This is a genomic window from Archangium gephyra (assembly GCF_049060025.1).
In the GTDB taxonomy this organism is placed as follows: domain Bacteria; phylum Myxococcota; class Myxococcia; order Myxococcales; family Myxococcaceae; genus Archangium; species Archangium gephyra_A.
Genome location: NZ_JBMEQQ010000002.1, coordinates 10,698,384 through 10,753,773, shown reverse-complemented (window position 1 = coordinate 10,753,773; position 55,390 = coordinate 10,698,384). Strand labels below are relative to the sequence as shown.

General features: G+C 69.4%; 56 protein-coding genes and 2 pseudogenes (2 of these 58 only partly in view). 23 read left to right on the top strand and 35 right to left on the bottom strand.

Going from position 1 to position 55,390, the window contains the following annotated elements:
* Positions 1-969, bottom strand: partial view of a metallophosphoesterase gene (locus ACN28I_RS47075; RefSeq protein WP_420948389.1) — the 5' portion only. It extends 204 nt beyond the left edge of the window; only the first 969 of its 1,173 coding nucleotides appear in the window; it begins with the start codon at positions 967-969; its stop codon lies off the left edge, out of view.
* A 41-nt stretch (positions 970-1,010) separates the two neighbouring features.
* On the opposite strand from ACN28I_RS47075, the gene ACN28I_RS47070 reads away from it, so the two are divergent.
* Positions 1,011-2,279, top strand: coding sequence for a sigma-54-dependent transcriptional regulator (locus ACN28I_RS47070; protein ID WP_420948388.1), 1,269 nt, complete (start codon positions 1,011-1,013; stop codon positions 2,277-2,279).
* 185 nt (positions 2,280-2,464) lie between these two features.
* Here ACN28I_RS47070 and ACN28I_RS47065 read toward each other — a convergent pair whose 3' ends face one another.
* The 5 genes from ACN28I_RS47065 to ACN28I_RS47045 all read right to left on the bottom strand — a co-directional run bounded on the left by ACN28I_RS47065 (position 2,465) and on the right by ACN28I_RS47045 (position 7,503).
* Positions 2,465-4,792: a hypothetical protein gene (locus ACN28I_RS47065; RefSeq protein WP_420948387.1), complete on the bottom strand. Its 2,328-nt coding sequence runs from the start codon at positions 4,790-4,792 to the stop codon at positions 2,465-2,467.
* A gap of 49 nt (positions 4,793-4,841) precedes the next feature.
* Positions 4,842-5,375, bottom strand: a complete 534-nt coding sequence (locus ACN28I_RS47060) for a hypothetical protein (protein ID WP_420948386.1) — start codon at positions 5,373-5,375, stop codon at positions 4,842-4,844.
* 116 nt (positions 5,376-5,491) lie between these two features.
* Positions 5,492-5,932, bottom strand: coding sequence for an OsmC family protein (locus ACN28I_RS47055; protein ID WP_420948385.1), 441 nt, complete (start codon positions 5,930-5,932; stop codon positions 5,492-5,494).
* Between the two features lie 27 nt (positions 5,933-5,959).
* Complete coding sequence (locus ACN28I_RS47050) at positions 5,960-7,171, bottom strand: deoxyhypusine synthase family protein (RefSeq protein WP_420948384.1); 1,212 nt, start codon at positions 7,169-7,171, stop codon at positions 5,960-5,962.
* Positions 7,172-7,215: 44 nt separating this feature from the next.
* A complete protein-coding gene (locus ACN28I_RS47045; RefSeq protein ID WP_420948383.1) occupies positions 7,216-7,503 on the bottom strand; it encodes a hypothetical protein in 288 nt (95 codons plus the stop codon).
* A 108-nt stretch (positions 7,504-7,611) separates the two neighbouring features.
* Between ACN28I_RS47045 and ACN28I_RS47040 the strand changes: the two genes are divergently transcribed.
* Positions 7,612-8,439, top strand: coding sequence for a PHP domain-containing protein (locus ACN28I_RS47040; protein WP_420948382.1), 828 nt, complete (start codon positions 7,612-7,614; stop codon positions 8,437-8,439).
* Positions 8,440-8,616: 177 nt separating this feature from the next.
* Here ACN28I_RS47040 and ACN28I_RS47035 read toward each other — a convergent pair whose 3' ends face one another.
* Positions 8,617-8,919, bottom strand: coding sequence for a hypothetical protein (locus ACN28I_RS47035; RefSeq protein WP_420948922.1), 303 nt, complete (start codon positions 8,917-8,919; stop codon positions 8,617-8,619).
* On the opposite strand from ACN28I_RS47035, the pseudogene ACN28I_RS47030 reads away from it, so the two are divergent.
* Together ACN28I_RS47030 and ACN28I_RS47025 are read left to right on the top strand one after the other, a co-directional pair.
* Positions 8,852-9,292 (top strand): annotated as a pseudogene (locus tag ACN28I_RS47030) (hypothetical protein); the annotation flags it as partial. The gene ACN28I_RS47035 and the pseudogene ACN28I_RS47030 overlap by 68 nt on opposite strands.
* A 73-nt stretch (positions 9,293-9,365) precedes the next feature.
* Positions 9,366-9,869 carry a cytochrome P450 gene (locus ACN28I_RS47025; protein WP_420948858.1) on the top strand — a complete coding sequence of 168 codons (504 nt, stop codon included), beginning with the start codon at positions 9,366-9,368 and terminating at the stop codon, positions 9,867-9,869.
* A 164-nt stretch (positions 9,870-10,033) separates the two neighbouring features.
* Here ACN28I_RS47025 and ACN28I_RS47020 read toward each other — a convergent pair whose 3' ends face one another.
* A complete protein-coding gene (locus ACN28I_RS47020; protein WP_420948381.1) occupies positions 10,034-11,626 on the bottom strand; it encodes a methyl-accepting chemotaxis protein in 1,593 nt (530 codons plus the stop codon).
* Between the two features lie 215 nt (positions 11,627-11,841).
* Between ACN28I_RS47020 and ACN28I_RS47015 the strand changes: the two genes are divergently transcribed.
* Both ACN28I_RS47015 and ACN28I_RS47010 read left to right on the top strand, forming a co-directional pair.
* Positions 11,842-12,225 carry an NADH-quinone oxidoreductase subunit A gene (locus tag ACN28I_RS47015; protein ID WP_420948380.1) on the top strand — a complete coding sequence of 128 codons (384 nt, stop codon included), beginning with the start codon at positions 11,842-11,844 and terminating at the stop codon, positions 12,223-12,225.
* Positions 12,226-12,240: 15 nt separating this feature from the next.
* Complete coding sequence (locus tag ACN28I_RS47010; RefSeq protein WP_420948379.1) at positions 12,241-12,798, top strand: NADH-quinone oxidoreductase subunit B; 558 nt, start codon at positions 12,241-12,243, stop codon at positions 12,796-12,798.
* A 74-nt stretch (positions 12,799-12,872) separates the two neighbouring features.
* On the opposite strand, the gene ACN28I_RS47005 is transcribed toward ACN28I_RS47010, so the two are convergent.
* On the bottom strand, positions 12,873-13,343 hold the full coding sequence (locus ACN28I_RS47005; RefSeq protein ID WP_420948378.1) for a PaaI family thioesterase: 471 nt from the start codon (positions 13,341-13,343) through the stop codon (positions 12,873-12,875).
* A 122-nt stretch (positions 13,344-13,465) separates the two neighbouring features.
* Between ACN28I_RS47005 and ACN28I_RS47000 the strand changes: the two genes are divergently transcribed.
* The 7 genes and pseudogenes from ACN28I_RS47000 (at position 13,466) to ACN28I_RS46970 (ending at position 21,377) form a co-directional block, all read left to right on the top strand.
* Positions 13,466-14,809, top strand: a complete 1,344-nt coding sequence (locus tag ACN28I_RS47000) for an adenylate/guanylate cyclase domain-containing protein (protein WP_420948377.1) — start codon at positions 13,466-13,468, stop codon at positions 14,807-14,809.
* Between the two features lie 88 nt (positions 14,810-14,897).
* A pseudogene (locus tag ACN28I_RS46995) lies at positions 14,898-15,411 on the top strand (NADH-quinone oxidoreductase subunit C).
* Positions 15,412-15,450: 39 nt separating this feature from the next.
* Positions 15,451-16,716, top strand: a complete 1,266-nt coding sequence (gene nuoD / locus ACN28I_RS46990) for an NADH dehydrogenase (quinone) subunit D (RefSeq protein WP_420948376.1) — start codon at positions 15,451-15,453, stop codon at positions 16,714-16,716.
* The gene (locus tag ACN28I_RS46985) at positions 16,713-18,575 is read left to right on the top strand and encodes a 2Fe-2S iron-sulfur cluster-binding protein (RefSeq protein ID WP_420948375.1); all 1,863 of its coding nucleotides are present in this window, start codon (positions 16,713-16,715) and stop codon (positions 18,573-18,575) included. The genes nuoD and ACN28I_RS46985 overlap by 4 nt, the downstream gene beginning before the upstream one ends.
* Before the next feature lie 2 nt (positions 18,576-18,577).
* Positions 18,578-20,065 carry a complex I subunit 1/NuoH family protein gene (locus ACN28I_RS46980; RefSeq protein ID WP_420948374.1) on the top strand — a complete coding sequence of 496 codons (1,488 nt, stop codon included), beginning with the start codon at positions 18,578-18,580 and terminating at the stop codon, positions 20,063-20,065.
* 17 nt (positions 20,066-20,082) lie between these two features.
* The gene (locus ACN28I_RS46975) at positions 20,083-20,841 is read left to right on the top strand and encodes a NuoI/complex I 23 kDa subunit family protein (protein WP_420948373.1); all 759 of its coding nucleotides are present in this window, start codon (positions 20,083-20,085) and stop codon (positions 20,839-20,841) included.
* Positions 20,842-21,017: 176 nt separating this feature from the next.
* Entirely contained in the window at positions 21,018-21,377 is a 360-nt protein-coding gene (locus ACN28I_RS46970) for a (2Fe-2S) ferredoxin domain-containing protein (protein WP_420948372.1), read from the top strand.
* Positions 21,378-21,580: 203 nt separating this feature from the next.
* On the opposite strand, the gene ACN28I_RS46965 is transcribed toward ACN28I_RS46970, so the two are convergent.
* Positions 21,581-24,154 (bottom strand): CHASE2 domain-containing protein, encoded by a 2,574-nt coding sequence (locus ACN28I_RS46965; RefSeq protein ID WP_420948371.1) that lies wholly within the window; start codon positions 24,152-24,154, stop codon positions 21,581-21,583.
* 95 nt (positions 24,155-24,249) lie between these two features.
* Here ACN28I_RS46965 and ACN28I_RS46960 point away from each other — a divergent pair, with 95 nt between their 5' ends.
* A complete protein-coding gene (locus ACN28I_RS46960; RefSeq protein WP_420948370.1) occupies positions 24,250-25,116 on the top strand; it encodes a hypothetical protein in 867 nt (288 codons plus the stop codon).
* An 11-nt stretch (positions 25,117-25,127) separates the two neighbouring features.
* On the opposite strand, the gene ACN28I_RS46955 is transcribed toward ACN28I_RS46960, so the two are convergent.
* The 8 genes from ACN28I_RS46955 to ACN28I_RS46920 form a co-directional block, all read right to left on the bottom strand.
* Positions 25,128-26,402, bottom strand: a complete 1,275-nt coding sequence (locus tag ACN28I_RS46955) for a hypothetical protein (RefSeq protein WP_420948369.1) — start codon at positions 26,400-26,402, stop codon at positions 25,128-25,130.
* Positions 26,403-26,521: 119 nt separating this feature from the next.
* On the bottom strand, positions 26,522-26,794 hold the full coding sequence (locus ACN28I_RS46950) for a YtxH domain-containing protein (RefSeq protein WP_420948368.1): 273 nt from the start codon (positions 26,792-26,794) through the stop codon (positions 26,522-26,524).
* Positions 26,795-26,834: 40 nt separating this feature from the next.
* Positions 26,835-27,275 carry a hypothetical protein gene (locus ACN28I_RS46945; protein ID WP_420948367.1) on the bottom strand — a complete coding sequence of 147 codons (441 nt, stop codon included), beginning with the start codon at positions 27,273-27,275 and terminating at the stop codon, positions 26,835-26,837.
* 37 nt (positions 27,276-27,312) lie between these two features.
* A complete protein-coding gene (locus ACN28I_RS46940; RefSeq protein WP_420948366.1) occupies positions 27,313-27,513 on the bottom strand; it encodes a hypothetical protein in 201 nt (66 codons plus the stop codon).
* Between the two features lie 52 nt (positions 27,514-27,565).
* Positions 27,566-27,787 (bottom strand): DUF3618 domain-containing protein, encoded by a 222-nt coding sequence (locus ACN28I_RS46935; protein WP_420948365.1) that lies wholly within the window; start codon positions 27,785-27,787, stop codon positions 27,566-27,568.
* Entirely contained in the window at positions 27,777-28,187 is a 411-nt protein-coding gene (locus tag ACN28I_RS46930) for a phage holin family protein (RefSeq protein WP_420948857.1), read from the bottom strand. The genes ACN28I_RS46935 and ACN28I_RS46930 overlap by 11 nt, the downstream gene beginning before the upstream one ends.
* A 109-nt stretch (positions 28,188-28,296) precedes the next feature.
* On the bottom strand, positions 28,297-29,124 hold the full coding sequence (locus ACN28I_RS46925; RefSeq protein ID WP_420948364.1) for an endonuclease/exonuclease/phosphatase family protein: 828 nt from the start codon (positions 29,122-29,124) through the stop codon (positions 28,297-28,299).
* 17 nt (positions 29,125-29,141) lie between these two features.
* On the bottom strand, positions 29,142-29,606 hold the full coding sequence (locus ACN28I_RS46920) for a hypothetical protein (protein ID WP_420948363.1): 465 nt from the start codon (positions 29,604-29,606) through the stop codon (positions 29,142-29,144).
* Between the two features lie 554 nt (positions 29,607-30,160).
* Here ACN28I_RS46920 and ACN28I_RS46915 point away from each other — a divergent pair.
* Complete coding sequence (locus tag ACN28I_RS46915) at positions 30,161-30,757, top strand: M23 family metallopeptidase (protein WP_420948362.1); 597 nt, start codon at positions 30,161-30,163, stop codon at positions 30,755-30,757.
* A 20-nt stretch (positions 30,758-30,777) separates the two neighbouring features.
* On the opposite strand, the gene ACN28I_RS46910 is transcribed toward ACN28I_RS46915, so the two are convergent.
* The 11 genes from ACN28I_RS46910 to ACN28I_RS46860 all read right to left on the bottom strand — a co-directional run bounded on the left by ACN28I_RS46910 (position 30,778) and on the right by ACN28I_RS46860 (position 42,291).
* The gene (locus ACN28I_RS46910; RefSeq protein WP_420948361.1) at positions 30,778-31,674 is read right to left on the bottom strand and encodes a 3-keto-5-aminohexanoate cleavage protein; all 897 of its coding nucleotides are present in this window, start codon (positions 31,672-31,674) and stop codon (positions 30,778-30,780) included.
* Between the two features lie 19 nt (positions 31,675-31,693).
* Positions 31,694-32,482, bottom strand: coding sequence for an enoyl-CoA hydratase/isomerase family protein (locus ACN28I_RS46905; protein ID WP_420948360.1), 789 nt, complete (start codon positions 32,480-32,482; stop codon positions 31,694-31,696).
* The gene (locus tag ACN28I_RS46900) at positions 32,425-33,138 is read right to left on the bottom strand and encodes a TetR/AcrR family transcriptional regulator (protein WP_420948359.1); all 714 of its coding nucleotides are present in this window, start codon (positions 33,136-33,138) and stop codon (positions 32,425-32,427) included. The genes ACN28I_RS46905 and ACN28I_RS46900 overlap by 58 nt, the downstream gene beginning before the upstream one ends.
* 95 nt (positions 33,139-33,233) lie before the next feature.
* Complete coding sequence (locus ACN28I_RS46895) at positions 33,234-34,778, bottom strand: hypothetical protein (protein WP_420948358.1); 1,545 nt, start codon at positions 34,776-34,778, stop codon at positions 33,234-33,236.
* Between the two features lie 87 nt (positions 34,779-34,865).
* Positions 34,866-35,216, bottom strand: a complete 351-nt coding sequence (locus ACN28I_RS46890; protein WP_108074726.1) for a helix-turn-helix domain-containing protein — start codon at positions 35,214-35,216, stop codon at positions 34,866-34,868.
* 367 nt (positions 35,217-35,583) lie between these two features.
* Positions 35,584-37,020: an AMIN domain-containing protein gene (locus ACN28I_RS46885; protein ID WP_420948357.1), complete on the bottom strand. Its 1,437-nt coding sequence runs from the start codon at positions 37,018-37,020 to the stop codon at positions 35,584-35,586.
* A gap of 290 nt (positions 37,021-37,310) precedes the next feature.
* Positions 37,311-38,588: an alpha/beta hydrolase gene (locus ACN28I_RS46880; RefSeq protein ID WP_420948356.1), complete on the bottom strand. Its 1,278-nt coding sequence runs from the start codon at positions 38,586-38,588 to the stop codon at positions 37,311-37,313.
* Between the two features lie 9 nt (positions 38,589-38,597).
* The gene (locus ACN28I_RS46875) at positions 38,598-39,902 is read right to left on the bottom strand and encodes a bifunctional folylpolyglutamate synthase/dihydrofolate synthase (RefSeq protein WP_420948355.1); all 1,305 of its coding nucleotides are present in this window, start codon (positions 39,900-39,902) and stop codon (positions 38,598-38,600) included.
* 12 nt (positions 39,903-39,914) lie between these two features.
* Positions 39,915-40,760 carry an acetyl-CoA carboxylase, carboxyltransferase subunit beta gene (gene accD / locus ACN28I_RS46870; protein WP_420948354.1) on the bottom strand — a complete coding sequence of 282 codons (846 nt, stop codon included), beginning with the start codon at positions 40,758-40,760 and terminating at the stop codon, positions 39,915-39,917.
* Between the two features lie 123 nt (positions 40,761-40,883).
* Positions 40,884-41,639 (bottom strand): MBL fold metallo-hydrolase, encoded by a 756-nt coding sequence (locus tag ACN28I_RS46865; protein WP_420948353.1) that lies wholly within the window; start codon positions 41,637-41,639, stop codon positions 40,884-40,886.
* 1 nt (position 41,640) lies between these two features.
* Entirely contained in the window at positions 41,641-42,291 is a 651-nt protein-coding gene (locus tag ACN28I_RS46860; protein ID WP_420948352.1) for a Crp/Fnr family transcriptional regulator, read from the bottom strand.
* Positions 42,292-42,489: 198 nt separating this feature from the next.
* Here ACN28I_RS46860 and purM point away from each other — a divergent pair, with 198 nt between their 5' ends.
* From purM to murQ, 6 genes are all read left to right on the top strand, one after another.
* On the top strand, positions 42,490-43,527 hold the full coding sequence (gene purM / locus ACN28I_RS46855) for a phosphoribosylformylglycinamidine cyclo-ligase (protein ID WP_420948351.1): 1,038 nt from the start codon (positions 42,490-42,492) through the stop codon (positions 43,525-43,527).
* On the top strand, positions 43,524-44,186 hold the full coding sequence (purN, locus tag ACN28I_RS46850) for a phosphoribosylglycinamide formyltransferase (protein WP_420948350.1): 663 nt from the start codon (positions 43,524-43,526) through the stop codon (positions 44,184-44,186). Before purM ends, purN begins: the two co-directional genes overlap by 4 nt.
* Positions 44,187-44,274: 88 nt before the next feature.
* Positions 44,275-45,036: an arginyltransferase gene (locus ACN28I_RS46845; protein WP_420948349.1), complete on the top strand. Its 762-nt coding sequence runs from the start codon at positions 44,275-44,277 to the stop codon at positions 45,034-45,036.
* Between the two features lie 87 nt (positions 45,037-45,123).
* Positions 45,124-46,644, top strand: a complete 1,521-nt coding sequence (locus ACN28I_RS46840) for an NAD(P)-binding protein (RefSeq protein ID WP_420948348.1) — start codon at positions 45,124-45,126, stop codon at positions 46,642-46,644.
* Positions 46,645-46,744: 100 nt separating this feature from the next.
* Complete coding sequence (rpmB, locus tag ACN28I_RS46835; protein ID WP_043403428.1) at positions 46,745-46,936, top strand: 50S ribosomal protein L28; 192 nt, start codon at positions 46,745-46,747, stop codon at positions 46,934-46,936.
* Between the two features lie 8 nt (positions 46,937-46,944).
* Positions 46,945-47,859 (top strand): N-acetylmuramic acid 6-phosphate etherase, encoded by a 915-nt coding sequence (murQ, locus tag ACN28I_RS46830; protein WP_420948347.1) that lies wholly within the window; start codon positions 46,945-46,947, stop codon positions 47,857-47,859.
* Positions 47,860-47,934: 75 nt separating this feature from the next.
* On the opposite strand, the gene ACN28I_RS46825 is transcribed toward murQ, so the two are convergent.
* From ACN28I_RS46825 to ACN28I_RS46815, 3 genes are all read right to left on the bottom strand, one after another.
* Entirely contained in the window at positions 47,935-48,429 is a 495-nt protein-coding gene (locus ACN28I_RS46825) for a DUF6051 family protein (protein WP_420948346.1), read from the bottom strand.
* A complete protein-coding gene (locus ACN28I_RS46820) occupies positions 48,419-48,892 on the bottom strand; it encodes a DUF6051 family protein (RefSeq protein ID WP_420948345.1) in 474 nt (157 codons plus the stop codon). Before ACN28I_RS46820 ends, ACN28I_RS46825 begins: the two co-directional genes overlap by 11 nt.
* 359 nt (positions 48,893-49,251) lie before the next feature.
* Positions 49,252-50,979 carry a hypothetical protein gene (locus ACN28I_RS46815; RefSeq protein WP_420948344.1) on the bottom strand — a complete coding sequence of 576 codons (1,728 nt, stop codon included), beginning with the start codon at positions 50,977-50,979 and terminating at the stop codon, positions 49,252-49,254.
* 571 nt (positions 50,980-51,550) lie between these two features.
* Here ACN28I_RS46815 and gstA point away from each other — a divergent pair.
* The gene (gstA, locus tag ACN28I_RS46810; protein WP_420948343.1) at positions 51,551-52,159 is read left to right on the top strand and encodes a glutathione transferase GstA; all 609 of its coding nucleotides are present in this window, start codon (positions 51,551-51,553) and stop codon (positions 52,157-52,159) included.
* 121 nt (positions 52,160-52,280) lie between these two features.
* Positions 52,281-53,600 carry an amidohydrolase gene (locus tag ACN28I_RS46805; RefSeq protein WP_420948342.1) on the top strand — a complete coding sequence of 440 codons (1,320 nt, stop codon included), beginning with the start codon at positions 52,281-52,283 and terminating at the stop codon, positions 53,598-53,600.
* 7 nt (positions 53,601-53,607) lie between these two features.
* On the opposite strand, the gene ACN28I_RS46800 is transcribed toward ACN28I_RS46805, so the two are convergent.
* From ACN28I_RS46800 to ACN28I_RS46790, 3 genes are all read right to left on the bottom strand, one after another.
* The gene (locus ACN28I_RS46800; RefSeq protein ID WP_420948341.1) at positions 53,608-54,798 is read right to left on the bottom strand and encodes a cytochrome P450; all 1,191 of its coding nucleotides are present in this window, start codon (positions 54,796-54,798) and stop codon (positions 53,608-53,610) included.
* Between the two features lie 184 nt (positions 54,799-54,982).
* Complete coding sequence (locus ACN28I_RS46795; protein ID WP_420948340.1) at positions 54,983-55,270, bottom strand: pirin-like C-terminal cupin domain-containing protein; 288 nt, start codon at positions 55,268-55,270, stop codon at positions 54,983-54,985.
* A protein-coding gene (locus ACN28I_RS46790; RefSeq protein ID WP_420948339.1) for a pirin family protein crosses the window boundary here: on the bottom strand, positions 55,227-55,390 show its final stretch. It continues 466 nt past the right edge of the window; 164 of the gene's 630 nt are visible here — the last part of the coding sequence; the start codon falls outside the window, past its right edge — the gene reads right to left on this strand; the stop codon is at positions 55,227-55,229. Before ACN28I_RS46790 ends, ACN28I_RS46795 begins: the two co-directional genes overlap by 44 nt.

The window sequence follows — 55,390 nt, the reverse complement described above, 5'->3', positions numbered from 1 at the left end:
GCCCCGCTCGGCCGCGACCTTGAAATTGGCGGGCTGGTGCGCGAGCAGCACCGAGGCCCGGTCCGGATCCCTCCCCGCGAGCGCCAGGTCGAGGTCATAACCCTTCTTGCCGCGCCGGCGTCCGCCGCTCCAGTCATCCACGCCCACCAGGTCCAGCGAGCCGCCCGCGTCGCCGATGCGCACGTGGCGGTTGCGCAGCACCTGGATGCCGAGCGTCCCGAGGAACGCGGACCATTCTTCGTCACCCGAGAAGTAGTCGTGATTGCCGGTGACGAAGAAGGAGCCGAAGCGCGACTTCAGGTTCCGCAGTGCCGCCACATGCCCGCCGAGCGTGGGCACGTCTCCGTCCACGAGGTCTCCGGTGATGGCGAAGAGATCCGGCCGGAGCGCGTTGGCCTGGCGGACCAGCTCGTCCATGAACCTGCGCTGGATGAAGGAGCCCACGTGGACGTCCGTGAGCTGGACGATGCTGAGTCCCTCCAGGGCCTTGGGCAGCTTCGGGACCTTCAGCACCACCTCGGTCACCATGGGCGGAGCGAAGGCCCGCCAGCTCCCGTAAGCGGCCAGCCCGCCACCCGAGACGGCGGCACTGCCGGCCACCACCTGGGAGAGGAAGCGCCTGCGCTCCTCGTCCACGGGCGGCGATGCGGGCGCACGAAAGCGTTGCCCCAGCACCACGAGCCCCCGGCCGAGGTCCACGGCGAGGAGCGCGACCACCAGGAGGAGCGCCACGCCCATCCAGGTATAGGACGCCACCGAGAGTGCATCCGAGAACTCCACGGGGAGTGCGTCCCGCAGCGTGCGCCGGAGCATCAGCACGAGCGTCATCAGGAGGAACACGGCCATGGCCAGGAGCCGGAGCGCGCGGTGGCGCACCGTGTCCCGAATCAGGCGCCGGTACAGATAGAGGTGCCCCAGCAGGGCGCCGGTCGCGATGAGTATCGAGAAGGAGAAGAACCGGGACGGCATGGGGGAAGCATAGGACGATTGTCTCTTGTAGGCTCGGGTCCGTGAACGATGCCTCCCATCCGAGCAACCTCGGCCGCATCCTGGTGGTGGACGCACAGCGAAACACGCGCGCCATCACCGTGAACCTCCTGCGAGCCAAGGGCCACACCGTCCTGGAAGCCGTCTCCGGGGAGGCGGCCCTGGCCACGCTCGCCAAGAGCGAAGTGGACCTGATGCTGACGCGGCTGCAGATGAGGCCCATGGACGGGCTCACCCTGCTCAAGTGCGCGTTGGAGGTGGCGCCTCACCTCCAGGTCTTCGTGATGACGGCCTCCGGCTCCATCGAGAGCGCGATCGAGAGCATGCGCCTGGGAGCGTTCGACTACGTCACCCTGCCCTTCAAGGACGGCGAGATGCTCCACCGGGTGGAGCGCGCGCTGGAGCGGACGCGGCTGCAGGCGGCGGCGGAGGCCCTCGCCCAGGAGCTCAGCGAGCCCCCTGGCCCGAGTGCGCTGGTGGGCCGCAGCCCGGCGATGCGCGAGCTGACGTCGCTCGTGCAGCGGGTGGCCCGGAGCGATGCCACGGTGCTGGTGCAGGGCGAGAGTGGCACGGGCAAGGAGCTCGTCGCCCGCGCGGTGCATGCGCACAGCCCGCGCAAGAACAAGCCCTTCGTGCTCGCCAACTGCGCTTCCGTCTCCGAGGCCCAACTGGAGCTCGAGCTGTTCGGCCAGCCCCGGGGAGCGCGCACCGGGGCGGCACGTGCCCGCAAGGGGCTCTTCAAGGAAGCGGACGGGGGCACCCTCTTCCTCGACGAGGTGACGGAGACGGCGCCCGCCCTCCAGTCCCGGCTCTTGCGCACGTTGCAGGATGGCGAGGTGCGGCGCGTGGGCGAGTCCGCGGCCCAGCGCGTGGACGTGCGCATCATCGCCGCCACCCACCGCGACATCGAGCAGGAGGTGCGGGAGAAACGCTTCCGGCAGGATCTCTTCTACTGCCTCAACGTGGTGCCGCTGCGCGTGCCGCCGCTTCGAGAGCGGCTGGAGGACATCCCCGTGCTCGCCGAGCACTTCCTCCAGCGCGCCAACGCGCGCGGCCCGAGGCCCAAGCGGCTGTCCAACGCGGCGGTGGAGCGCCTGATGGGCTACGGCTTCCCCGGCAACGTGCGCGAGCTGGAGAACCTGGTGCGGCGGGCAGCGGCGCTGGCCGAGGGCGAGGAGTTGCAGCCCGAGGACTTCCTCCTTCCGCCCCTCCCCTCCCGCCGGGGCCCGTCCAAGCGCCCCTCCAAGACCCGTCGCCGGACGCGAAGCAGCGCCCCTGGGAACATGCGCTGACAACGCGCCCATTTCCCCTCTCCCCTCGGGAGAGGGACGGGGTGAGGGTGCCACGGATCCGGGGTTGAACCCCCTGTGCCCACCGCGGGCCACGGGCTGAAGAACGGGCCCGGAAACCCTCACCCTGACCCTCTCCCGGAGGGAGAGGGGACATGGGGGATCACGTTCCTGAAAGGGTCAGGTTCTCACCGCCTGCGCCAGCTCATGACCCGGGCGAGGAACACGGTGCCGAACACGAGCACCGTGAAGGCCGCCGTGTAGCCGAGGAAGATGAGCCAGCCGGTGGTGGTGCCGGGGATGCCCACCGCGAGGCTCATGTCCTGGAACTGCGCTCCGGAGAAGAAGCCGCACGCGAGGCTCACCGGCAGGAAGACGAACACCAGGATGCCCACCATCCGGTCGAACTGATCCCGCTTGTACTGGTCCAGCTCCGCGGCCTGGTCCTTCATGGCCACCACCGTCTCCTGCAGCCCGTGCAGCGAGTGCCAGGCGAGGTAGCGCGCGTTGATGTCCGGATCCTCGCTCACACGCGTGTGCCACAGGGAGTTGGTGAAGAGCATGACGTCGGAGCGGACGCTGCGCGCGGGCCGCAGGCTCTGCCAGCGCGAGGTGCGGTAGCGCTGCTCCACCTCGGCCATGCGCCGGCTGGTCTCGAAGGCCGAGTAGCGCTGGCCAATGGTGAGCAGGAAGAGGAGGAAGTCCCGGTCGCACGCGAGCGGTCCACGCCCCTCCTCCTCGATGAGGAACTCGATCCGGGCCCCGCCCGTCGAGGTCAACCAATGCTCCGTCTCGCCCGCCGCATCCCGGAGCACCTTCCGGCTCTCCGCCGCGGCCTCCGAGGGCAGCTTCTCCAGGGTGGGCTCGGTGCCCGTGGCGAGCGCGTAGAAGAGCCCCTGCATGGAGCGCGAGTCATCGAGCATGGACGAGCGGCCCCGGGAGATGCGGTAGCCGCCGTAGACGAGCCAGCGCTCCGGGCCCAGCGGCGCGAGCCAGGGCGGCAGGCCCCTCAAGGGCTCGAGTTCCCACAACTCCCGGCCCTCCACGAGCGCCGCCTGCTCGTGGGCCAGATCGTACAGCGAGGCCGCCGTGTTCCGGGACCGTTCGATCCACACGACGACGAGCCGGTTCGGGTAGACGGAGACGCGGACGATGTGGCCGTCGGTGGGCTTCTCGTAGTGCAGCACGTCCGCTTCGTGCGTGGCGCCGAGGAAGGAGTGCACCACCGCGGGGTGGAAGGACGAGCCCTGGTTGGAGAGATCGCACCGGCGGAAGCCCCGGGACACGAGCTCCGCGTCCGGCGCCGGTCCCCGCCACAGGAAGGGCCGGGCGAAGACGGTGTGGGCCCTGAGGACGTGGACGTGACGGCCCACGTTGAAGCGGCTCCAGAGGGTCTCCCACAGCTCGCGGCGTGACAGCCGGGTGCCCGAGTAGGGCCCCGCCACCATCGTCGAACGGCCGACGGGACTGGCGTAGCCGTCCGAGTACCACGGGTCCGAGTAGTCGTTGGGCTGGCGCTCGAAACGCCGGCCCCCCCGGGCGCGCGGGTTTCCATCCGGCTGCCGGTCTCCCTCGAGCTCGTCCAGGTGGCCCGCGAGATTCGCGAGCGTCCCCGCGCGCTCGGGGGTGAGCGAGAAGGCATGCCAGGGCCTGGACTGATCCGGCCGCGCGATGTGGGTGGCCATGAAGTCGAAGCCCTGGCCGTAGTGGGTGTTCTCCTCATCGGTGCGCGCGAGGAGCCGCAGCACGGTGACGTCCTGGAAGGACGACAGGAAGAGCGCGTCCACACGCCGCACGGCCCCGTCCGGGTCGTTGTCGAGCGGGATGTCGAGCTGCACGCGCTGGGCCCGAGACAGCTCGGCGCGGTAGAGGCGCTCGTCGGCCTTGAGCCGGCGGGAGACGGTGGGGGGAATGAGCGCCTCGGGCAGCTTCGTCAGCTCCACGGAGAGGCGGCTCCGGTCCATCACGGACGCCAGGAGCTCCAGCACCTCGCGGGAGGGGCGATCCGTCTCCGAGGGCCAGAGGTTGAGGGCGGCGTAGAACACCGTCCCCAGGGCGCGCTCGTAGTCGCCGACCGTCTCGGTGTGGCCCTGCTCCCACTCGCCCACGTACTCGACGAAGGCCTCGACGCCCTCGGGCCAGGAGCCATGGAGCAGCCGGTACATGGCCAGCAGCGTGGCGCAGAGCACATCGAGCGTGGACTCGTGGACGCGCAGGGTGAGGGGCCCGAGCGAGCCCTCGGGCTGCCCCTGCCTCAACTCCTGGGAGAAGGCGTCGAGCTCGGCGGCGGACAGGAGGACGACGCCCGTGGTGGAGCGCACCGCGCGCCGCATCCACTGGGGCAGCTTCCACGCCAGCATGCGGGGATGGGGCGGCAGGGACTCGCCGCGCGAGCCCACGCTGAAGAAGAGCTCGCGAGGCCCCGGCTCCACCCCGGGCGCGGGCTTCTCCGAGTGCCACTGCACCTGGCCCTCGCCCAGCAGCACCTCCACCACCTGTCGCAACTTCGCATCCATGGGGGGCACCTTATAGGCGCATCCCGTGCCGGAAGCCCGATCTCTCCCCCTACTCCGCTCCCCGCTGAGAGGGAGTCAGGCGCAGCACCGAGCCCTCTCCCGGCTCGAAGAAGGCCTCCTCCGAGGACTGCTGGCGCAGCCGCTCCAGGATGCGCCGCTGGTGCTCCGCCCGGGTGATGAGCGTCGTGAAATCGAAGCGGCCCAGGCGCTCGTCCTTGCGAGACAACCGCCGCAGCGTCCGCCACATCGACAGCCGCCCCTCGGTGCCCAGGCACAGCCCTTCCAGCTCCACCACGCGGCTCAGCGGCGAGTAGCCCGTCAACTGTCCGTTGAGCTTCAGGCGTCCCAGCTTCTCGCCCACCCAGGCCGCGCCCTGCTTCATGACATCGCGCTTGAGCCCCAGCGCCGACATCACACCCTGGAGCGTCGCGCGATCCTCCAGCAGCTCCCGGAGGAAGGTGTCCAGGTACTCGCCCACGGCGTTGCCCGCGTTCTCCGACTTCGCGCGGCGCGCCAGCTCCACGCCCACCATGGAGCCCGCCAGATGGTCGTTCAGGTAGATCTTCAACAGCGCCACGTTCACGCCACCCTCCTCGTGCTGGCCCCCACCCCTGCGGAGGGTCGGCATGCCCGGGCCATGGCGCAGCGTGCCATGCCCGGGCGTTCGGAGAGCAGGCGGCGGAACGGGCCGTCCTCCGCCTACCGGGCCTCGTCCGGGTAGCGGAACGTCAGGGGGATCTTCACGTCCGGGTGAAGGCTGCGCGTGACGGGGCAGCCATGCGCCACCTCCTCCAGCCGGGCGCGGTGCGCGGCGGAGAGGCCCGCGGGCATGTCGATCTCCAGCACCAGCTCACCGATGCGGCGCGGCGGAGGCGTCATCCGCTTCTCCACCCGGGCACGCGCATCGCCGAAGGGAATCCCCTCGCGCGAGGCGGCCAGGGCCATGGTGGTGAGGGCGCAGGAGGCGAGCGCCGCGCCCACGAGGTCCGTGGGCGAGAAGGACATGCCCGTGCCCCCGTTGTCCTTGGGGGCCTCGGTGGTGATCTTCGTGGCGGACGGGCCGTGCTCCAGCTTGCAGTGGAAGCCCGGCGCGCTCGCGACGCTCATCACGACGCCGGTGGCGGGAGTGGGTTGGCTCATGGTCGTGGCTCCTCTTCTGACGCCGTGTCAGCGGACGTAGGTCTGGTGCTCCGTCGGGTCCGGCTTCGGCTCATCGGGGCTCCAGTCGATCGTCTTCAGCAGCGACTTGCGGCGCTTCTGCACGTCCTTGTCGAGGAACGTCACCGCCTCCTGCATGACGTCCATCAGCCGGCGCGGCTTGCGCTTCATCTTCGTGTCGCTCAGCAGCGCGTGGGTGAGCCACGGGAAGACGGCCGTGACGTCGGTGTGCACGTACATGGAGCCCGCCTCCACGGCCTCCATGGACACCTTGCCCCAGGTGTGGCCCTCACCGGCCGGGCAGCTCGAGAGCGCGCCGTTGTCCACCGGGTCCACGCAGAACTGCACGTCGATGTCGAAGCCGTCGGTGGGCACGCTGAGAATCTGGTCCAGCAACGGCTCGCCCTGCAGCGTGTAGTTCTTGGGCACGCCGCCGCCGAGGATCCAGATGGCCATCTTGTTGGAGAAGTGGTGGCGGCAGTAGTGCTGGATCGCCGCCATCCAGTAGACGTCGTCGTTGATGTCGATCTCGAACTTGAACTCATCGCCCATCAGGCGCTTGAGCTTGACGGCGTTGAGGAAGATGGAGCCGTCCTGCACGGCGCCCACGAAGATGGGCACGCCGTACTTGTAGCAGGTGGACAGCAGCGAGGGCTGCTTCACGCCGAGCTTCTTCTCGATGGCCTGGATGTTCTTGCCGAGCAGGTAGTGGAACTCGGGCGTGGTCATCTTGCGCTGGAACTCGGGACGGCGCAGGAGGGCGGAGAAGAGCCGGTCGGTGTCCAGCAGGGCCTCCTCCCAGAAGCCCAGGTCGTAGATGCGGATGATGCGGGCCAGGCGGTACTGGAGATCCCCGGCGTTGGGGTTCACCTCGCGGATGGCGTGGCCGATGATGCGGTGGGCGTCGTGGTAGAGGTTGGCGCCGGTGGTGGTGAGCGCCGAGATGACGCCCTTCTCGATGAGCGGGATGATGCAGCTCTGGTGCAGGCCGGCCGGCGTCATGGCGCCCGAGAGCGTGAGGAAGATGGAGGCATCCACCTCCATGGAGCGGCGCATCAGCTCGAACGCGGTGCGCTCCTGGCGGCCCACGTAGGCCGAGAAGGCGTGCTCGAGCAGCTCGGTGGGCGACTCCTTGCCGGTGATGGGACGCGGATCCGCCTTGCGCGCTCCCGAGTAGTGGGCGCGCAGGTTCTTTCGGTTGTTCGACGCTGTTTTTGCCATGGCGCGCGATCTATCACCGCCCGCGCGCCGAGGGGAGCACGGGTTTACTTGCGCTTCTTCCCCTTGGCGCCCTTGTCGTCCGGGTCGACATCCGGCGGCAGCAATTCCGGCTCGGGAGTGCCCAGCACGCGCTCGCGTACCTGCTCGGCCGTCAGGTGGCCGGTGTCCGACACCACGCACGAGACATAGGCCAGCTCCGCCAGGGCCCGCCGCGCCCGGGCGCGCACCGCCTCGTCGTCGGAGGACAGCATCTCCGAGGCGGCGGAGATGTAGCTGCTCGCCAGCGACTCGAAGAGGTACACGCGGTTCTCGATGGTGTCGTCCTTGGCCATGACGCTCCTCCTCCCTTCTGGGGGACACACGGGCTGGCGAATCCGAGAGGTATCCCACATCCTAGGGATGGTAGGCGGAGCGTACAACCCGAGCCCCTGGAGTCAGCCGTGATCGACTTGCATTCCCACACCACGGCGAGCGATGGCCAACACTCGCCCGCCGAGCTGCTATCCCTGGCGGCGAGCGCGGGGGTGACGGCGCTGGCGGTGACGGACCACGACACGGTGGCGGGGCTGGGAGAGGCGGCGGAGGCGGCGCGGGCCCACGGGGTGGAGCTGGTGCCGGGCATCGAGGTGTCGGCGTTCGTGCTGAAGAAGGAGGTGCACATCCTGGGGCACTTCGTGCGGCCGGACTTCCCGGAGCTGGCCCGCTTCTCCGAGCGGCTGCGGGTGGAGCGCGAGCAGCGGATGGAGCGGATGGTGGAGCTGATGCGGAAGCTGGGCTTCCCGGTGCGGATGGAGGAGGTGCGGGCGATTGCCGGGAGCGCGCAGTTGGGGAGGCCGCACCTGGCGCGGCTGCTGGTGGAGCGGGGCTGGTGCCTGGACGTGAAGGAGGCGTTCGACCGGTTCCTGGGGGCGGGCAAGCCGGCGTGGACGGACCGGTTCAAGCTGGAGGGCCGGGACGCCATCCGGCTCATCCACCGCGCGGGAGGCACGGCCACGCTGGCGCACCCGGGCAGCTCGAAGCTGGAGCGCTACGACATCCTGCAACTGGCGCGCGAGGGTCTGGACGGGCTGGAGGCGTTGCACACGGACCACAACCCGAGCCTGCAGGAGAAGTACCTGAAGTTCGCGAAGGAGTTCGCCCTGGTGACCACCGGGGGCAGCGACTTCCACGGGGAGCAGGTGACGCCGGGCAGACGTCCCGGTGACTCCACGACGCCGCCGGAGAACTTCGCGAAGCTGCGCGCCCGGGCCTCGTCGGCGCAGGCGTAGCCGCTGTACGGACAATCCCATACACCGGGTGATCGGGTTGTGCCGGGGCCGTGCGGCTTGTATTCACTGGCCCATGCAAATCCTGAAGAACCTGCCCTTCCGCTCGCCTGAGAAGGCGACCCTTCGGGAGGGGATTCCCGTGCTCCCTGGCGCCCTGCCCGTCGTGGGGCACTCCCTCTACACCCTGGGCAACGCCATCACCTTCCTGCGGAACGCGGAGGCCAGCGTGGGCCCGCTGTTCTGGACGAAGAACATCGGCATGTACTCGCTGGTGTGTATGGGCGAGCCCGGCTTCGAGCTGCTCAAGAACAAGGTGACCAGCAGCGAGTTCATCCGCGAGGGCTCGCCGGACTTCATCGGAGACTCCCTGCTGTCGCGGGATGGGACGCCCCACCGCAGCCTGCGCTCGGCCATGAGCGGGCCCTTCACGCCCCGGGGCCTCACGGCCAGCGGCGCCTCGGCCATCGCCGCCGAGGTCATCGAGTCCTACGTGGCCCGCTTTCCCGAGGAACCCTTCTCCCTGCTCGCCCAGACGCAGGGGCTCGCGCTCGACATCATCTTCCGCGTGATGGGCATCGAAGGCAGCGAGATGGAGGCCTGGAACCACGCCTACCGCGAGTTCATCCTGGGCGCGCTCCCCCTGAAGGGGGACTTCCCCTACTCGCCCGCGAGGCGTGCCCGGACGGGACGGCAGTGGCTCGACGCGAGCTTCTCCCGGCTGATCGCCAAGGCGCGCGGCAAGCCGGACATGGAGGGCACGCTCGCGGCGCTGCTGAAGACGCGTGACGAGGAAGGGCGCGAGCTCACCGAGGCGGACCTCATCCAGAACCTGCGCCTGCTGGCCCTGGCGGGGCACGAGACGACCGCGTCGGTGATGGCGTGGCTGGGCATCACGCTCGCCCAGAAGCCCGAGCCTCTGGGAGCCGCTGCGCGAGGAGGCGATGGCGGCACCGGGCCTGCCCCGCTCGCCCGAGGAGCTCAAGCGCCACCCGTTCGCCGAGGCGCTCTTCCGCGAGACGCTGCGCATGTACCCGCCCGTGTCGTGGACGGGGCGCCAGGCCAAGGAGGATCTGGAGCTGCACGGCAAGCGCATCCCCAAGGGCACGACGGTCCTCGTCCCCCTCGGCGCCTACGGCTTCGACCCGAAGCTCTTCCCCGAGCCGGATCGTTTCGACGTCACGCGCTGGATGGGCAAGAAGGTGCCGCCGTCCGCCGTCGAGACCGCGGCGTTCGGCGGTGGCCCCCACTTCTGTCTGGGCTACCACCTGGCCTGGGTGGAGGTGGTGCAGTTCGCCACGGCCTTCGCGCGGGAGCTGGCTCGCCGGGGCATGAAGCCCCAGCTCGCTCCGGGAAGCGCGACGCCCAAGCTGACCTACTTCCCCTTCGGTGCACCGCCGAAGAAGACGCGCATCCAGCTCGTGCGGGCCTGATGGCACTCACTTGTAGTCGACTACAAGTGAAGATTTGGCAATATGTAGGATGAATTGTTCTTCACTTGTAGTCGACTACAAGTGGAGAACCCAGGGTGCGGATACCCTCACCCCGTCCCTCTCCCGGAGGGAGAGGGGATGTTGGAGGGCGGGCCCGCGGGGGTTCAGCGGTCTCGCGCCACCTTGAACTTGCTGGTGAGCACCGTGAGGCTGTCCGCCACGTTCTGCAAATCCTGGGCAATCCGCGTGGTGCGGCCGGTGGCGTCCACGCCCTGCTTCACCAGCTCGGCCACGTTGCGCGCGCCCTGCACGGCCTGCTCGCTCGACTGACGCTGCTGCCGCGTGGCGATGGTGATCTGCCGGGCCGCCTCGCTCGTGCCGCGCGCCAGCTCGACAATCCGCTGGAACACCGCCGAGGCCTGCTCCGCCACCTCCACGCCGCGGTCGCTCGTCGCCATGCCCACGCGCGCCTTGGTGGCCGCCTCGTTGCCCGAGTCCTGCACCTTCTCGACGATGCGGGCGATGTCGCGCGCCGACGCGGACACGTTCTCCGCCAGCTTGCGCATCTCCGCCGCCACCAGCGAGAAGCCCCGGCCCACCTCGCCCGCCTTGGTGCCTTCCAGCGCCGCGTTCAGCGCCAGCAGGTCCGAGCGCTCCGCCACCTGGTTGATGACCTGGGCGATCTTCGACACCTGCTGCAGGTCCTGGTTGAGGCCCACGATGGCGTCCGCCACGCCCTTGGACTCCATGCGGATGTCGTTGATGCCCGCCACCACCTGCGCCACCACCGCCATCGCCTCGGCCACCGCCTCGTGCGTGCGCCGCGCGCTGGACTCCACCACCTCGGTGGAGCTCGAAATCTGCTCCGCCGTGCGGCTCAGCTCCTCGAACGTCGCGGCGATCTGCTGGGCGTACGCCGCCTGCTGGCTGATGACGTGCTCCTGGTCCGCCGACGCGCCCGTCAGCCCGCGCGAGGCGCTCGAGAGCTGCTCCAGCCGCGCCAGCAGCTCCGACACCGTGCCGCGCAGCGTGCCGAGCATCTCGTTGAAGGAGTGCGCCATCATGCGCACCTCGCCCGCGGAGGCCACGTCCATCTCGCTCAGCGAGAGGTCTCCCTGGGACACCTCGCGCGCCGCCTGCGTCATGCGCGTCACCGGCTCGGCGATGGCCCGTCCGATGAAGAAGGTGATGAACAGGCCCACCACCATGGCGCCCAGGTACACGAAGAGGGGCGGATGCGTGGACTCCGACTCCGCCTTCACCACGGCGGCGTCCATGCCCACCACGTAGGTGTGGCCCCTGGACAGCCCGCAGAAGGCCACCGGGTTGCCCTGCGGCCGCATCACCGAGCAGGCCTCGCCCTCGTTCGGCGCGCCCTTCAGCCCCTTGGGCACGATGCCACGCTCGGACAGCACCTTGCCCTCGGGCGTGAGCACCGCCTGGAAGGACACGGAGCCCACCTGCTCCACCCGCTCGAAGATGTGCGCGAGTTGCTGCACCGCCCGCAGTCCACCCTCTCCCGAGGCCACCGGCTGGGGGCCCGAGGAGTCCGGGCGCACCACCCCGGCCTGGTCCAACAGGGTGGAGATCTCATCCGACGCGAGCAGCCCCACGACGCGCGTGCGATCCTCGAGCCGCTGAAGCCCCAGCCTCTGCTGCTCCTTGGGAAAGTAGAAACCGCTGAACAGGGCGACGGCGAGGCTGGGAACCAGCACCGCGAACGCCACCTGCCAGCGCAAACTGAGCCGACCCCACATGCCTGGGCTCTCTCCTATTATCCTGATCGGAAGACGCGACAGGTCCCGACCCTAGGCGGCCGGTGCGCGGAGCGTCAAACCCCCCGTCCCGGCCTCGTGGACCGGCGAGCGGGCGGCCAGGCTCCCCACCCGGCTTTCCGCTGTCATGTCCGGGGGTTGGCTCCCCGGGTTTCTCCATTGACACGGCTGCCCGGTGTCCCTAGGGTCCGCGCCGAATGAACCCCACGCTCGACCCCAACCCCCTGGCGCCCTACCTGCCGCTGGCGATCGTGCTGCTGCTCGCGGGTGTGCTGTCGCTCATCATCGTGCAACTGGCCGCCGCCCTGGGCCCCAAGCGTCCGAGCGCCATCAAGTCCGCCCCCTTCGAGGCCGGCTCCGAGAGCAGCGGTCCGGCGCGCCAGCGCTTCGCGGTGAAGTTCTACGTGGTGGCCCTGCTCTTCATCGTGTTCGACGTCGAAGCGGTCTTCCTGTACCCCTGGGCGGTGAACTTCCAGGCGCTCGGCTGGTTCGGCTACGTGGAGATGCTCGTTTTCGCGGCAACCCTCGTGGTGGGCCTTATCTACATCTGGAAGAAGGGCGCCCTGGAGTGGGAGCACTGAGGGCACTGAGGAATCATGGCTGAATCTGACATCGCACCCGTACTGACCACTCGCCGCGACGAGGCCATGGGCTTCTTCGAGCGGATGGTGTCCAAGGGTCTGGGTTGGGCGCGCAAGTACTCGCTCTTCACCTACCCGTTCGCTACCGCGTGCTGCGGCATGGAGTTCATGTCCGTGGCCGCCGCCCGCCACGACATCGCCCGTTTCGGCGCCGAGTTCCCCCGGTTCTCGCCCCGCCAGGCGGACATGCTGATGGTGATCGGCACCATCAACCTGAAGCAGGCCCCCATCCTCAAGCGCGTGTACGAGCAGATGGCCGAGCCCAAGTGGGTCGTCGCCTTCGGCGTGTGCGCCTCGTCCGGTGGCTTCTACGACAACTACGCGGTGCTTCAGGGCATCGACCGCATCATCCCGGTGGACGTCTACATCCCCGGCTGCCCGCCGCGCCCCGAGCAGGTGCTCGACGGTCTCAAGCTGCTGCAGGACAAGATTGGCAACCAGGTGCACCGCGTCGGTCACCGGGGTTCGGCGCCGCACGATCTGCTCGCCGGCCAGTACAACCTCAGCAAGTAGGCACCGCGCACCACCCGGTGCCGCGGCCCCCGGGCCCCGCGAACCTCCTCGGAGGTGGCGGGGCCCTCGCCTTTCTACCAGCGGTGGTAGGCGGGGTGCCCCGGCTTCACCGAGACGAAGGTGCCCCGGCACGTGGCGCACACCTTGCCCCCGGCGGTGAGCGTCCCCTCGACGATGACCTTGTCTCCCTCGATGGAGACGGGCTTCGCCTCCAGGTGGAGCGGGCCGATGGGCGTGGGGCGCTTGAGCTGGATGGTGTACTCGGCGGTGACGGTGCACGGCGGGGTGTCCAGGCCGCGCGCCTTCATCAGCGCGTGGGCCGCCGTCCAGTTGCAGTGACAATCCAGGAGCGCGCCGATGATCCCCCCGTTCACCACGCCGGGGAAGGCCTGGTGGTGCTCGGCGGCGGTCCATTCGGCGACGACGAGCTCGCCCTCCACGCGGCTGCGGATGCGCAGGCCCTGGGGGTTGGCGGGGCCACAGCCGAAACAGACGAGGTTGGGCGCGAAGCGTTCCTGAAGACTCTCGGGAGAAGTCGTGGACATGGCGGCACCATAACGCCGCCGTTACTTCTTGGGACGCGTGGCGAGCAGGCGGGCTCGCCAATCGTGCGGACCTCCAAGGTACGTGCGAGAATGCGCGCGCCCCCCATCACCGCCGAGACCGCGTGGACGAGTCCCAGCAGACACGGCCTCCCCTCATCGACTTCCTGCGGGAGCCGGTGGGGAGGGCCCTCGAGGAGGAGCGCCGGCTCAACACCGTGCGCCTGGCGCTGCTGCGCTTCCTCGGCGTGTCCGCCATCCTCGCCGTCACGGTGTACCTGGCCCGGGTGCAGGGGCTGGCGGACTGGGAGGTGTACCTCGCCCCCTTCTCCGCCTACTGGCTGTGCACCGCGATGACGGTGGGCGTCGTGCTGCGTTGGCCCCGGGGGGCGAGCTGGGCCGGGCTGTCGCTCGCGGTGGTGGACGTGCCGGCCATCTACTGGCTGCAGCACCTCGCCCTGCCCGTCTCCCCTTCACCCGGAGGCGTGGCGGGCTTCACCCTGGGCCTCTACGCCTGCATCATCGTCCTGTCGGCGCTGTCGCTGCGCGGCCCGGTCATCGTCGCCGTGACGGCGGCGGCGGCCCTGGCCGAGGTGGCCCTGCAGGCCGAGGCCTCCATCGGCGTAGGGGCGCGCGTGGTGGCGGTGGTGGTGCTGGCCCTGACGGCGGTGGCGGCGCGCTACCTCTTCCACCGCATCCGCGCGCTCATCTCCGCGGTGACGAGCGAGGAACTCAAGCGCGCCCAGCTCGGCCGCTACTTCTCCCCCGCGGTGGCCGATCGCCTGCAGGACCTGGCCTCGCCCGTGTCCACCCCCGAGGTGCGCGAGGTGACCATCCTCTTCGCGGACCTGAGGGACTTCACCTCGCTCAGCGAGCGGCTGTCCCCCGAGGCCGTGGTGGCCGTCCTCAACGAGTATTACGGGCACATGGTGGAGGTGGTGTTCCGCCACGGGGGCACGCTCGACAAGTTCATCGGGGACGCACTCATGGTGTACTTCGGCGCTCCCCTGCCCGAGCCGGAGCACCCGCGGCGGGCCGTGGAGTGTGCCCTGGAGATGGTGCGCGAGCTGGAGACCCTGAACGCCGCGCGGGCCGCCCGGGGCGAGCCCGGCCTGCGCATGGGCGTGGGCCTGCACACCGGCCGCGTGGTGCTCGGCAACATCGGCTCCACCACCCACCGCCTGGAGTACACCGCCATTGGCGACACGGTGAACCTGGCCAGCCGCATCGAGCACCTCACCAAGCAGCACCGCACCCCGGTGCTCGTCTCCCGGGAGACCCGGGAGCGGGCCGGTGAGGGATTTCACTGGGAGGAGAGGCCCCCCACACCCGTGGCTGGCAAGCGCGAGCCCGTTTCCACCTTCATTCCCGGGCCACTCACCGCCCGGGAGGGCGCCGAGGGGTCGGCCCGGAAGTCCCGTTCCGGCGAACGCAGGCTTCTGAATCGCGTAAGTAGTGAGGATGCCTGAGGGATTACGTTGACGCCTACCGGGGGGCATCCTTATAACGCGCCGGATTCCATAGCCAGCATTGGGGCCCCCTTTGAGCACTTTCGCACTGGACAGGGTCACCGCCCAGTTTCCGGAGGCGGTGGCGGAGCGCTACCTCGACCGCACTGGCGGCGCCTGGGCCGTCATCCACGCGGAACACCTTCCCAAGGTCGCCGCGTTCCTGAAGAACGAGCTGGACTTCAAGCTCTTCACTTCCATCGACGCGGTGGACCGCCTGCACCTCGCGGAGAATGATCCGCGCTTCGAGGTCGTCTACTTCATCTACTCGCTGTCGCGTCACGAGCACGTGCGCTTCAAGGTGCGCGTGAGCGAGAACCGCCCGGAGCTCCCCCTCCATCACGCCCGTGTTCCGCGGCGCCGACTGGTGGGAGCGTTTCGTCTGGGATTTCTACGGCATCCGCTTCTCGGGACACCCGGACCTGCGTCGCGTGTTGCTGTACGAGGAGTTCCAGGGCCACCCGCTCCGCAAGGACTACGCCCTGCGCGATCGTCAGCCGCTCATCCCCGAGCGGCCCATCAAGGACATCTTCCGAGGCCCCGGCACCAGCGGCGTTTCCTGAGCGCCCGCCCCCACCGGCAGCCCCCCGAGGACAGACATCATGGCGGACACCCACAAGCCCGTGTCACCCCCCAACCCCGAAGCGCCCAACCCGGACACCGACGCCTACGCCCACGAGGCGGAGCTGGAGGCCCACCTCCAGACCAAGCGGATGTACGTGAACATGGGCCCCTCGCACCCCGCCACGCACGGCACGGTGCGCCTCAAGGTCGAGCTCGAGGGCGAGAACATCGCCGAGATCGACTGTGAGATCGGCTTCCTGCACCGCGGCTTCCAGAAGAGCTGCGAGAACGTCACCTGGACCCAGTGCCTGCCGTACACGGACCGGTTGAACTACGTGTCCGCGATGATGAACAACTTCGGCTTCCTCAACGCCGTGGAAAAGCTCATCGGCCTGGAGATCCCCGAGCGCGCCCAGTACATCCGCGTCATCGGCTCGGAGCTGCACCGCATCCATGATCACCTGACGTGCGTGGGCGCCACGGGCATGGAGCTCGGTGGCTTCGCCCCGTTCCTGTTCGCCGTGGAAGCGCGCGAGCTCATCATGGACCGCGTGGCCGAGCTGACGGGCGCGCGCCTGACCACCAACTTCGGGCGCATCGGCGGCATGAACCGCGACCTGCCCGAGGGCTGGAGCGAGAAGGTCTTCAAGACGCTCGACAAGGTCATGGAGCACGTCAACGAGATCGAAGGGCTGCTCTCGCGCAACCGCATCTTCGTGGACCGCACCAAGGACACGGGCATCATCACGGCCGAGGAGGCCATCGACTACGGGTGGACGGGCCCCTGCCTGCGCGCCTGCGGCATCGACTACGACATCCGCAAGACCAAGCCGTACTGGGTCTACGACCGGATGGAGTTCGACGTCCCGGTGGGCGAGAAGGGCGACAACTACGACCGGTACCTGATGCGCATCGAGGAGATGAAGCAGTCGGATCGCATCATCCGCCAGGCGCTCAAGCAGATTCCGGCCGGCCCCATCATCCTGGACGACTGGCGCATCGCGCTGCCGCCCAAGCCCGAGGTGTACGGCACCATCGAGGGTGTGATCTCCCACTTCAAGCTGGTGATGGAGGGCATCCAGGTGCCCGCCGGCGAGGTCTACGACGCCACCGAGGCGGCCAACGGCGAGCTGGGCTGGTACATGGTGAGCGACGGCAGCGGCCGTCCGTACAAGGTCCACGTGCGCGCGCCGGGCTACCCCATCCTGTCCGCCGTGCCCCACATCATCAAGGGCAAGCTGCTGGCGGACCTCATTCCCACCTTTGACACGATCAACATGATCGGCGGCGAGGTCGAGCAGTGAGCGACAACGACAACAAGAAGCCCACCGGAGACTCGCAGACGCCCCCCAAGGGCTCGCCCTCCGAGACGCGCGAGGCGCCCGGCTCCACGCCGAAGCACCCGCCCGCGGGCGCGAAGCTGGACACGCCTCCGGCCGCGCACAGCGCCCCCACGGGGACGCCTCCGCCGCCCGCCGCCAAGCCGGCCGGGCCGCCCCCGCCGAAGAACCCGGGCTTCGTCACCTGCACCATCGACGGCAAGGAAGTCGTCGTGAAGCCGGGGACGAACATGATCGAGGCGGCCCGGATGGTCGGCTCGGACATCCCCTACTTCTGCTACCACCCGCGCCTGTCCATCGCGGCCAACTGCCGCATGTGCATGGTGGAGGCCTCCAACGCCCCCAAGCTGGTGCCCGGCTGCCAGACTCCGCTCGTCGAGGGCCAGGTCATCAAGACCACCACGCCCAAGGTGAAGGAGCAGCAGCGCGCGGTGATGGAGTTCCTGCTCCTCAACCACCCGGTCGACTGCTCCATCTGCGACCAGGCCGGTGAGTGCAAGCTGCAGGACTACTACATGCGCTACGACTACCGCCCCTCCCGGCTCGAGGGCGGCAAGGTCATGAAGAACAAGCGCAAGGTCCTGGGGCCCCGCGTGGTGCTGGACCAGGAGCGCTGCATCATCTGCAGCCGCTGCGTGCGCTTCATGAACGAGATTCCGAAGGAGCCGCAGCTCGGCATCTTCGGCCGTGGCAGCCACGAGGTCATCGACACCTTCCCGGGCAGCGAGCTCAACAGCAACTACTCGCTCAACACCGTGGACATCTGCCCGGTGGGAGCGCTGCTCAGCCGCGACTTCCGCTTCCGCGCCCGCTCGTGGTTCCTGTCCGCCGCGCCGTCCGTGTGCACCGGCTGCTCGCGCGGCTGCAACACGTACGCGGACTTCATGGGCCAGGACACCTACCGCTACCGCCCGCGTGAGAACGAGGCCGTCAACAAGAGCTGGATGTGCGACCACGGCCGCGAGACCTACAAGGGCCTCAACGTCGGCCGCGTGCTGAGCGCCGTGGTGGGCCGCCAGCAGGGCACCACCGCCCGTCCGGAGGTGGCGCGCAAGGAGGCCATCCAGGCCGCTGCCAAGGCGCTGTCCGGCGTGAAGGGCCAGGTGGCGGTGCTCGCCTCCCCCGTGGCCTCCAACGAGGACCTGCTCGCCGCGCTCACCTTCGCCAAGGCGACGCTGGGTGCGAAGGAGGTCTACGTGGGTGGCCGTCCGCAGGGACAGGCCGACCACTACCTCCTCACGGCGGACCGCAACCCCAACCGCAAGGGCCTGGAGCTGATCGCCCAGGGCCTGGGGCTGGCGCTCAAGCCGTTCGAGGACCTGGCCAAGGCCATGGATGGCGGCAAGGTGAAGGCGCTCTACGCCGTGGGCACCGAGGTGCCGGGCAACCTGGAGACCTTCGCCGCGGCAGCCGCGAAGCTGGACGTCTTCGTGGCGCAGGCGACGAACGAGTCGGCGCTCACCGCGCAGGCCACCGTGCTGCTGCCGGCCTCCGCGCACGTGGAGTTCGACGGCTCCTTCGTGCAGGTGGACGGCCTCATCCAGCGCTTCCGCAAGGCCTACCCCTCCAAGGGTGACGCCGTGGGGCACTGGGCCCTGGCGGCCGAGCTCACCCGCGAGATGGGTGGCACCGCCGCCTGGACGAGCTCGCGCGAGGTGTTCCGCGAGCTGGGCAAGCAGGTGGCCGGGTTCACCGAGTTCGATTGGGACAAGTCCGCGCCTCCCGACCGGGAGAAGCCGGGCATCAACCCGCTGCCGACCGCCGCCGACGGCCGGCCGCCGGGGTATCGTGAGTTCGGCGCTCCCAGGGTCCGAGGTCTCTGACAATGAAGCGCACACTCACCATGCTGTTCTGGTTCGGCGTCATGTTCGCCCACTTCGTGGGCATCATGGCCCTGACCTACGTCGTGGGCGGCCTCGTGGAAGGCCTCTTCCCGGGGGCCAGCCGCCTGACGAACATGGTCCTCCTGATGATCGCCACCGTGATGGGCATCGCGTCCCTGCTCACGGTGGCCGAGCGCAAGTGGAGCTCGCTGATGCAGAACCGCATCGGCCCCAACCGCGCGCGCATCAACCTGCCCCTCCTCAAGAACAGCTCCCTGGTGGGCATCCCCCACTTCCTGGCCGACGGCATGAAGATGCTGTTCAAGGAGGACTTCCTCCCGGCCACGGCCAACAAGCTGCTCTACAACCTGGGGCCCATGCTGGCCTTCGCGCCGGTGTTCGCCCTGTTCGCGGTGGTGCCCGCCGGCCCCACGGTGTCCGTGTTCGGCCACACCGTGGAGATGGTGGTGGCCACCCCGGACTTCGGCCTGCTCTACGTGTTCGCCATCGCCTCGCTGGCGGTGTACGGCACGTCGCTGGCCGGCTGGGCCTCCAACAACAAGTTCGCCCTGCTCGGTGGCGTGCGCGCCGCCTCGCAGATGATCTCCTACGAGGTCGCCCTGGGCTTGTCGCTGGTGGGCCTGATGATGGCCTTCTCCACGGTGCAGCTGCCCGCCTTCGTGGGCAACGTGACCAACGAGCTGGGCATGGGCAATGCCGCCGTCGGCCAGGCCCGCTACCTGTGGGAGGCCCGGGTCGGCGGCTTCGACATCGGCCTGCCCGCGTGGGGCTTCCTGCTGCAGCCGCTGGGCTTCTTCCTGTTCTTCGCCGCGGCCTTCGCGGAGACCAAGCGCGCCCCCTTCGACACGCCCGAGGGTGAGTCGGAGATCATCGGCTACTTCGTCGAGTACTCGGGCATGAAGTTCGGCCTCTTCATGATCTCCGAGTTCGTGGAGATCGTGGTCCTCTCGGCCCTGATCGTGGTGCTCTTCTTCGGTGGCTACCACCTGCCCTTCGGTGGCGAGTGGCTGTCCAACCTGGCGGTGATGAGGGAGTACGGGTGGCTGTACGGCACCGTGCTGGGCACCGTGTTCTGGGCGAAGGTGATGTTCTTCGTGTGGCTGCAGCTCGCCATCCGCTGGACGTTCCCGCGCTTCCGCTACGATCAGATCCAGACGCTGGGCTGGAAGATCCTCCTGCCCATTGGCCTCTTCAACGTGTTCGCCACGGGCGCGCTGGTGCTGTGGGATCCGTCCCTGCGGGCGCTGGCGGTGTTCGGCCTGCTGCAGATCGGCCTCCTGGTGACGCTGACGCTGTCCTCCGCGCTCAAGTCGGAGGAGCCGGGCGCCGGCGGCGGCCACGGACACGGCCACGACGCTCACGGGCATGGCCACGACGCGCATGGTCACGGCCTGCCGGCCCACGGTCATGCCGCTCACGCGGACACTCATTCCGGTGCGCACTCCGGTGCCACCGCGGCCTCGCACTAGGCTGAGAGAAAGACACCATGGCTTACAAGGCGACTCAGGATCCCCGCACAGACATCCGCGAGCGTTCCTACCTGCCGGAGCTGATCAAGGGCCTGGCCATCACCACGCGGCACTTCCTGCGCAACCTCTTCGGGACGCGGGAGGTGGGCGTCCCGTTCGAGGACCGCCAGGGCACCAGCCTCGTCACCACCGTGCAGTACCCGGAGGAGAAGGTTCCCTATCCTGTCGGGTACCGCGGGCTGCACCGTCTGGTGCCGCGCGACGACGGCAAGCCGCGCTGCGTGGCTTGCTACATGTGCGCCACCATCTGCCCGGCCCAGTGCATCTACATCGAGGCCGGGGAGTACGAGGTGAACGCGGCGGAGGGCGAGTCTCGCGTCATCGAGAAGTTCCCCACCCAGTTCGTCATCGATGAGCTGCGCTGCATCGTGTGCGGCCTGTGCGTGGACGCGTGCCCCAAGGACGCCATCCGTATGGACACGTACACGCACACTCCGGCAGAGTACAACCGGCAGGGCTTCGTCTACGACATCCCCAAGCTGCTCAAGGGGCCCGCCGTGTCGCACCCCTCCGATCCGTGGAACAAGCGTCCGGGCTCGGAGCAGCCGGCCCACGTGCACAAGGAGGCCCACACCCGCGTGGGCGAGGGCCACGAGGCGCACCACGGCCACGAGCTCGCGGCGGGCCACGCCCACGGCGACCACGCCACCCCGGGCACCCGCACCACCGTCGTGTCCAACGAGGGCCCGGTGCCCGTGACGAAGTTCCTCAAGTAGGACCGTCCGGCTCCCGCCGGCCTCCGGCCCGCCCTCCCCGCTTTCGTGCGGTGGACGGCGGGCCGGTGTCGTTTCAACCCCTACCTACAACCCGGCTCCTTGCGTGCGAGGGGGCTGGCCCTCAGCGGCCGCGCGACCCTTTCCGGCCACGCGCAAACGCCGTAGGGTGGATGGCGATGAAGCGCTACCGCCTCTCCGTGTGCAAGGGCTCGAGCTGCAAGGCCGGCGGCTCCGACTCCGTGGCCGCGGCCGCCCGCGATGAGCTGTCCGCACGCAAGCTCCAGGTGCGCTGCGAGCTGTACCGCGGGGGCTGCTACGGCTTCTGCCACATGGGTCCCAACGTCGTCATCCGCGAGGAGACGGGACGGAAGAGGGATCCGCTCTCCCCCGAGGACTTCCAGCTCATGGGCTGGGAGGGCGAGGTGTACTACTCGCACATGACCCCGGAGAAGATGAAGCGCGTGGTGGCCGAGCACATCGACCAGGACAAGCCCGTCGTCGAGCTCTTCGGCCACCCGGACGAGGCGGACGACTAACCCCCAGTCCGCGGCCATTTCCCCAGTCCGCGGCCATTTCCCCAGTCCGCGGCCATTTCCCCTCGCCCTCCGGGAGAGGGACGGGGTGAGGGTTTCGGGTGTACCCGGGTTGAACCCCCGGCCCCCACTTCGGGCCACGGGTTGGAGAACAGGCTCGGGCACCCTCACCCTTTCCCTCTCCCGAGGGGAGAGGGGATCTTCGTTCACTGGCCCTCGAGGGCGAATACGCCGTCCCAGTCCTCCGGCGGCGCCGCCGAGGCGAACTTGCGGCAGCGCTCGGCATACACCCCGGCCACCGCATCCTCGAACGTCTCCGCGCCCTGCGTGAACAGCGCCAGCGCCTCGTCGAAACGCCGCTGGTGGTACGCCGTGAGCGCCTGCTCGTAGAGCGCCAGTTGCTCCTGCATCCGCGGGGTGATCTCGCCCTTGCGGCCCAGCAGCTCGTGCAGGCGCGTGGGCTCGGCCCGGCCCTTGAGCCGCACCCGGTCCACCTCGCGGAAGACGTAGGAGTCCTGCGCCAGCCGCGCCGCGCCGTCCCCCACCAGCACGAAGGTGCCGTAGCCCCGGTTGAGGCTCTCCAGGAACATCGAGAGCTTCACCGACTCGCCCATGACGGAGTACTTGGACTCGAAGTCGCTCCCCATGCCGCCCACCAGCACCTCGCCGCTGTCGATGCCGATGCGGCACTGCAGGTGGTGGCCGTACGTCTTGTCCCAGTACGCTCGGCGCTCCAGCAGCACCGCGCGCACCTTCAGCGCGGCCTCGCAGGCATGGTGCGCGTGGCGCTCGGTGCGCACGGGCGCGCCCCAGAAGGCCATCACCGCGTCGCCGATGTACTTGTCCACCTGGCCGCGCGTGCCTCGCACCACGTCCGTCACTTCCGTCAGGTAGTCGTTGAGAAGCTGGATGAGCCGCTCGGGAGGCAGCTCCTTGGACAGCCGCGAGAAGCCGACCAGGTCACAGAAGAAGACCGTCACCTCGCGGCGCTCGGGCCGCGTCAGCAGGCGCAGATCGCGCGTGACGAGCCGCGCCACCTCGGGGCTGACGTAGCGGCCGAGCACGTCCGTGACGAAGTGGCGAAGCTGCCGCTCGGAGCGCGAGGCCTGGACGATGGTGAAGATGAAGGTGAAGCCCATCGCCAACAGCGGGCCCATCATCGCCACCCAGAGCAGCTTGTTGACGAAGACGTACCAGGCCGCCCCGGCGTACAGCAGGCCCACCGCCGTCATGGCGCTCAGGTACATCATCACGTCGCCGAAGGAGCGCAGGCCCCGGTTGAAGGTGAGCGCCACGAAGGCGCCGATGAAGGCCATCCCCAGCGTCAGGAAGAGATCCAACCTCGGCGTGGCGCGGGTGATGCCCTCGGACTGCAGCAGGTTCACCAGCGACTGCGCGAGCACGGCGCCCGCGGGCGTGTACGCCCCAATCGGCGTGTGCTGGTAGTGCATCCCCTGGCGCGAGGTGTTGGTGAAGACGATGAGGCGGCCCTCGATGTCATGCACCGCCCGGGGCGGCACGCCCTCGCGCACCGCGAAGAGGTTGCGCAGCACGTTCCACGCGGGAATGGCCCGGGACACCGAGCCCCGCGAGCCTCGCCCCACTTCCGCCGCGTCCCACCGCACCAGGCTGTAGCCGGACTCGTCCATGGGGATGGAGAACCGGTCCCCCACGTACAGCCGGCCGTCCGCGTAACGGAGCTGCCGCGTGTTCGCCAGGCGCATCGCCGCCATCAGCGGCATCGAGGGCAGCACGTGCCGGGCCCCCTCGCGCGAGCGGTAGCTCACCAGGTGGGGCACGGCCCGCACCACACCGTCCGGCTCGGGCACCACCGTGCGCGACCCGTACAGGCTCGCCTTGCCGAGCAGCGGCGCCACCGGGTGCTCCAACTGACGCACCTCCTCGAGCTGCGCCACGTCCAACCCCTCCACCTGCACCTCGGCCAATGACACGAAGAGCTCGAGCGGGCCCACCCGGTGCGTGTCGTCCGTGACCCGGCGCTCCTGCACCTTCGGCGGCTCGCGCACGCCCTGCTCCAGCGCCACCCGCTGGCCCTCCTGCTCGCTGGCCACTCCCGCCCACACTTCCAAGGCGTTGCCCGCGGGGATGAGGAAGGCCGGCCGCTGATCCGCCAGCACCGACTGCACCCGGCCCCGGGCCTCGGCCTCGCCCGGGTACGTGCCCAACCTCACACGGTACGGCCACAGCCGGCTGCCTGCGGGGATTCCCCGGTCCAGGGACCACGAGAAGGCCAGCAGCGACTTCTCCGGGTGGCGATCCAACAGCTTCCGGAACGCCCGATCGTCGTCCAGCCCCTCCACGCCGGGAGTGCCCTCGGCGAGGCAGGCGCGCGGGCTCAGCTCGGTGAAGGGGAAGTCGAGCAGCACCAGCTCCGCGCCCTCGTCGACGAGCCGGTTGGACAGGCCGCCGAGAATCTCCCGGGGCCACGGGTTGGAGGCGATGCCGGGGTGCTCGTCCTGGCGGGCCTCGGCGAGCGTCTCGTCATCGAGCGCCACCACCACCACGCGATCCGAGCGCGAGGAGCGGCCTCCCAGCGAGCGGACGCGCCAGTCATAGGTGCCGCGCTCCCAGGATTGCAGCCAGGCCGAGGGCCGGGCCAACAACGCGATGGGCGTGGCGTCCTCGGAGAGCTGCGCACGGGGGACGCGGTAGTAGACGAGCAGCCCCAGGATGGCGCCGAAGAGCGTGGCCTGCAGGAGCGAATAGCCGAGCCGCTGCAGGAAGCGGAGACCGGCCGAGTAGATGGGAAGGCTTCGCACGGGAGCAGGCACCATACCGCGTTCGGCCCACGTCCCCAGCCCTCCCGTGGCCCTGATATGCTCGCTCGCCGGGCCGTCCTTCCGGAAAGACGCACATGAAACGCATCCTGCTCTCCGCCGCCGCCACCGCTCTCCTGCTTACCCCCCTTGCCTGCAACTTCGACCAGCTCCTGGCCGAGAAGGTGATGGTGGGTACCCTCCTGTCCACGCCGGACGTGGACGTCTCGCTGTACGCCATGGCCGGAGGCGACGCGGGCACGCTGCCCGACGGTGGCGTCCCCGAAGAGGAGCGGCTCACCATTCCGGGCCAGACGGCCGCCTTCGTCTTCTTCGCCACGCGCAACGGGGAGCAGGGCACCCCGGAGCCCGTCGCCGACGCCACCGTCCGCATCGAGGTCCAGAACGGCAGCCCGATCGCCCTCGACAACAAGGGCGTGGGCACCTACAGCGCGACGAGCGCCTTCGGTGACGAGACCGGCGTGAAGTACCAGAACGGCGCCACCTACAACTTCGTCGCCGTGCACGATGGCAACTCGCACGTGGGCCAGGTGAAGGACGCGCCGGCCCTGGAGCGCATCGCGGCGCTCCACCCGGCCGGGGGCTACGTCCGGCACATCGCCAACCAGGGCCTCACGCTGACGCGGCCCGCGAATGGCGGCAAGGAGCGCACGCTCGGCTTCGTCACCGTCGTCCCGGTCGACACGAATGGCGAGAAGGGCCAGCCCACCTACACCAACATTCCCAAGGAGCCGCTGGACTTCCTCCAGCTCGTGACGTCGACGGGCGAGTGGCAGCGGGAGAGCCTCCCCATCCCGGGCAGCGCCTTCCCCCAGAAGGACAGCAACTACCTCGTCATCTTCCAGACGGCGCAGCTCGGCGGCCCCCAGTCCGACAACCTGTTCGCCGGCAGCACCATTCTGGTGGGCACCGCCGACCTGGGCCTGGTGCACACCATCGAGTAGCCCCGGGTTCCCTACCCCGCCTCCACCTCGAGCTCGAGCCTGCCCTCGAGCTTGAGGCGCAGCAGGTGCCCCGCGAAGCGCTCGGATTCCTCTCGCGTGAGGACACCGCGGAAGCCCGGGCCCTCGGCCACCTCCACTTCCATCACCGGCCCGCGCTGCAAGAGGCGGAAGAAGTCCTCGCCTCCCTCGGGCCTCGGCACGAAGACGGGCAGGAATCCCTTCACGGGCAACACCTCGCCCGGCGCGCGCACCCGAGCCACCAGAGCCGGGGCCTCCGGGCGCACCTCTCCCGGCGCCACACCCTCCTCGGGGTAGAGCGGCGCGGGCGGGAGCGCCACATCCTCGGTGGAGTCGTCGAAGAGGAACCCGTGGCGCGAGGGGATGCGCCCGGCGAAGAGGTACAGCAACAACACGGGAGCATCCCCGCCCACCCGCTCCACATGGAGGATGGCGCGCGTGGCCCCCACCTTGCGCAGCAGCAACCGCAAGCGCGGAGGGGACCCGGCCAGGTAGCGCCGCACCCGGTCCTTCACGGTGGCGCGGATCTCCTCGAAGGCCGCCTGGTAGCGCGCCTCGCTCCCGGCCTCGTCCTTCGCGAGCACCTCGCGCGCCCGCGCCAGCTTCTCCTCGGCCTGGCGCAGGAAGTCCCGCATGGGCGCGTCCACCGAGGTGAGCGCCGGCTCCGCGGCCGGTACCGGCTCCACCGAGGCCGCCCGCTCCTGGCTCGCCGCCCGCACCGCGCCCACCAGGAAGGAGCCCTGCTGCTCCAGCCGCTCGCGCTCCTCCTGGAAGCGGGCCCGCGCGGCGCCGTACGCCCGCCGCAACTCGAGCCACGCGTCATAGGCGGTCTCCAGCGTCTCCAGGCCACGCACCCGGGCCAGGGCTCCCTGCGTCACGGTCTCCGCGGACGCCACGAGCCCGGGAGGCTCCCTCGACGCCTCCGCCCGTCCCGGCTCGCTCGCGGGCTTCGCCTCCCCGCCTCCCACCGCGGGCAGGTCACGCAGCGTGTCCCGGCGCGATGCGGGCACGCGCGGCGTCTCCGGGATGGCCGCATGCGACCCCGACGGCCTCCGGGGCCGCACGGGCGCGGGGAGCGGGCTGCCCTCCTCCCAGGCGCCATCAATGGCGGGCACCTCCCTCGGCGTGTCCCGGCGCAGGGGCGAGACCTCACGCCCCACCGCACCAGGTCCCCGGACAGGGGTGTCCCGCTTCGGGTCCGCCCCGGAATCTCCCTTCCCTGCCTGGCCCTTGCCACCGGCCGGCTTGCGTTCCTTCCTCGACGTCACGCCGCGAGCTCCCGCATGGCCTGGAGTCTACTGCCTGAAACGACGAAGGGGTGACCCGGTATGAGCGGATCACCCCTCGACGGCCGCCCGGGTCACGGGCGGAGCACGGACCACGGACCTCAGGCGCTGCGGGACACGGACTCGGGGCGCTGCTGGCCCGTGCCGTTGGACATCGAGTCCCCGCCCTGCAGCCGGTTGCGCAGATCCCCACGCAGCTCGGAACCGGGCTTGGGCGCCATCAGCAGGCCGAGGCCCGCGCCCACCAACATGCCCACGGAGAAGGCTCCCAGCGCGGGCAACAGCCAGTCCGCGGGGCCCTTCCGGGTCTCGAGGCCGATCAGCTCGAGCACGTCATCCTTGTCCATCTTCTTCAGATCCTTGGCGCTGAACATTCAGGGGCGCTCCATGTGCGGCGGGTGGGAAGTCAGTGAATCACACCTGGGAACCCTGGGGGCGATCCGAACCACTGGTGTTGTTGCCGGTCCCGGCCATGCGGGCGCCCGCCTCGATGCCACTCAGCGCCGCCTCGGCCATGCCGATGAGCTCGTCCTTGACCATGGGCAGCGCCGCCAGCCGCACGCCCAGCCGCAACAGCCGTCCCGTGGTGCGGGTGAAGAGACCACCGCCGAGCACGTAGCCCACGCCGAGGGCCGCGGCCATCATCAGGTACGGGTTGCGATCCACGCGGCCCTTGAGGTCCAACGTGTCCTGCAGATCCGTCACCGCGCCGCGCGCGTCTTCCCACAGCTGCTGCGCGTCCGAGCCGATCCGGTCCACCTTATGGCCGAAGCCCGCCTGCCCCTCATTGCCCTGCGCCTGCGTGCCGTTGGAAGACGGGCCGCCGTTGCCCGGGTTGCTCTGGAAGGTCGTCATGTAGGAACTCCGATGCTTCGAGAAAACGGTGACGGGCTCAGCGGCGCGACGCGAGGCGCCCGACGATGAAGCCCACGGCCACGGCGCCCAGCAGGCAGGTGCCCGGGTTGGCGCGGATGAAGCTCACCGCGCGCGTGTTCATGTCCTCCAGGCTGCGCCGCGCCTCGTCGAGCTGCGGCAGGAGGTTCTCCTGGAGCTGGCGGGCCTTGTCCTGCAACTGCTGCGGGTTGACGTCCATGGAAACCGTCTCCTCTCGGGGTGTTGAAGGGTGGTTGCGAAGATGGGGCGTCTCAGCGCCTTTGGCTATTGCCGATGAGGAAGCCGATGAAGAAAGCCGCCCCCACGCACGCGAGGGGCCGCTCGTGCACCCACTGGCGCCAGTCCGTGCGCCGCGCCACCTCCTGACGCAGCTCGCCCACGGAGAGGGCCAGCTCGGCGCGGGTGCGCTCGATTTCCGCGCGGATCTCCTCGGAGGTCCGCGGTACGGCGCGCGCCTTGCCGTCAGCGGCCATGGCCGGCCTCCGGGGGAAGCGTCGCGGACTGGACCGCCGGGACCGGCACCGGAGTCTGGGCGAGCGCCGTCACACTGCGGTTGAGCTCCTCGGCGGTATCGTCCATGAGCCGGAAGGACTTGAGCCGGGTGGCGGCCCGCGCGATGCCCAGGCCTCCGCCCACGAGGTTGACAGCCCCCACCAGCGCGAGCGAGCCGTCCCAGCCGATCCACCGGGCCAGGAAGGCGGACAGCGCCGCGCACAAGAAAAAGTAGCCCACCAGCACGAAGGGCACGAAGGCGGCGATGCGCGCCACGTCCGAACCCATGACCCGCGCGTCCTCGATCAACTCCACGCGGGCCAGCGTGAGGTGCTGCGTCACCAGTTTGGTGAAACCATCCGTCAAGCGCCCGACGAGCACGGTCAACCCGCGCTCTGTTTGTTCGCTGCCCAAGCCCATCTGCTCCCCAGCCGTCGCTCTCATTCGGAGGTCCCAACGTAGGATCCTCCCGTTCTCCGCGACAACCCTGTCACGGAGCGATCTGTCCGGCGTTCGTCAGCGTCGGCCATCCAACGTCCCGGAGGCCGCAGGCTAGCCGATGCAGCTCCACCGGTGCCGAGAGGGGGGGACGGGCGTCCGTGAGGGCCCGGAAGCGCATCACCAGCGGCAGGTGATCCGAGGCCACCGCCGCGAGTGGAGTCCGGTGGGACTGGAGGGCCAGCGGCTTCACGCCCGCGTCCACGTAGATGCGATCCAACCGCAGCATGGGAAGGCGGGAGTGGTAGGTGCGCGCCCGGCTGCCCAGCTCCAGGGCCACGTCGTGGATGGACTGGCGCACCAGCCCGGGCACCGCGCCAGGGCCCCAATAGTTGAAATCTCCACACACCACCACCGGATCATTGCGCACGACATCGCGGAGGATGTCCGCGGACAGCAGCAACGACTCCTGGCGGCGGCGCTCGCTCATGCTCAGGCCCAGGTGCAGGCAGAAGACGTGGAGCTGCCGGCCCTGGCCCAGGTCCAGATCACACCGCAGGGCGCCCCGGGGCTCGCGGCGGGGCACGCTCAGGTCGTAGTTCTTCGACTTGAGGATGGGCAGGCGGGAGAGGATGGCGTTGCCATAGCGGCGGCCATTGCGCACCACGTTGGGCCCGAAGGCCATGTGCAGCCCGAGCAGGTCCGCCAGGTGCTCGGGCTGATCCTCGCGGGGCGTCACGCCCCGGTAGTCTCCCACTTCCTGCAGGGCAATGACGTCCGCGTTGATCTCACGCAACACGTCTCCCACCCGGTTCAGGTCGAAGTGACCATCCGTCCCGATGCCGCTATGGATGTTGTAGGAGACGAGCGTGAGCTCCACGTGTGGCCTACCCCGGGCTAGCCCTGCACGAGCCGCATGCGTTGCGCGGCCAGACGGGCCGCTTCCATGGGCAGCGACAGCAGCCGCCCCGTGGCCTTGGTGGCGTCCTGGATGCCCGACTGGAGGGCGCGGAACTGGCGTAGGGCCTCGTCGAACACGTCGCGCAGCGCCGCGCGCGAGTGCACCGCGTGCTCCTCGGACACGGGCAGCGCGCCGATGGGCTGGCCCCGGTTGGTCGCGGTGGGCTTCATCGGTGCGTTGGCCGACAGCCCCGCCAGCGCCTCGAGCTGTGCGTTCATGGCGCGCACCTGGAACATCTCCTCCGTCTCCGCATGGTTCCGGCCGTAGTGGATCTCCTTGTCGGAGCGGCGCTCCACCGCATGCCGCGCGGACAGGGCCTGCTTGTCCCTGCGGCGCATCCCACGGGCCGGAGTCGACGTCTTGGGTGCGTTGAAGTGCTCGAAACGGAAGTTGCGCGGCATCCGATTATCTCCCCCTCAGAAACAGAAAACGGATGACGCGCAAGCTAGGGAGCCATGCGAGCAGAGGGAACTTTGGGGCTCACGGGGGCTCGCTCGTCCGCCTGCTCCTCGAAGGATGGAGCATGCGCCTCGCCTCCTTCCGGCAAACGGCGCTGACAGCCACGCGGCGGACACTCGGGGGGTTGCCGCTGTCGGCATTCGTTGACGCCTCCCCCTTCCACACGCATATCTCGCGGCCGTGCACATCTCCCCCCTCAGAAGGCTTCCGTTCCTCCTGTTGGCCCTCGGCCTGTCCGCTCTCGCCGCCGAGGAGCGTCCCCTTCTCTCCCTTCAGCCCGCCGTGGCCCGGCCGGGCGATCCGGTGCTCGTCACCGTGCGCGGCCTCGTCCAGGCGCCCACGGGGACGCTCGGGGAGCGTCCCCTGCGCTTCTACCCGACGCGCGAGGGGTTCCAGGCCCTCACCGGCCTCCCGGTGGAGCTGACGCCGGGACAGGTGCCGGTGAAGGTGTCGGTGCCGGTCCTGGGGAGCGCCACGCCCACGGAGGCTCACGGGCATGCTGGACGTGGTGGCCGCGGGCTGGCCCTCGCGCACGCTGAAGGTGGCCAAGAAGTTCACCGTGAAGAAGCCCGAGCCGGAGGTGCAGGCGCGCATGGAGGCGGACAGGGCCGCCTTCGCCGCCGCCTTCGCGCAGTCCTTCGCCGCGCCCCTCTTCCGGGAGAACTTCGCCTGGCCGCGCCAGGACACCATCACCGCGCCCTATGGGGATCTGCGCACCTACAACGGCAAGAAGCAGAGCCAGCACTACGGCACCGACATCCGCGGCGCCACGGGCACGCCCGTGTACGCGGCCAACGCGGGCACGGTGGTGATGTCGCGCGACGCCTACGCCTCGGGCAACACGGTGCTGCTGCACCACGGCGCGGGCCTCTACACGGCCTACTTCCACCTGTCCGCCATGGACGTGAAGGACGGCGATCGCGTGGAGCGCGGCCAGTTGCTCGGCAAGGTGGGCGCCACCGGCCGCGTCACCGGCCCGCACCTCCACTGGGGCGTGAAGGTGGATGAGATGTGGGTGGATGGGGAGACGCTGCTGAAGCTCGACTTCTCCGGCGAGCCCGCCCCCGCCGTCACCCAGCGCGACAAGGAGTAGGAAGGCTCACGGCGTGGGGCTCAACCCCACGCCTGGCCGATGCCGAGCGCGGCCCGGGCCTCGTCCGGGCTCATCGGCTCGCGGCCGATGTCCCGCGCGAGCCGCACCGCCTTCTCCACCAGCGGCCCGTTGCCCTTGGCCATCTCCTTGCCAGCCGGGTCCAGGTAGAAGTTGTCCTCGAGCCCCACGCGGACGTTGCCGCCGAGCACGAGCGCCGCGGCCACCAGCTTCCACTGCACCCGGGAGATGCCAATCACCTCCCAGGTGTCCTCGGGACGCACCTGCCGCGCCATGGCCAGCAGGTTCTCCGCCGTGGGCGCCACCCCGCCCAGCACGCCGAGGATGAAGCTGTACTGCTGCGGGCCCTGGAGCGCCCCCATGGTGAGCAGCGGCTCGGCGTTGTGGATGTGGCCCAGGTCGAAGCACTCCAGCTCCGGCTTCACCCCGCCCTCGCGCATGGCCTCGATGGCCAGCAGGATGTCCGAGAAGGGGTTGGGGAACACGAAGTCGAAGACGAAGCCCTTCCGCTTCTCCGAATACTTCGCGTAGTTCATCGAGCCCATGTTGAGCGCGGCCATCTCCGGCTTCGTCTTCCACACGTAGGCCAGGCGCCCCTTCTTCGCCTCCTCCGAGTCGACGCCCATGTTGAAGCCGCCGGTGGAGAAGTTGACGATGACGGGGCTGCGCTTGCGCACCTCGTCCTTGATCTGCCCGTAGATGTCCGCGCTCCACGTCTGATCTCCCGTGTCGGGCTCGCGGCCGTGGATGTGGACCACCGCGGCACCGGCCTCGTAGGCGCGACGGGCCTCTTCACCTATCTCCACCGGGGAGTACGGCAGGTACGGACACTGGTCCCGCCTGGCGAGCACGCCCGTCAATGCGCAGGTGACGATGACCTTGTCCTTCGACAGCGGCATGGGGCGGCTCCTCGGAAATTCAGCGGTCGTTCCACTTCGGCGGACGCTTCTCGATGAAGGCGGTGACGCCCTCGGCGGCATCCTCCGACAGCACGTTGAGGGAGAGCTGCGAGGACAGGTACTCCAACGCGGCCGGCAGGGGCATGTCCTCGGCGGTGAAGAAGGCCCGGCGTCCGAGGGCCAACACCGCCTGGCTCTTGCCCGCCAGCTTCCCGGCGAGCGCCGCCACCGCCGGGTCCAGCTCCGCCGCCGGCACCACCCGGTTGAGCAGCCCCAGCGCGAGCGCCTCGCGCGCCGGCATCCGCTCGCCCGTCAGCACCATCTCCAGCGCCCGCTTGCGGCCCACGTGCCGCTGCAGCAGCGCCATCATCATCATCGGGAAGAGCCCGACGTCGATCTCCGGCGTGCCCAGCTCGGCCTGCTCGGTGGCCACGGCCAGGTCGCACGCGAGCACCAGTCCCAGCCCGCCCGCGAGCGCATGGCCGTTGACGCGCGCCACCGTGGGCTTGCGCACGTCCTGCAGCCGCAGCAGCAACCGGCCATAGGCGCGGCGTCCCTCGTGGCTGGCGAGGAATCCACCCTCCCCGCCCATCTGCCCGAGGTCTCCCCCGGCGCAGAACACCTTCTCGCCCGCGCCGGTGAGCACCACCACGCGCACGGCGGGGTCCGCCTCGGCGCGCTCCAGCGCGGCCATCAACTCCCGCAGCACCTCGGGCGAGAGCGCGTTGCGCGCCTTCGGCCGGTGGATGGTCAGGAGCGCTTGCCCGCCTTCGGCCTGGTACCGGACGACACCTTCTCCTGCTTCCATGACGCCTCCGCGGGAGTGGCGGCGCCGGGAAGGACGCCGCGAAGGAAGGACTCGGCGATCTGCAGCTTGGCGCGATCCAACGCCTCGGGGCTGCGGTCCTCCATCAACCCGGACACGAAGGCGGTGAGGCCCAGCTCGATGGCGCCGAAGAGGAGCGAGGCGCACAGCATGGGATCCAGGTCCGCGCGCAGCTCTCCGGTGGCCTGGGCGCGCGCGAACATCTCCGCGGACATGCGGATGGTGTCGAGGAAGGCCTGCTGCCGGCTGACGACCTGGGTGCCCGCGGGGCTGCGGGCCACCTCGAGGATGAGCACCTTCACCGCGCGCGGATCCACCCGGTAGGCCTCGAAGGCCACGTCCGCGATGCCGCGCACCTTCTGCTCGAGCGAGGCGCTCTCGTCCTCGGCCACCGCGCGCATGCGCGAGACGAAGCCGCTCCACCCCGTCTCGACGACGGTCTCCAGCAGCTCGTCCTTGTTCTTGAAGTAGTGGTAGACGAGCCCGTAGGCCACGCCCGCCTCGCGCGCCACGTCCGCGATGCGGCAGCCGTGGTAGCCCTTGCGCGCGAACACGTCGATGGCCGCGCGAAGGATGGTGCGGCGGCGCTCACTCTCGCGGTTGCCTGCCGCCTCCGACTTGCTCTGCCGCTGACTCACCCGGTGTCTCTCCCCGGCCGCTTGATTCGCCAATCAGCCGGGGAGGACGCTACGGATGCAGGGGCCCGGGGTCAATGCCCTTGCCGGGCCACTGGCTACTGGATGGTGCCCTCGACCAGGGGCGAGTACACGACGACGCCGTGGCCATCCACCGGAGAGCCGGTGAGCTCGCAGGGTGCGCTCACCGAGTAGGCGATGGGCCGGGGGTAGTCCGGCGCCGGGGGGTTGGCGGCGGGATCGCGCACGTCCGTCACGGAGTAGCTCATGAGCGTCATGGGCGGGTAGGTGAAGGCCTGGCCCTTGGTGATGGGGGTCACCTCCACCGGCCCGGTCGAGCCCGCCTCACAGCCATCCGACGCATCATTGCGGGCGATGCTGTTGAACCAGGGATCCGCCAGCAGGAACGACGCGACGTACGAGTCGAACTTCAGCATGTTCCGGATGTTGCGGGGCGGCGTGCCGGTCGGAGCCGGGACGAGCTGACGCACGACCGGCTTGGGATTGCGGGAGGTGGGGTCGCGGTCCAGCTCGTGCGGCCAGCCCGTCCAGATGATGCGCTCCTGCACCCAGATGAGGGTGACGGCGTCGTACTTGCCGTTCTTGCCGTCCCACTTGCCATTGCCGTTGGCGTCGACGTAGCGCTCCTTGGCGTCCCAGGTGCCGTTGTCGTTGTTGTCGACGAAGGGCTCGGTCAGGTCGACGAAGGGCTCCTCGGCGTCGCGCACGCCGTTGTTGTCGAGGTCGTCGAAGGCCTCCTCGCCCGTGGTGATGGCGATCATGCTCACCAGGTTGTCGCGGGGATTGTTCTCCTTGCCCGGACGGATGGGATCCATCCGGCGAGGCTCCTGGAAGGTGGGCTCCCGGAGGTAGCCGGTGATGGGATCGTCCTGCCACATGAACGGATGCATCCACAGCGGCGCGAGGTACTCGCCGGTGTGCGTCTCGTCATTGAGCGGGGTCCAGGTGAAGGTGCCCGGGGGCACGTCGTCGGGCAGCGGCAGCGAGGTCTTGTAGACGACCTCGGCGTTGCCCACCACGTCCGTCACGCTGGTGGCGCTGGGGCCGATGGTGCCGGCCTCCGTGAGGAAGGACACCTGCGCCCCGGCGATACCGTCACCGTTGCGATCCGCCACGTGGGCGATGCAGTCGACCTTCACGCCGGCGATGAGGTGCCGCGTCTCATCGAAGGCGCCAATGGCGTGAATACCGCCGGAGCCATTACCGGCGATGGTGCCGCACTGGAAGGTGAACTGGCGGGAGTTGGAAGCGGAGCCGGCGAAGGTGACCGCGGGACCGGTCACCACCTTGTCCTCCACGCGGGCCGTCACGACCACGGAGGACACCCGGCCGCCCTTGGCCACCACCTGGGTGGAGGCAATGCCGTTGCCCACGTCGGTGGTGGCCTCGGTGGGATTGAGTTCGACACCGGAGACGGGCGCCTGCACCTCGAAGGTGATTCGCACACCCGGCTGCGGCTGACCACGAGAGTCGATTGCGCGGAAGCGCAACGTGGTGATTTCCCCGAGCCGAGGCTGAACAGGGGACTGATCCACGAACTCCAACGTGGCCGGGAGTGGGGACTGGCAAGCCGCGAGTACCCCACCCGCGATCGCCACACACACGGCGAGACCCAGACGCATCTGAGAAGACTCCTTAGTAAAGGAGTTCCATCTTCCCGGTCTCAGATGCGTCCCGTCAAGGACAGCGGCCTTTTCGGGCCGCCGGGGTCAGGCCGCGGAGCCGCTGAACATGGCCCGGGCCACGCCCAGCAGGCGATCTACATCCCGGGCTGTCAGGCCCCTCGCGCGAGCGAAGTCCGACAACGGCCGCAGCAGATCTTCAGTCTGTGCCGGTGTCTCCTCCGTTCCCGCGAAGAGCTCGCCCAGGCTCACGCCCAGGGCGTTGGCCAGGGCGGCAAGGGTTTCCACATGCGCCACCCGCTCTCCCCGCTCAATCATCGAGAGGAAGGAGACGCTGATTTGCGCCCGCTCCGCGAGCTCCTCCTGCGTCCAACGCTCCGGGCGCTGGGTGCGAAGTTCACGAATACGCTGTCCGATACGTTTGCCGAGTTCCGACACGAAAGACCTCGTCCTCCTCAGGGGGAATCCAGTCAGGGAGTGAAGAACCACGCACACGCGGCCGGGATTCCTGCCCCCGGTTTCCGAACGTCCCGGCCCTTCATCACCCTGAGGTTCACTCCGAAGGACCCGCACGCTCGCCCCCTTTCGAGTCTTTCCCCCCTGAAGCTGGAGGAATGGCTCGCCGCGAGCTCATGGCGGTGTGACGAGTCTCGTACCGCATCCTGAGTCCAAAGCCGAGCCCCACGTTCATACGCGCGGTGCGGCATCGGCCGCGTGGCCGCTATGGGTGCGTGCGAGTCTGCCCTCTCCGGGAGAGCAGATAGCGGGCGGCCCTTCGAGCCCACGCTCCCCCGCCTGTCGCGCCTCAGCGGCCCGGGCGCTGGAACTCGATGGAGACCTCGTTGCCGTCCTGACGGGTCTCGAAAGTGGCCTGCTCCTTCAGCTTGATGGCGACCCGGACCGTGCGGGAGGGGCCCACGTCGGCGTCCACCGAGGCCACGGGCGTGTCGAAGAAGGAGGTGTTCATCGAGCGGGTGTTGTTGGACTCGGCGATGCTGGTGTTCTCCAGCTCCAGCACCACGACCCTGTTGCCCTCGGTGACGCTGTAGCGGACGGGCTCGTTGGTGCGCACGAAGACGCGCGAGCCCGTGGGCTCCTGCTTGAAGCCCACCAGCGTCATGGTCTTGCGGCGCCCGGAGACATCGGCACTGTCGCCCTGCTCCGGCGCCGCCCGGCGCGGCGTCTCGGCCTGGGCGACCCGGGCCTGGCGGGCCTCGGCCTGCTGGCGCCTGCGCTCCTCGGCGGCGGCCTGGGCCTCCTCGAGCCGGGCCTGACGCTCCTCGGCGGCCTGACGCTTCTTCTCCTCGGCGGTGGCACGGGCCTCGTCCTGCTGGCGCTTGCGCGCGTCGGCGGCGGCCTGGGCCTCCGCCTCACGGCGCGCCTTCTCATCGGCCTGCTGGCGCTTCTTCGCCTCGGCGGTGGCACGGGCCTCGTCCTGCTGGCGCTGCTTCTCGGCGGCCACCGCGGCCTCCTTCGCCGCCTTCTCCTCCTGGAGACGCCGCTGCTCGGCCTGCTGCGCCTGCTGGGCCGCCACCCGCGCGGCATCCTCCTGCGCCTTGCGATCGGCCTCCGCCCGGGCCTGGGCCTGCCGCTGGGCCTCGGCCTCCGCCTTGGCCGCCGCGGCCGACTGGGCCGCCGCCTTCTCCTGCTGCTGCCGGTCCGCCTGCGCCGCCGCGGCCGCCTGCGCCGCCGCCTTCTCCTGCTGCTGCCGGTCCGCCTGCGCCGCCACCGCCGCCTGCTCCGAGGTGGCCCCGGGCGTGGTGGCCGTGGCCGCTGGAGCCGTGGCCGCTGGAGCCGCGGCCGTGTCCGGCGCCGGCGCGGCGGGCCGCTCCGCCACGGCGGGCGCGCCCCCACTGCCCGCCACGCTCACCACCAGCGCGTTGCCCGCGGTCTGGATGTCCGTCTCCACCTCCCGCTCGTAGCCGATGAGCACACGGGCGATCGCCGAGTCGTCCGAGCCATAGCTGGCCGTCCGGATGCCGGTGATGGTGCCGTTACCGACGGTGATCTCCTCCTTCACGCCGGAGAAGACGGCCTCGGAGATGTCGATGACCAGGCGGGGCGGGTCCGTCATCGTGAAGGTGGTGAAGTTGGGCTTCTTCGTCCCGACGATCTCCACCCGGCCGCCCGTCACATTGACGCCCGTGATGGTGTTGAGATTGCCAGCAGCCTGTCCCTCCTGCGCCAGTGCCAGGGCTGGCACCATCACGCAGGCGAGCAACGCAACCATGATGGCCTTCATCGGCGGCTTCCCTTTGGACGGACGCATTGCGTCTCGAAGCTAGCACGCGGTACCCGGGCTCCAACTTTCCAGCAATCCCGCCGCGAGCGTGGTGGTTCGTGCCCTGAAAATGGCCATCCGGCCGGGCACTTCCTACCTGGAACGGCCATGCCCCACGCTCCGGTTCACCGGGCTCGAGCGGCGGCACTGGTAAGCGCTTACCAGTGCTGTAGGTGCATGTGTGTCTCCACTGGTAGGCGCTTACCAGTGAAGCCCTCGGGCGGCAGCATTTCCCCCGTGCGGCACCGCGCTCAGCGCAACCGGGGCAGCGTCGGCTTCCGGGTGCGGTGGGTGCGCGCGTACTCGATGAGGTTCTTGATGTCGTAGCAGATCTGCCGGATGTCGTGCCCCATCGTCAGCTCGATGTGGCTGTTGCCCTTCACCGGCCGCCACAGCAGGTACTCGCTCTGGGCCGCGTGGTAGACGCTCCGGGTGGACTCCACCGAGGCCAGCGGATCCATGTCCCCGAAGATGATGGCCATGGGGATGTGGATTTTCGAGAAGCCCCGCTTGAAGTCGAAGCCGGTGCGGTAGCAGACCATCTCCCCGCGGCGCACCCAGCGGGCGAACTGCTCCACCACCTTGCGCGGCTCGCGCTCACCGCCCTCGCGCAGCAGCCAGCGCACGTCCTTGGAGCTGACGCGGGCGGGATTGCTCAGGCGGTTGATGCGGGTGGCGAGCTGGTTGAAGACGGGATGGTCCTCGGCCCACGCGAGCTGCTTCTCCGCGAACTTCAGCCAGTCATCCACCGGGATGTAGTGGAAGCGGCGCTGCTGGGGCCCGTCCTTGGGCTCCAGCCACCGGGCCAGCTTCTCGTTGACGGCGGAGGCCCCGCGCGCGAGCAACATGCGCCCGGTGTGCCCCACCCGCTCCTCCAGGTTGAGGCCGGCGATGCCCATGTCGATGGCCGCGCTCAGCACCGGAGTGCCCAGGGCCAGCAGCCGCAGCGCGGCGATGCCCCGGCCCAGGTCCGCCGGAGAGCCGATGGTGATGAGGCCCTCGAAGTCGTCGTGGATGCCGGCGTAGCCGTAGCCGAGCATCCCGCCCATGGAGTGGCCGCAGTAGAAGATGCGCTCGCGCCGGGTGATGCGCTTCACCCCCGACACGGCCGCCGGCAGGTCATAGAGGAAGTAGCTGTCGATGTCCCAGCCGTAGTCCAGGTCCTGCGGCAGCGGGCGGCGGAAGCGCGCGGCGCGCTCCTTCTGGAACTCGAGCGAGCTCTTGCCGTGCCCGCGCAGCTCCAGGATGTGGATGTCCACCCCGAAGAAGAGGAGGTTCTTGACGAACTGGCCGCTCGTCCACGCGTGGCGGTTCTGTGAGAAACCGTGCACCAGCAGCAGGGGCTCGCCGAACAGCGGCTGCGCGAAGGGCTGCTTGACGGGGCGGTAGCGGGTGATGACGAGAGACCAGCCATCGGCCGTCTCCACCACGTACTTCGTCTTCTGGTAGAGCGACCGGAAGTCGAGCTCATCGACTGTCGGTGTATGGGGACCCTTTGGAGTCGCCGCTCTCCAATCCGGCAAACGCATACAGTGAATCTACGAACTGTGATGCAATGCGCCAAGGTTTCCGCCAAGTCTGGCGCGCGCGGACCCCACCAGGAACAGCGAACCCGTGCACAGGAGGACGTCTCCAGGCGCGGCGCGGGCCCGGGCGCCCGCGAGGGCCGCATCCAATGAAGGCCATGCACACACGTCCGCACACAACGCCCGGGCCTCGTCGAGGTAGCGCTCGGGGGGGAGCGAGCGAGGGGTGTCGAGCGGCGTGAGATGGACCGAGGTACAGCTTGGCAGGAGCGCGCGCAGCATCGGTCCGCGGTCCTTGTCGGCCACCACGCCGAAGACGCAGTGCACCTTGCGACCCGGGTACAGGGAGCGCAGGCCGGCGAGCAGCACCTGCACCCCGGCGGGATTGTGGGCGCCGTCCAGCAGCACGGGAGGCGGGCCGCCCAGCTCCTCCAGCCGTCCAGGCCAGCGAGCCCCGGCGATTCCCGCCCGCAGGGCCTCCGGGGAGACGGGGACACCGCGCGGGGAGAGCAGTGCCAGGCAGGCAAGCGCTACCGCCGCGTTCTGCCTCTGGTGCTCACCGCGCAGGCCCAGGGTGAGGCCCTCCAGCGAGAGGCCCGTTCCCTCGTAGGCGAGGCGGCCGTCCGGGTGTGCCTCCAGGGAGAAGTCCCGGCCCTCGAGGATCAGCGGCGCGCCCACCTCTCCCGCCACGCGCTCGATGGCGGCGAGCGCCTCGGGCTCCTGGCGGCTCACCACCACGGGCACGCCGGGCTTGAGGATGCCGGCCTTCTCCCCGGCGATGGCCCCCAGCGTGTGGCCCAGGTACTCCATGTGGTCGAAGGACACCGGGGTGATGGCGGTGACGAGCGGCTGACACGCGCGGGTGGCATCCAGCCGCCCGCCGAGGCCCACCTCCACCACGGCCACGTCCACGGCCTCGCGGGCGAAGTGCCAGAAGGCCACCACGGTGCCGAATTCGAAGTACGTGAGCGAGGTGGCCGCGGCCGGGTGCCGCTCGAGCACCTCGAGAATCCGCTGGCCGAACACCTCGTCGGAGATCTCCACCCCGTCCACGCGGATGCGCTCGTTGACGCGCACCAGATGGGGCGAGGTGTAGAGCCCCACCCGGTGGCCCGCGGCGTGGAGCGCGGCGGAGGAGAAGGCGCAGGTGCTGCCCTTGCCGTTGGTGCCCGCCACGTGGAGCGCGGGGTAGCGGCGCTCGGGGTGGCCGAGCGCCTCCAACGTCTCCTCCACACGCTCGAGGCCGAGCTTGATGCTGGAGGGGCTGAGGCGGGAGAAGAACTCCAGGGCCTCCGCCGGCGTCCGGGGCAGCGTCATCGCTCGCGGGGACTAGCCGAGCATGGTGACGAGCTGCGCCAGCTTCGCGCGCAGGTCCTTGCGGTGCACGATGGCGTCGATCATCCCGTGCTCCACGAGGAACTCGGAGCGCTGGAAGCCCTCGGGGAGCTTCTGGCGGATGGTCTGCTCGATGACACGCGGGCCGGCGAAGCCGATGAGGGCCTTGGGCTCGGCGAGGATGATGTCGCCCAGCCACGAGAAGGAGGCCGCCACGCCGCCGGTGGTGGGGTGCAGCATCACGGAGATGTAGGGCTTGCCCACGTTGCGGAAGCGGGCGATGGCCGCGCTCGTCTTGGCCATCTGCATGAGGGAGAAGATGCCCTCCTGCATGCGCGCGCCGCCCGAGGCGGAGAACACGATGGCCGGGCACTTCAGCTCATGGGCGCGCTCGAAGACGCGGGTGACCTTCTCGCCCACCACCGAGCCCATGGAGCCGCCCATGAACTCGAAGACGAAGCAGCCGACGGACACCGGCTTGTTCTCGATGCGGCCCACGCCGGAGATGAACGCGTCGTTCTCGCCGAGCGCCTTGCGGGTGGACTTGAGCCGGTCCTTGTACTTCTTCGAGTCCGTGAAGGTCAGCGGATCCTGCGGCTCCAGCTCCTTGTCGAACTCCTCGAAGCTGTCGGGATCCAACAGGGACGCGAGGCGGGCGCGCGCGCCCCAGGGCAGGTGGTGCTCGCAGTGCGGGCACACGTTGAGGTTCTTCTCCAACTCCTGCCGGTAGATGATCTCATCGCAGCTCTCGCACTTGGCCCAGAGCCCCTGCATGCGGCTGGGGGCTTCGACGGGCTCGGGGGCGGTGGCGATACGGGGCTTCTTGGAGAACCAGGCCATGGAGGGGCGGATAATCCCACGGCGCGGGCCCGTCAACTCCCAACCGAATCCCTCACCCCCCAGGAGACCCAGGAGGTCGTCCGCCCAGGGGACGGCCGGGGGGAGCCCGGCTCGGACCTCGGGTCAGAACTCGAAGGTGTCGCCCAGCTCGAGGACCTCCACCGGCAGGGCCCCCAGCTCCTTCTTGAGCTGCGGAAGGAAGGCGGGCTTGAGGTGGTAGACGAACACGTTGCAGCCGTTGCGCTGGAACTTGCCCAGCTCGCTCTCGAGCATCCGCGGCGTGAGGTGACCGGACACGTCGGCCAGTTGATGCAGTGCGTTGGGGAAGCTCGTCTCCACCAGGAGCGCCTTGAGGGTGGGCGTCTGGTTGAGCACCTTCCACAGCTTGTCGGTGGGCCCGGTGTCCCCGCTCATGGCCATGGAGGTACGGCCGCGGGTGATGACGAAGCCGCAGGACTCCACCGGGTGGTGCACGGGGATGGACTGCACCGTGTAGGGGCCCACCTGGAACGTGCTGCCGGCCCGGAAGGGCTTGATGCGCAGCACCGGATCCTTGCGCGTGGGGATGCGCGTGAAGTCCGGCCAGAGGGCGTTGTTGAACATGTTCTCGCGCAGCGCACGGGCGCACTCTCGCGAGGCATGGATGGTGACGGGCTTGTCGCGCCGGCCGATGATCAGATCCGCCATCAGCGGCAGATCCTTCACATGGTCGAAGTGGCTGTGGCCCACGAGGATGTCGTCGACCTTGACGAGCTGCTCCAGCGTCAACGCGCTGGTCAGCGCGCCCGCGTCGAGCGCGAGCACCTCATCCACGAGGAAGCACGTGCTGCGGCACGAGGGAAGCTCACCGCCATGGCAGCCGAGGACCTGGAGCTTCACGTCAGAGCTCTCCGAACTTCCACTTCATCTCCAGGTATTGGAGGAAGTCGTGGACACGCGCCGTGTCATAGACGGTGAGTCTGTCACCGGAGCGCTCCACCAGGCCGGCCCGCTCCAGCCGGTCCAGCATGTTGCGGATGGCGGGCTCGCCCACGCCGATCTGCCGGGGCAGCTCGCGCACCGCCAGCTCGATCTCCACCCCCTCCTCCATGGGCCGCCCGCGCGTCTGGCACACCTGGAGGATGTGGTGCACCACCCGGCTGGCCGGGTCCGCGTGCAGCAGGTTCTCGATCTGCGCGTCCGCCTCGGACAGCCGCTCGGCCAGCTTCTTGATCATCCGCACGGCGATCTCCGCGTTGCCGCGGATCATCCCCTCGAACGTCTTGGGATCGATCACCAGGAGCTTGGCGTCCTCGCTGACGGTGGCCGAGGCATTGCGAGGCTTGTTGGAGATGATGGCCATCTCGCCGAAGAACTCGCCCGGGCCGAGCACCGCCAGGACCTTCTCCACGTCCCGCACGCGCTTGGAGATCGCGATTCGTCCCGACTGAATGACGAACATCTCCTTGCCAGGCTCGCCCTCTCGAAAGAGGACGGTGCCCTTCGGGAATTCCTTGCCGAATCGCTGAAAGAGGGTTTCCTCGGCGCCCATCGCAGGGCGAGTTAAGCCGCCCCCACCTTCAGGGTCAAATTCCGTCCTGAAATTGATGGTTTGTGGACCCGCGGTGTCGTCCAGACGCCTACCCCCCGGGCCGCCGGCGTGCCGGTCCGTCCAGGACGAGTCGAATGTGACACCCGGGGTGCTGCCAGCCGAGACAAGCAGCGGGGGAAGCCGCTAGAAGGCCCGGCCGTGGGAACGACCTACAAGCAGGCAGGAGTGGACATCGAGGCGGGCGATGCGTTCGTGGAGCGCATCAAGCCCTATGCGGCGCGGACGGTGAGGCCGGAGGTGGTGGCCGGAGTGGGAGGCTTCGGAGGACTGTTCGCCCTGCCGCCCGGGAAGTACCGGGAGCCGGTGCTGGTGGCGGGCACGGACGGGGTGGGCACCAAGCTGAAGGTGGCCTTCCAGGCGGGCCGGCATGGGACGGTGGGCATCGATCTGGTGGCCATGTCGGTGAACGACATCCTCACCTGCGGGGCCGAGCCGCTCTTCTTCCTGGACTACTTCGCCACGGGGCGGCTGGAGGTGGACGCCGCGGCCGAGGTGGTGAAGGGCATTGCCCAGGGGTGTGAGCAGGCGGGGTGCACGCTGCTGGGCGGGGAGACGGCGGAGATGCCGGGCTTCTACGCGCGGGGCGAGTACGACCTGGCCGGCTTCTGCGTGGGCGTGGTGGAGCGCTCGGAAATCATCGACGGCAAGAGCGTGGCGCCGGGCGATGCGCTCATCGGGATGAGCTCCTCGGGCCTGCACTCCAACGGCTACTCGCTGGCGCGCAAGGTGCTGCTGGAGGACGCGAAGCTGGAGCTGGACGCGGTGCCCGAGGGGTGGGACCGGCCGCTGGGTGACGCGCTGCTGGAGCCCACGCGCATCTACGTGAAGGACGCGCTGGCGCTGATGAAGGCGGTGAAGGTGAAGGGCTTCGCGCACATCACCGGCAGCGGGATTCCGGGCAACCTGCCGCGGTGCCTGCCGGACGGGACGCGGGCGGTGCTGGACGAGAAGACGTGGAAGCGTCCGGCCATCTTCGAGCTCATCCAGAAGCTGGGCGGCGTCGAGCGCCAGGAGATGTACGACACCTTCAACATGGGCCTGGGGCTCGTCGCGGTGGTGGCGAAGGCGGACGTGCCGGCGGCGCTGGCGCTGCTGAAGTCGCGCGGGGTGGAGGCGGCGGAGGTGGGGCGCGTGGAGGCGGGCCAGGGCGAGGCCACGGCGGTCATCGAGGCATGAGCGGCCGGACGAAGCTGGGCGTGCTGGTGTCGGGCAGTGGGAGCAACCTGCAGGCCCTGCTCGACGCGTGCGCGCGGCCGGACTTCCCGGCCGAGGTGGCGGTGGTGGTGTCCAACGTGCCCACGGCCTTCGCGCTCGAGCGGGCGAAGAAGGCCGGGGTGGCGGCGGTGGTGCTGGAGCACAAGGCCTTCGGCTCGCGGGCGGACTTCGAGAAGGCGCTGGCGGAGAAGCTGGTGGCGGCGGGCGTGGAGTGGGTGTGCCTGGCGGGCTTCATGCGGCTGCTGGGCGTGGACTTCCTGGGGCGCTTCGCGGGGAAGGTGCTGAACATCCACCCCTCGCTGCTGCCGGCCTTCCCGGGGCTGCATGCGCAGCGGCAGGCGCTGGAGCGCGGGGTGAAGCTGGCCGGGTGCACGGTGCACTTCGTCGACCCGGGCATGGACACGGGCCCCATCATCGCGCAGGCGGTGGTGCCGGTGCTGCCGGGGGACGACGAGGCGGCGCTGACGGCGCGCATCCTGAAGGAGGAGCACCGGCTGTACCCGCTGGTGGTGAAGCTGGTGGCCACGGGAGCGGTGCGGCTGGAGGGGGGGCGCGTGGTGTCGGAAGCGGGCCCGGCCGTGGGCGAGCTGAGTCTGCGCAACCCCGGAGAGCCCGGGTAACGCGCCTGCCTGCTCTCCAGCCATCGGCACGGCCCGGCCATCTCGCTTGACGGAAAGGCCGCCATCGCCCAGGAACCAATGGGACGCCATGGCCATCATCCTGGAACATACCGTCGAACCTCCCGGCCCCTGCAGCTACCTCCCGGACCAGCTCTCCTCGCTGGAGCAGATGGTGATGCGGGACGTGACGGCCGAGGAGTACGAGCGGATGCTCGTGCGCGGGTGGCGCCGCTTCGGCCCCATGTACTTCCGGCCCGCGTGCCAGGCGTGCAACCGGTGCGTCTCGCTGCGCCTCCCCACGGACACCTTCCAGCCCAACCGCAGCCAGCGCCGGGCCCGGGCCGCGTGCGCCCACTTCCGCGTGGAGGTGGGCCCGCCCCGGGTGGACGAGTCGCGGCTGGCGCTCTACCGCGCCTGGCACGCCGAGCGCGAGCAGACGCGCGAGTGGGACGCCTCGCCGCTCGGGATGCGCGACTACTTCCTCCAGTTCGCCTTCCCCCACCCGGCCGCGCGCGAGGTGGCGTACTACGACGACACCGCCGAGGGCGGGCCCAGGCTGGTGGGCCTGGGCATCTGTGACGAGACGCCCCACGCCTGGAGCGCGGTGTACTTCTTCTTCGATCCCGCCTACGCGCGCTACTCGCCGGGCTCCGCCAACGTGGTGTTCCAGGTGGAGCTGGCACGGGCCCGGGGGATTCCCCACGTGTACCTCGGCTACCGCGTCCAGGAGTGCGCGTCCCTGCGCTACAAGGGCACGTTCCGCCCCCACGAGCTGCTCGAGGGCCGTCCCGAGCCGGAGGAAACCCCGCGCTGGCTTCCACCGGAGCCCTCCGGGGAACCGCAGCCGTAACGTCTCCCCTTCGCCCCTTTTTTTTGGGCCCCTCTGGCGGGAAAGCGCTGCCGGGCCCACGGCAACGTGTGTAGTGTGCGCCCCGCAATGTCGACGCCAGTCGCCAGATCCAAGCCGCTCCCCTCCTCCACGGCGCCTTCCCGCCACGTCTATGACGTGATCGTCCTGGGCAGCCAGCTTGGCGGAGCGCTCGCAGCGGCACTGCTCGCCAAGCGGGGATACAGCGTGCTCCTGGTGGAGCACGACGGAACGGGGCCGGGCTACGAGCACGACGGCTTCGTGCTGCCCTACGCGCCCTTCGTCGCCCCGGCCCTCAAGACGATGCCCGCGGTGGAGGAGGCCTTCACCGAGCTGACCCTCACCGCGCAGCTCCAGCGCAACCAGCAGCCCCACGTGCCCGACCTGCAGTTGGTGATGCCCCGGCACCGCGTGGACCTGCACACCGACGCGGTCCGCCGCCGCGCCGAGTTCCTGCGCGAGTTCGACGCCGACGGCGAGCGCATCCTCGGGGACATCACCGCCACGGCCCTGCAGCACGAGCCCTCCGACGCCTTCTTCAAGGAAGGCCCGCCACTGCCGCCCGACGGCATCTTCGAGTCCTGGAACCTCAAGAAGCGCGTGGGCCAGCACCCGGGGCTCCAGACGGAGCCGCGGCTGGCGGGAGAGGACGAGCCCTCGAAGCTGCTGCGCGGCCTGCTGCCCTTTGTCGTCCACCTGGACCAGCCGGGCACGCCCCTGGCGCGCACGCGCCCCCTGTCCCAGGCCCTGCAGACGCCCTGGCGCTACCCGGGCGGGCGTGACGGCCTGCGCAAGCTCCTCTTCGAGCGGCTCGTGGATCTGGGGGGTGACCTGCTCAGCCCCGAGAACACGGACACCTACGTGGTGGAGGAGCTGCACTTCGACGGAGGCCGCTTCTCCGCGGTGAAGCTGCTGCGCTCGGACACGCTCTACCGGGCCTCGTGCCTGGTGTCCGCCACGGACGCGGGAGCACTGCGCCGGCTCATCACGGACCGCAAGAAGCACCGCGGCCTGAGCGAGCACCTGGACCTGTCCACCCTCAAGTCCTTCCTCTTCGCGGTGAACTGGGTGCTGCCCGAGGCGGTGCTGCCGCGCGGCATGGGCGAGCTGCTGCTGATGGACACCCAGGACGCCGAGCTGGGCCCGCTGCTCGTCCAGCAGCACCCCGCCCGGACGCCCGACGGCAAGGAGGACCCCTCGATGCGCGTCGTCTGCGCCGGAGGCTTCGTCCCCGCCAGCGTGCGCGACCTGGGCGAGGGCTACCTCCAGTCGCTGGCCATGCGCATCGACGCCCACCTCGACGCGCTGATGCCCTTCACGAAGGACAAGCGCCTGCTGCGCTCGGCCCCCTACCTGGATGCCGGCGCGGTGCGAGGCAGCCGGCTCATGCCCCACCCCCACTACGTCTTCGACTCGGAAGCGGTGCTGGGCGTCACGGGGTTGAAGCAACACACGCCCACGAAGAACCTGCTGTTGGCCGGGCGTGAGGTCCTCCCCGGCCTGGGTCTCGAGGGAGAGTTCCTGGCGGGCGCCCGGGCAGTGCGTCTCGTCCAGGAGATGCTGAAGAAGAAGGCGGTCCTCAAGCGCTGAGGTCCGATCAGACTGGATTTTCCAGTGGTTTGTAGATAGGTTCCGCCGCTCTCTTAGGGCGGGCTCTCATTTCGTCCCTGATTTCAAGGAGTTGGCAGTCATGGCCTGGAAGTGTGACATCTGCGGGAAGCGGCCGCTCGTGGGCAATAACGTCAGCCACGCGAACAACAAGACGAAGAAGCGGACCCTCCCGAATCTGCAGAAGATCCGGGCGTCCGTCGAAGGGCGCACGGAGCGCGTGCTGGCCTGCACCCGCTGCATCAAGGCGGGCAAGGTGACGAAGGCCGCCTGAGGCAGCCCGTGAGCTCGCGGGTGGGAAGATCGCGCTCGAAGAAGACCGCGCTTCCGCCCAGCGAGCGGCAGCACCCCCGGTCGGAGGATCTGGACCTCGTCTCCACGGAGGAGGTCGTCCGCCGGTTGCATCAAGAAGACGAAGCCGCCGTCCGTGCGGTCCGTCCCGCGCTCGTGGAAGTCGCACGGGTGGCACGGACCGTAGCGGATGCATTGCGGGCGGGTGGCCGTCTGCTCTACGTGGGAGCGGGTACCAGCGGGCGCCTCGGAGTGCTCGACGCGAGTGAGTGCCCGCCCACGTTCGGCGCCTCCCCTTCCCAGGTTCAAGCGGTGATCGCCGGTGGCCGCCGGGCGATGACGCACGCGGTGGAGGGCGCGGAGGATGACGCCGAGGCCGGTGCCGCGTCCGTGAGCCGGCTGCGCGTGGGCCCCCGGGACGTGGTGTGCGGCATCTCCGCGAGTGCCCGGACGCCCTTCGTGCTGGGCGCGCTGGACGAGGCCCGGCGGCGGGGAGCGCGCACGGTGCTGGTGTGCTGCAACCGGCCGGGCCCGAAGGCGAAGGCGGACCACGTGCTGCTGGCCGAGACGGGGCCGGAGCTGGTGGCGGGCAGCACGCGGCTGAAGGCGGGCACGGCGACGAAGCTGATCCTCAACGCGCTCACCACGACGGCCTTCGTGACCCTGGGGAAGGTGTACCGGGGGCGGATGGTGGACGTGCGGCCCACGAACGAGAAGCTGCGCAACCGGGCGGCGCGGATGGTGGCGGAGCTGACGGACCTCAGCCCGGTGGCGGCGAAACGGCTGCTGGAGCAGGCCGGCAACGAGGTGAAGGTGGCGTTGGCCATGCACTTCACGGGGCTGTCCGCGAAGGACGCCAGACGCCGCCTGAAACAGACCACGCTGCGAAACCTGGCCGGTTCCTGAAACAACCCCTCTCCCTCCGGGAGCGGGACGGGGTGAGGGTGCCACGGGCCTCGGGTTCAACCCCTGGCTGTGCCCCTACCCGCGCAACCACTCCACCGCGCGGTCGAACACGGCCGTGAACCCGCGCTCGACCTCCGCCTCATCGGCGCCCTGCAGAGGAAACGGGTTCGCGTGGTCGTAGCCGTAGGCCATGTCGAGGATCTCCACCCGCGCGCCGGAGCCCGAGAGCGTCCCGGCGACGGCCTCGGCGGGCATGACGCTGTCCTTGCGCAGGGGGATGGCCCGGACGCGGGAGCCGATCCGCTGGAGGGCGGCCTCGCGCTCGGCATGGTGCCGGTCATCGCGCACCATGAGCTCGAAGGCCCGGCCCACGGCGTCCTCCGAGAGCAGCTTTCCCAGCGGGGGCCGGTGCTGCTTGTGCGCATCGAGCTGCTCCAGGAACACGTGCAGCGCCCGGGCGGCCGCGCTGTCGAGGATCTCCCGGGCCAGGGGTGACGTCTGCGACAGGAGACAGCCCCCACAGAAGGTCACGAGCCGGGAGTCGGCGAACCGCCCACTGTCATCGGCCATGAAGAGGAAGCTCGGCCAGGAAGGCGCCGATGGAGTACGCGAAGACGTCGAGCCGGGCGCCGGGAGCGAGGAGCGGCTCCTCTCCCCGGTGGACGCTCTCGGACAGGCGCGAGAGATCCTTCAGGGTGCGGACCCCCGACCAGACGAAGCGCTCCGGCCGCGCGTGGATGCGGGTGCTCAAGGCGGCGTTGGCGAAGCTGGACGCCTCGAGCGCAGGAATGCGGCGCATGCGCTCGCGGCTGAGCTGCCGCATGGAGCGAGGGTCGGACCAGAGGGCCGGGGACCTGTCCATGTGGAAGGCGGTGGGAAAGAGGATGACGGGCACGCCGAGCCCCTCGACGAGGGCCTTCGCCCAGGGGAGATACTTCTCCCAGCGGCGCTCGTTGAGACCATGGAGGAGGACCACGCCCCGGGAAGCTCCGCTCGCATCCAGCCGGAGTGATGACACGGTAGGGGAACTCAAGGTTCTCCTCGACGCCCGCATCCCGGTCGAGCAATCCCTTGTGGGACTCGGGCTCGAGCGCGTCCTCCGGCACGGGGAGCGGCAGGGGGCCCTCGCTGGCGGCCTCTTCCGCGGAGCGGAACCGGCGCTGATGCAGGACGAGCCCGGTCTCCATGCTTCCGGCGCCCTTTCCGTCCTGAAAGGCCTCGGCGAGTCTGCGGTACGTCCCGACGTAGCTCATGCAATCCCTCCCGGTGGAAGACCGCCAACGCGAGGACCCCATGGTGTCACGGAATCGGTCATGCCCGTGTCATGACGAAGGGCAGGACAGGGCCCCACGGCGCCCTGCCCCGCCCACACCTCATTCCGCGGAGACGGAACTACGGCGCGGAGCAGCTATTCGCATGGCTCTGGCCGACGGAGAACAGGAGGAGATCCCGCAGCGAGCCCGGCTGGTCCGCGCGGAAGAAGCTGCCCTTGCCCGCCAGCGCGATGCTCTTGAGCATGGGGCTGCTGTCCCCGTAGCCGACGACGAACGTGCGCACCGTCTGCTTGCCCGGCATGTCGCCGCGCAGGTCCGTGTTCGCCAGGAAGAACGACACGTCGTCCATGAAGTTCTTGTTGCCCACGCCGTGGCCTGCCGGCCAGTTGTAGTCGGTGTAGTCACACGCCGCCTTGGTGGAGCCGACCAGGTCGCAGTAGTTCACGCCCCCCACGTTGGGGTTCGTGTCGGGGTTGGACGGATCGAACATGAGCAGCGAACCATCCGGGTGCCGGGCCCCATTGGCCTCGAGGATGTCCATCATCTTGGTGATGGGCACCGTGTTGTCGGAGCGGGGCGTTCCGCCCGTCACCACGATGATGGCACTGGCCTGGGACTCGGAGCACACGGAACGCCGTCCGCCGGGGGCCGTCTCCTCCCAGGGCTGGCCCGGGAAGTACTTGCCCGTGGCCGTATCCAGGAAGGGCGCCTTGAGCCACTCATTGCTGGCCAGGCCCCAATAGGCGCCCGGCTGACCGGTGTATGGGTTATCCGTGGTGCCACCATCCCAGCCACCCGGCCAACCCCAGCCCGGGTTGATGGGCTGCTGGAACCAGGTCGCCCACCGGTTGTCCACCTTTTGTGAGGAGAAGTAGCCACCCAGGCTGAACAACGCCTCGCCAATGGAGCGCTCGTTGTTGCGGAAGTCCACCTCGTTGACGGCCTGCGTCAGCCGGGCCCGGTTGAGCGCCGCCTCGTTGATCTGCGGGAAGGAGTCATCGCAGCTCGGACGCAGCGGCTCGAGCATCAACGCCGGGTCGAACCAACCATGGTCCTCCCCGAAGGTGGCCACGCCCATTCGCGTCTGGGGCGCCGTGCGGATGACCTCCTTGAGCGCCTTGCGCGCCGCCACGAACTTGGGCGGACGCACGTTGAGCACACGGCCGCTGATGATCCACTTGCGGAACGCCTCGGGAGGAAGCGGCGGCTGGCCGATCTCCTGCTGCGGACCCGCCTGGCCCGGACTGGTGTTGGAGGTCACGATCGGACCGCGCCACCAGCCCTTGCTCGCCAGACACGTCATGCACTCGTTGATGAGCGGCGAGTTGACGGCCCCATAGGGGTAGTCCGTCGTGTCCCAGCCCACGCCGCCGTAGCAGGCCGTCAGCGTGTCCCCGTAGCTGTTCAGGGGGCCGTCGAAATCATTGCCGTTGATCGTGAACGGGCCCTCCTTCACGTTCCACGCGAGGCGCCGGCCGCGCGAGAAGTAGAAGCGGTTCGGGTCGAAGAACGGCGACTTCAGAGCGCCGTCGGAGTCATAGGGGATGGCGCCGTTCTTCGCCGTGTCGGTGCTGTTCTTGTCGAACCAGCTCATCGCCGAGACGAGCGCCGGGTCAGAGCAACCCGTGTTGATGGCGAGTCCGGCCGAGCCTTCTCCTCCCAGGTCGCCAGGAGCGGGGCTCGTGGGCGCGGGGTAGTAGCCGGGCGTGAAGGCCTCGGGCAGGTACTGCGGGTAGTTCTGCATGGACTCGTGGTTGTCCACCAGGAAGATGACACCGGGCGGCACCTCCTGCGCGTGGACCGGGCGGGACAGCAACCCCGACACTCCGGCCGCCACCAATCCCACGGTCAATCCCAGCCGCTGGCCGGACGACCGCCTCGAAAAACCTACACGTCTGCCCAAATCATTGTGCATGTCACGGGCTCCTGGGGATGGATGAATCAACGCCTCTCACGGCCACGGCCGGCATCGAGGCCCAACCTTGATACAGCAATGGGCAAGCGCTTGTACATACTCAAATCAAATCATGACATCGATTCTCCGTCCCCATCCACCCCGGAAACAAAGGTTCCATGAGAGCGAAAGAATCATCAATCCGAGCCGTGCAATGATTGCGGTATGCAAGGTTTGCGGTGTGTAGGGATTGCGGTATGCAAGGTTTGCGGTGTCCTGCCGGAGCATTCGCGACACCTCGTACGTGTTTCTCTGTACGCATTGGCCTGAGAGGGATTGCAGGCGGACTTCTCCTGCCCGGTGTCCTCCCAGGGCTGGCCCGAGAACGGCCCCGTACGGACGGCACGGCCCATCGGCCCACGGCTGCGACTCCCAGTCCGGGTGGATTTCGTGGCGCGGGCACCGGGAACCGTGCAAATTGCTTGGCCGCCTGACCAAGGCGAACTTCAAGGAGTCCGCACGCATGAAGCTCTACTACTCCCCGGGTGCCTGCTCGCTGTCGCCGCACATCGTCCTGCGCGAGGCGGGCCTGTCCTTCGACGTCGAGAAGGTCGACCTGGGCAGCAAGAAGACGGAGTCCGGCAAGGACTTCAACACCATCAACCCCAAGGGCTACGTCCCGGCCCTGCAGCTCGATGACGGCAGCATCCTCACCGAGGGCCCCGCCATCGTTCAGTACCTCGCCGACAAGGCGCCCCAGTCCAAGCTCGCCCCGGCCAACGGCACCATGGAGCGCTACCGCCTCCAGGAGCTGCTCGGCTTCATCGGCACCGAGCTGCACAAGGGCTTCAGCCCCCTCTTCAACCCCACCTATCCCGAGGACGCGAAGAAGATCGTTCGCGACAACCTCGCCAAGCGATTCAACTACCTGAACACCTTCCTCGAGAAGGGCCCCTTCCTCACGGGCGAGCAGTTCACCGTCGCCGACGCCTACCTCTTCACCGTGCTGGGCTGGACGGCGTTCGTGAAGATCGACCTGGGCCAGTGGCCTGTGCTCAAGGCCTACCACGCGCGCGTGGCCGGCCGTCCCGCCGTGCAGGAGGCCCTCAAGGCCGAGGGGCTGCTGAAGTAATCCCCTGAAGTCTCCGGGCCCGGGCCACTCCATGGCCCGGGTCTCCCGTGCGAGAGGAATGGGCAGCGAAGGCGCGGCCGTGCTGTAGTCGGCGCCCCTGCCCCGGACTGGAGACCGCACGGTGAAATCCCTTCCCCTCCTCGCCCTCGTCCTCACCGCCCTTGTCTGGCCCGCCGGTAGCGCGTGGGCCGCGAAGGCCCCCTCCCCCGCTCTCGAGGGGCTCGACGGGCTCTACCCCGAGCTGGACACCCTCTACAGGGATCTGCACCAGAACCCGGAAGCCTCCCACCAGGAGGAGAAGACCGCGGCGAAGCTCGCCGAGCGGCTGCGCAAGCTGGGTTTCGAGGTGACGCAGAAGGTGGGCGGCCATGGCGTGGTGGCCGTGCTGCGCAACGGCAAGGGCCCCACGGTGCTGCTGCGCACCGACATGGATGCGCTTCCCGTGGAGGAGAAGACGGGGCTGCCCTACGCCAGCAAGGCGATGGCCCGGGATGACACCGGCCAGACCGTGTCCGTGATGCACGCCTGCGGGCACGACGTCCACATGACGGTCTGGGTGGGCACCGCCACCCTCCTGGCGCGCGCCAAGGACCGGTGGCGCGGCACGCTCGTCATGGTGGGCCAGCCCGCGGAGGAGCGGGGCAGCGGCGCGCGGGGGATGCTCGAGGATGGCCTCTACAAGCGCTTCCCCAAGCCGGACTTCGCCGTCGCCCTCCACAACAGCGCCGCCGCCGTGGCGGGCTCCATCGAGTACGTGTCCGGCTACGCCCTGGCGAACGTGGACTCCGTCGACATCACGCTGCACGGCAAGGGCGGGCATGGCGCCTACCCGCACACCACCGTGGACCCCATCGTGCTCGCGGCCCGCACCATCCTCTCGCTGCAGACGCTCGTGAGCCGCGAGAAGTCCCCGCTCGAGCCCGCCGTGGTGACGGTGGGCTCCATCCACGGCGGCACCAAGCACAACATCATCCCGGACGAGGTGAAGCTCCAGCTCACCGTGCGCTCCTACAAGCCCGAGGTCCGCAAGCAATTGCTCTCCGGCATCGAGCGCGTGGTGAATGCCGAGGCCACCGCGGCCGGTGCGCCCCGCAAGCCCGAGGTGTCCGTCACCGAGGGGACTCCCGCCACCTACAACGACCCGGAGCTGACGAAGCGGCTGATCGGCGCCATCACCCGGGTGCTCGGCAAGGAGAACCTCCGCGAGGCCCAGCCCGTCATGGGCGGCGAGGACTTCTCCGAGTACGGCCTCGCCGGAGTCCCCGCGGTGATGCTCTGGCTGGGCACCGTCGAGCCCAAGCGGCACGCGGCGGCCAAGGCGGCGGGCGAGACGCTGCCCTCGCTGCACTCGCCCCTGTTCGCGCCGGACCGGGAGCGCACCCTCCGCACCGGCGTCACCACCCTGACCACTTCCGCCCTGGAGCTGCTGGGCAAGCCCTAGCGGCCCCTCAAGGGATGGCGCGGACGGGCAGGACCGCCGGTCCGCGAACCCCAAATCCGGTGTTCCACTTCAGCTCGCCCCCGGTGAGGGCGAATCCCTGGCAGCGCGCCGTCAAAGTCTCCAGGGCGATGCGCGACTCCATCCGGGCCAATGGCGCGCCCAGGCAGAAGTGCACACCGTAACCAAAGCCGATGTGCTGCGTGCGGCGATCGAGCACCAGCTCCTCCGCCCGCTCGAATTGCCGCTCGTCCCGATTGGCCGAGCCGATCAGCACCACCACCGGCACATGGGCCGGCAGCTTCACCCCGCCCAGCTCCACCTCCTGGGTGGTGAGCCGCACGCTGAGCAGCACGGGCGAATCCAGGCGCACCACCTCCTCCACCACCGCGGGAATGAGCGCGGGCTCGGCACGCAGGCGGGTGAACAGCTCCGGAGCCTGCGCCGTCCGGACCATCAGCTGGCTGAGCAGGTGCACCGTGGTCTCCAATCCCGCCACCAGCAGCGCCGTGCCAAAGGCCATCAGCTCCGGGTCGGTGAGACGCCGGCCCTCCACCTCGGCGGCCAGCAGGCCGCTGATCAGATCCTCGCGGGGCCGCGCCTTTCGATCCTCGAAGACCTCGCGCAGGAAGGTCTGGAACTCCGCGAGGTTGCTCCGCACGTAGGCGATCCGCTCGGGAGACTCCGGGACGCTGGCGGCGATGCTCACGATGACGTCCGACCACTGCCGGAGCTTTGGCCGCAGCTCGGCGGACAGGCCGAGCAGCTCACCAATGACAAACGCTGGCAGCGGGAGCGCGAACGCCTGGACGAAGTCCACCTCCCCCTGGCGGAGGATGTCCTCGGTCAGCTCGTTGGCCATCGTGCGGATGCGTGCCTCCAACTGGGCGATCGTCCGCTGCGTGAAGGCATGGGTCACCAAGGCACGCATCCGCGTGTGCTGGGGCGGATCCATCGCCAGGATCGACTCGGACAAGGGATTGCCCACCCCCTTCAGCCACTCGGGGTTGGCGGACTGCTGGATGAACGTCGAGGTGAACAGCTTCGGGTTCTTCAGGGCGAACTGCACGTCCTCGTAGCGGCTGATGGCCCAGAGTCCTCCCGGCTCCACCTGCTGGATGGGCTCATTCCGCAGCCGTGCGTAGAAGGGGGACGGGTTGGCCCGGAACTCGGGCGAGATCAGATTGACGGGTTGACGCATGGGCGAGTGTGTCTCTTTCCAAACGGATGCACGGAGCTTGGAAGGGAACTCCAGACCCGGTCAACGGGAGGGCGGGCTGGCGCACGGCTCCACCCCGCTCCAGGAAGTTTGGGCAGCTCAAGCCTCCCGGGTGGCGCCGGACGTCATCCTCTGACTCCGGTCGCCACCACGGCCAGGCTCCCGCTCAGCGGTGGATCCGCCCCATCCTGCCGCTCTGGTAGTCCTCGAACGCCTGGAGGATCTCCGCCTGGGTGTTCATCACGAACGGCCCGTAGCGCACCATCGGCTCCTTCAGCGGAACCCCGGAGAGCAGCAGGAGCTGAAGGGGCTCGTTCCCCGTGTTCTCCATCACCACCGAGTCCGCGTCGTTGCCGAACAGCACCGCCTCCCCGTCCACCGCGCGCGTCCCCTCCGGGCCGAACGTCCCCTCACCGCCGAACACGTAGGCGAAGGCGTTGTGATCCCTCGGCACCGGCTGCTCGAAGCGGCCTCCCGGTTCGAGCGTGAAGTGCAGGTATTGAATCGGCGTGCGCGTGTCGATGACCGCCCGCGCGCCGAGCGACTCGCCGGCAATCACCTTCACCCGCACCCG

Coding starts and splice junctions, on each gene's coding strand:
- ACN28I_RS47065 (WP_420948387.1), bottom strand. CDS start 4,792: ATGGATGCGAAGTTGCGACAGGTGGTGGAGGTGCTGCTGGGCGAGGGC.
- ACN28I_RS47055 (WP_420948385.1), bottom strand. CDS start 5,932: ATGAGCCAACCCACTCCCGCCACCGGCGTCGTGATGAGCGTCGCGAGC.
- ACN28I_RS47050 (WP_420948384.1), bottom strand. CDS start 7,171: ATGGCAAAAACAGCGTCGAACAACCGAAAGAACCTGCGCGCCCACTAC.
- ACN28I_RS47045 (WP_420948383.1), bottom strand. CDS start 7,503: ATGGCCAAGGACGACACCATCGAGAACCGCGTGTACCTCTTCGAGTCG.
- ACN28I_RS47035 (WP_420948922.1), bottom strand. CDS start 8,919: ATGACCTCGGCGGCGATGGCCGAGGCGCCGCTGGCCGTGAGGCCCCGG.
- ACN28I_RS47020 (WP_420948381.1), bottom strand. CDS start 11,626: ATGTGGGGTCGGCTCAGTTTGCGCTGGCAGGTGGCGTTCGCGGTGCTG.
- ACN28I_RS47015 (WP_420948380.1), top strand. CDS start 11,842: ATGAACCCCACGCTCGACCCCAACCCCCTGGCGCCCTACCTGCCGCTG.
- ACN28I_RS47010 (WP_420948379.1), top strand. CDS start 12,241: ATGGCTGAATCTGACATCGCACCCGTACTGACCACTCGCCGCGACGAG.
- ACN28I_RS47005 (WP_420948378.1), bottom strand. CDS start 13,343: ATGTCCACGACTTCTCCCGAGAGTCTTCAGGAACGCTTCGCGCCCAAC.
- nuoD (WP_420948376.1), top strand. CDS start 15,451: ATGGCGGACACCCACAAGCCCGTGTCACCCCCCAACCCCGAAGCGCCC.
- ACN28I_RS46980 (WP_420948374.1), top strand. CDS start 18,578: ATGAAGCGCACACTCACCATGCTGTTCTGGTTCGGCGTCATGTTCGCC.
- ACN28I_RS46975 (WP_420948373.1), top strand. CDS start 20,083: ATGGCTTACAAGGCGACTCAGGATCCCCGCACAGACATCCGCGAGCGT.
- ACN28I_RS46970 (WP_420948372.1), top strand. CDS start 21,018: ATGAAGCGCTACCGCCTCTCCGTGTGCAAGGGCTCGAGCTGCAAGGCC.
- ACN28I_RS46960 (WP_420948370.1), top strand. CDS start 24,250: ATGAAACGCATCCTGCTCTCCGCCGCCGCCACCGCTCTCCTGCTTACC.
- ACN28I_RS46950 (WP_420948368.1), bottom strand. CDS start 26,794: ATGTTCAGCGCCAAGGATCTGAAGAAGATGGACAAGGATGACGTGCTC.
- ACN28I_RS46945 (WP_420948367.1), bottom strand. CDS start 27,275: ATGACGACCTTCCAGAGCAACCCGGGCAACGGCGGCCCGTCTTCCAAC.
- ACN28I_RS46940 (WP_420948366.1), bottom strand. CDS start 27,513: ATGGACGTCAACCCGCAGCAGTTGCAGGACAAGGCCCGCCAGCTCCAG.
- ACN28I_RS46935 (WP_420948365.1), bottom strand. CDS start 27,787: ATGGCCGCTGACGGCAAGGCGCGCGCCGTACCGCGGACCTCCGAGGAG.
- ACN28I_RS46920 (WP_420948363.1), bottom strand. CDS start 29,606: ATGCCGCGCAACTTCCGTTTCGAGCACTTCAACGCACCCAAGACGTCG.
- ACN28I_RS46915 (WP_420948362.1), top strand. CDS start 30,161: ATGCTGGACGTGGTGGCCGCGGGCTGGCCCTCGCGCACGCTGAAGGTG.
- ACN28I_RS46910 (WP_420948361.1), bottom strand. CDS start 31,674: ATGCCGCTGTCGAAGGACAAGGTCATCGTCACCTGCGCATTGACGGGC.
- ACN28I_RS46905 (WP_420948360.1), bottom strand. CDS start 32,482: ATGGAAGCAGGAGAAGGTGTCGTCCGGTACCAGGCCGAAGGCGGGCAA.
- ACN28I_RS46895 (WP_420948358.1), bottom strand. CDS start 34,778: ATGCGTCTGGGTCTCGCCGTGTGTGTGGCGATCGCGGGTGGGGTACTC.
- ACN28I_RS46885 (WP_420948357.1), bottom strand. CDS start 37,020: ATGAAGGCCATCATGGTTGCGTTGCTCGCCTGCGTGATGGTGCCAGCC.
- ACN28I_RS46880 (WP_420948356.1), bottom strand. CDS start 38,588: ATGCGTTTGCCGGATTGGAGAGCGGCGACTCCAAAGGGTCCCCATACA.
- ACN28I_RS46875 (WP_420948355.1), bottom strand. CDS start 39,902: ATGACGCTGCCCCGGACGCCGGCGGAGGCCCTGGAGTTCTTCTCCCGC.
- accD (WP_420948354.1), bottom strand. CDS start 40,760: ATGGCCTGGTTCTCCAAGAAGCCCCGTATCGCCACCGCCCCCGAGCCC.
- ACN28I_RS46860 (WP_420948352.1), bottom strand. CDS start 42,291: ATGGGCGCCGAGGAAACCCTCTTTCAGCGATTCGGCAAGGAATTCCCG.
- purN (WP_420948350.1), top strand. CDS start 43,524: ATGAGCGGCCGGACGAAGCTGGGCGTGCTGGTGTCGGGCAGTGGGAGC.
- ACN28I_RS46845 (WP_420948349.1), top strand. CDS start 44,275: ATGGCCATCATCCTGGAACATACCGTCGAACCTCCCGGCCCCTGCAGC.
- ACN28I_RS46840 (WP_420948348.1), top strand. CDS start 45,124: ATGTCGACGCCAGTCGCCAGATCCAAGCCGCTCCCCTCCTCCACGGCG.
- rpmB (WP_043403428.1), top strand. CDS start 46,745: ATGGCCTGGAAGTGTGACATCTGCGGGAAGCGGCCGCTCGTGGGCAAT.
- ACN28I_RS46825 (WP_420948346.1), bottom strand. CDS start 48,429: ATGGCCGATGACAGTGGGCGGTTCGCCGACTCCCGGCTCGTGACCTTC.
- gstA (WP_420948343.1), top strand. CDS start 51,551: ATGAAGCTCTACTACTCCCCGGGTGCCTGCTCGCTGTCGCCGCACATC.
- ACN28I_RS46800 (WP_420948341.1), bottom strand. CDS start 54,798: ATGCGTCAACCCGTCAATCTGATCTCGCCCGAGTTCCGGGCCAACCCG.